Here is a 56,849-nt window from a genome sequence, read left to right on the forward strand (position 1 = left end):
CAGGCGCCGCCCGCCCAGCGCCATCCCGCACGCCCACCTGACAGCACCGCCCCACCCCGCGCCTGAACCGATCCCGGCCGGGTGCGCCTTCGCGCGCCCTCCCCCCGCTTCGTTTCAGGACACTCTGCATGCTGCCCATCGAGAACGCAGGCGTCGTTGCCGCCGAAGAGCGCGCCCACGTCGCCTATCTGCTGACCCGCTACCCCCACGAACTCTCGCTGCGCGAGGCCGAGGACCTCGCCAACTGGTTCGACCGCGTCGCCACCCCGGCCGACGTCCTCGCCCTCGCGCAGGACCCGACCATCGCCCCCCACTACCGCGCGTTCCGCGCCGCCCATTACGGAGTTTCCGGACCGAGAAGAATCGGCCGGCTGCTTGTCGTGCTTGGGACGGTCGCAGCCGTCGCGGGCGCGCTATCCCTCATGGCGCCCTGACGGCCGAAGCCGGGGCGCGTTTCCCCCCAAGCATCCCGCGCGCGCCCCGGCTTCCAAATTTTCCAATAAAGATCATTTCCGAGGGCCATCGCCCTCGGGCTCCCCGAACTGTCGACCTCAGGGCTCTTGCGCCACGCGGGTTGAGAATGGTGAGACCGCCCATTTGGGGGTCAAGGGGCGATGGCCCCTTGAAAAGGTCTCTTCCCTCTTCGCCCTAGAGAATGTGCCCGGTCCGGTCGCGCTTGGTATCGAGATAGCGCGCGTTGTGCGGGTTCGCTGGCAGCTTGTGCGCCACGCGCTCCACCACATCGACGCCCACGCCCTTGAGCGCTTCGACCTTGGAAGGGTTGTTCGTCATCAGCCGGATCGCGCCGACCTTGAGCAGATCGAGCATCCGCGCCGCGACGGGGAAGTCGCGCGCTTCGGTGGGCAGGCCCAGGCGGTTGTTGGCATCGACCGTGTCGAGCCCCTGGTCCTGCAGCCGATAGGCGCGCAGCTTGTTGATGAGCCCGATCCCGCGCCCTTCCTGGCGCATGTAGAGAAGGACGCCCCAGCCCCCTTCGTCCGCCTCGACGGCCATGGCGCTCAGCGCCGCCTGAAGCTGCGGCCCGCAGTCGCACTTGAGCGAACCCAGGATATCGCCCGTCAGGCATTCGGAATGGAGCCGCACCAGCGGCACGCGCGCCTTGGACGGCGTGCCGATGACCAGGGCGACATGCTCGCGCATGTCGTCGGCGGAACGGAAGGCGACGATCTCGCTGTTCTCGCAGACTTCGACCGGCAGACGCGCGCGCGAGGCAATGCCCAGGCGCGCAGTGTCCTTCCAGGCGTCGAGGTCGGCGACGGCGAGCGCCTGCGCGGCCCCGGCTTCGATATCGGGTGCAACGAGGAAGGCCGGCAGGATGCCCGCAAGGCGCGCCAGTTCCATTGCCACGCGCGCAGCCGCGCCATCGCCAAAGCCTTCTAAGAGAGGGAGCGCCGCAAAGGGCCCCTTCATCGGGTAGTCGAGATCGAGCGCGGGATCGGCGATTGCCCGCGCGGTCTCCAGCGTGAAGGGCTCGGCCGCGCGGATCAGCACCGGCGCCTCGGGCACCGCGGCCTCACGCTGGTTGGCAAGCTTGAGCGTCACCGCCCGGGCCGAGGAGATCAACATGCGCGGCGCGGCCGTCCCTAGCGCAAAACCAGTCTCGGCGGGCAGGAGAATCTCGCCCTCCCCCACCTGCGGCCCCACGCGGATCGGCCAGCCATGGCGCAGCGCGTCGATGGCCAGCGCCACCCGGCGCGCCGGGAGAGAAAAGGCGGGTCCCGTGCTCAGAGCGCGAACTCCGTGATCAGAGGCACATGGTCGCTGGGCTTCTCCCACTTGCGGGTTTCCTCGATGATGTGGTGCGCCGTCGCCTTCGCGGCGAGGTCGGGCGAGGCCCACATGTGGTCGAGACGGCGGCCCTGGTCCTTCTGGCGCCAGTAGCTGCGGTAGGACCACCAGGAGTAGTTGCGCTCGGGCGCGGGGATGAACTGGCGGCCAAGGTCCACCCAGCCATGCGCATCGCGGAATTTCCAGAGCGTCTCGACCTCGATCGGCGTGTGGCTGACGACTTTCAGGAGCGCCTTGTGGTCGTAGACGTCGCTTTCGAGCGGGGCGATGTTGAAGTCGCCCACGATGAGGGTGGGACGGTCGATCTTCGCGGCCCACTCGGTCATGCGCGCGAGGAAGTCGAGCTTCTGGCCGAACTTGGGATTGACCTCCCGGTCGGCAACATCGCCGCCCGCCGGGATATAGACGTTCTCGACGATGAGGCCCTTGCCTTCACCCTGCAACTCGACGCCGACGTGGCGGGCCTCGCCGTTGTCCTGCCAGTCGTAGCGGCTGCACTCCACGAAGGGGACCTTCGAGACGGTGGCGACCCCGTGGTAGCCCTTCTGCCCGCAGATCGCGCGGTGGGCGTAGCCCAGGCGTTCGAACATCTCGTGCGGGAAGAGATGCTCGGCGACCTTGATCTCCTGAAGGCACAGGACATCGGGCGCCTGCTCGGTCAGGAAGCGCTCGACCTGGTCGATGCGCAGACGGACGGAGTTGATATTCCACGTGGCAATTTTCATGGGAGCCGCTTTAGGCAGCGCATCACCGAAAGGCCAGAGGGCGCGCCGCTCCTTTTCGCACCTCTCCGGCGCGCGGTCCCCCGGCGAGCGGGCAAACAAAAACCCTCGAGCCGGGGGCAAGGGCTCGAGGGTCCTGTCAGCGTTCGTCACGCTTGCCGGTCGGTCTCTTGAGAGGCATGGGCAACAGGGGGGAAACCCGCCTCGGACCGTTCCGACACACCCTATGTAGGACGATTTGGCTGTCTGTTAAGTGAACAGCTCGCGCGAAAATGTCGCCGTTTGTCGCAAGAATGTGCACACTCGCGACCAGATGCCGAATCCCGTCGACGAACCGCGCACGTGAGCCCTACCCACGCTTTCAGACCGCACACGAAAAAGGGCCCGGAAACCGTCCGAGCCCTTTTTGGAAAACCAGCCGTGCGAATCGCGCAGCCCTCAGTGCGGCCTGCGGCGCGGGCGCGGGTCCTTCCAGCGGAAGGCATCCTCGCCCACCGTCACGCCGTAGCGCTGGTTGGAAAGCTGGATCGTGGTGCGCGTGTTCTGCGCATCAAGCGCGACCCAGTAGGCCAGCTCAAGGCCGCCCGGCGCGGACGCCTTGCGGGTGAAGATCAGGGTGATGATCCCGTACTCGGGATGCTCGGAGTCGCGTACCTCGACCGAGATCACGTCCGGATTGCCGGTATCGCGCACGGTGCCGTACCTGGCGACATCGCGGCTGGGATCGAGCAGCGCACCCAGCGGGCTGTTCTTGATCGGCCAGCGCTGGACCTGATTGACCTCGTAGTCGATCATGGTCAGCGCCTTGCCGTCGCCCACGATCAGCATCGGCACGCTCTTCTCGTACTCGAAGCGGATGCGGCCCGGACGCTTGAGCGTCAGCGTGCCCTTCACCTGCCCGCCATTGCGGTCGCGCTGGATGAAGTCGGCCTTGAGCGTCGTGATCGCGCGCAGCGCCTTCACCGCCTGGTCAAGCTTGGCGGCATCGCTGCTGGCGGGCGCAGCCAGAACCGGAGCGGGCGAAAGCGTGGCACAAACGCCAAGCGCGGCCGCTCCCAAGGCAATGGGGGCCGCCGCGCCGGAAATCATGCGGAAGGTCTTCGTCAGTGTCTTCATGGCAAGGGCTCCTGGGCCCAGCGCCTTGAACCGACGGTGAACCTTACTTGATCTTGGCTTCCTTGAACTCGACGTGCTTGCGCACGACGGGATCGTACTTACGGAAGGTCATTTTCTCGGTCGTGTTCCGGGGGTTCTTCTTCGTGACGTAGAAAAAACCGGTGTCAGCGGTCGAGACCAGACGGATCTTGACGGTTGCGGGCTTCGCCATGGCGGGTTCCTGTAATCTCTCGTTTCAGCCGCCCTGGCAGGCCGGCATCTGCGTTGAAAATGGAGCGGGTGGCTTTGCAGCGCCGCCCTTCAAGGTTGCGCCCCTTGCGTCATGGGGCCCTGAAAGTCAAGGCAGCGACGACGCTCAAGGCACTTCATAGGGCGAAATCGGCGCGATCAGCGTGAATTCTTCCACGGCGGGCGCCTTTTCGAGCGGCTCGATGACAATTTCGGGGGGATCGACTCGGGTGTCGGGGAGCCGATCGAGCAAGTTGCGAATCAGGGTAAGCCGCCCGCGCTTCTGGTCGTTGAAGTCGACCAGGGTCCAGGGCGCGTGGCGGCTGTGGGTCGCCTCAAGCATCGCGGCGCGCGCCTTGCTGTAGGCCTCATACTGCGCGCGCGCGGCCAGATCGACCGGCGAGAGCTTCCAGCGCTTGAGCGGGTCCTCCAGCCGTTCGCGCAGGCGCTCCTCCTGCTGCTCCTGGTCGCAGGTCAGCCAGTACTTGAAGAGAAGAATGCCATCGTCGACCAGCATGCGTTCAAACGCGGGGGCCTGGGCAAGGAACTGCTCGACCTGCGCGCTCGTGGCGTAGCCCATGACCTTCTCCACGCCCGCGCGGTTGTACCAGGAGCGGTCGAACAGGACGATCTCGCCGGTGCTGGGCAGGTGCTGGACGTAGCGCTGGAAGTACCATTCGCCCTGTTCGCGCGCGCTGGGCGGACCCAGCGCCACGGTGCGGCACTGACGCGGGTTGAGATAGGAGGAGACGGCGCGGATCGCCCCGCCCTTGCCCGCCGTATCGCGGCCCTCGAACAGGACCACGATGCGCGCGCCGGTCGCCTTGGCCCAGCGGGCCATGGCGACCAGTTCTTCCTGCAGCGGCGCGAGGGCGGCCTCGTAGTCCTTCCTCTTCAGCCGCCCCGCCACGCTCAGGCGCGGCCCAGCAGGAACAGCGCCAGGGCGCCTGCGGCCAGGCGATACCAGGCGAACGGCGAGAAGCCCGAACGGCTGACGAAGGCCATGAACGCCTTGATGACGACCAGCGCGACGACGAAGGAGACGACGAAGCCGATCGCGATCTCGCTCCAGCCGACAGGGCCGGTGCCCGCCATCAGTTCCTCACGGTGCTTGACGACCGAGAGGAAGGTGGCCCCCACCATCGTGGGGACAGCAAGGAAGAAGCTGAATTCGGCGGCCGTGCGGCGCTCGATGCCCATGGCCAGCGCGCCCATGATGGTCGCGCCCGAACGGCTGGTGCCCGGAACCATGGCGAGGCACTGGGCGAAGCCCACGCCCACGCACTTGGAGATCGGCAGTTCGGCAACGCCCGTCAGCGGGCCGGGCTTGGCCACCTTCTCGATGGCGAGGATGGCAATGCCGCCCACGATCAGCGCCCAGGCGACCACACTGGGCGAGCCCAGCAGGCTCTCGATCCAGTCGTTGAGCAGGAGGCCCAGGACCGCCGAGGGCATGAACGCGACGACGACATTGCGCACGAAGCGGATCGAGGTGGGATTGAGTTCGAGAAGGCCCATGCCGACCGCCCAGAAGGTGCGCCAGAAGTGGGCGATGACAGCCAGGATCGCACCCAGCTGGATGACGACGTTGAACGTCGCCCATATCTCGGAATCATAACCGAATATCTGGGTGGCAAGGATGAGATGGCCCGTCGAGGAGACGGGCAGAAACTCGGTGAGTCCCTCGACGATGCCGAGGAGAATAGCTGTCAGTGTAAGGTCCATCGCGGACAAGGTTCATGCAGCACGCAGGTGGCAAGTCAACCCGCTGCGTGCTGCACTGCAATAAAATGCCACGAAAAGGCGTTGAAGCGTTACCAGATACGGACGCGTTCTTCGGGCGGCAGGTAGAGGTCATCGCCCGGCTTTACGTCGAAGGCCTTGTACCATTCATCGAAGTTACGAACGATGCCGTTGACGCGGTAGTGCGGCGGGGCGTGCGGATCGGTCATCAGCATCTGGCGGGCCTGGGCCTCGCGGGTCTTGCTGCGCCAGACCTGCGCCCAGCCCATGAAGAAGCGCTGGTCGCCGGTGAAGCCGTCGATCACCGGGGCCTCCTTGCCGCCCAGCGCCATCTTGTAGGCGCGGTAGGCGAGGCTGAGACCACCCAGGTCGCCGATGTTCTCGCCCATGGTGAGCTTGCCGTTCACGCAGGTCTCGCCGTCATCGAAGGGGCAGAAGCTGTTGTACTGGGCTTCCAGCTTGTCCTGCAGTTCCTGGAAGTTGGCCTTGTCCTGTGGGGTCCACCAGTCGCGCATGTTGCCCGTGCCATCGGACTTGGCGCCCTGGTCGTCGAACCCGTGGCCCATCTCGTGGCCGATCACCGCGCCGATGGCGCCGTAGTTCACCGCCGGATCGGCCGAGAGGTTGAAGAAGGGAGGCTGCAGGATCGCGGCCGGGAAGACGATCTCGTTCATGGTCGAGTTGTAGTAGGCGTTGACCGTCTCGGGCAGCATGGCCCATTCGCTGCGGTCGACCGGCTGGCCGATGCGGCCCATCTCGAAGTCGTTTTCCCAGGCCCCGGCAGCAAGGCTGTTGCCGATGGGATCATTGGCCGAGAACTCCAGCCCCTCATAGGTCTTGAAGGTGTCGGGCGCGCCGATCTTGGGGGTGAAGGCGTCGAGCTTGGCCTGCGCCTCGCGGCGGGTTTCCGGGCCCATCCAGTCAAGCTCCTGGAGGTTCACCGCCATGGCCTTGCGCAAGTTGGCGACGAGGGTCTCCATCTTGGCCTTCTGCTCAGGGGGATAGTGGCGCTCGGCGTAGAGCTTGCCGACGAGTTCGCCCGCCAGCCCCTCGACCGCGCCGACGCCGCGCTTCCAGCGCGGGCGCTGCTCGGGCTGGCCCGAAAGCGTGGTGCCGTAGAAGGCGAAGGAAGCCTCGTCGATGTCGCTGGGCAGCATCGAGGCGTGGCCGCTGACAAAGCGCGCGGCGAGCCAGGCCTGCCAGGTGGCGACGGGCACCTCGTCGATCAGCTTGGCGACGACCGGCAGACCGCCGCCCATCAGCGCCTGCGCCTGCGCGGCGTCCAGCTTGGCCGCGTCCAGCTCCTCGGCCGTGGCCGGGATCTCACTGGCGATGACGTAGGAGGCCTGGTCGGCGCCGAGCGTGTCGAGGAAGGTCGAGAGCACGCCCGAGCTCCCCAGCGCCTCGTACTGCGCGCGGGTCAGCTTGTTGTAGGTGAGGTCATCGTTGCGCGCGGCGACGCGGTCCCAGTCGGCCTCGGCAATGCGTGTTTCCAGCGAGAGCACGGCCTTGGCCGCGCTGGCCGCATCCTGGTAGCCGACCTTGCCGAGCAGGAAGGTCAGGTACTCCAGGTAGGCGCTGCGGATCTTGCGCGAACGCTCGTCGGTCTTGAGGTAGTAGTTGCGGTCGGGCAGGCCCAGCCCCGAGACGTAGCTGTGGAGCGCGTAGATATCGCTCTGCTTGGCGTCCGCCCCGACATAGACGCCGATCGGCGACGCGTACCCCGGCGAAGCGAACAGCTTGGCGAGGTCCTGCGCGCTCTTCGCGGCGAAGATACGCTCCATGTAGGGCTGGATCGGGGCCAGACCCTTCGCGTTGATCGCATCGACGTCCATGAACGCCTTGTAGGCCGCGGCCACGCGCGCCGCGTCGCTGCCCGGCGCCGGGTTGGAGGCGAGCAGCTCGTTCATGATCGCGTGCATGCGCTGCTGCGAAAGTTCGTTCAGTTCGAGGAACGAGCCCCAGCGGGTGCGGTCGGCGGGCAGCTCCACGCTGTCGACCCATTCGCCGCTGACGTAGCGATCGAAATCATCGCCGGGCCTGGTCGCGGTGTCCATCCACTGGGTCTGGATGCCGAAGTCCCCCCAGTCATCCGAGGGCGTGAGCGGGGAAGCTTCCTGCGCGCTGGCCTGTTCCGGCGCGGCGAGGACGGGGGAAGCGAAAGCGATGGCGAGGCCGCTCGCCGCGAGAGCGAGGGCACGTCCCTTGAAGTTACGCATATAAAACCTTGGCTTGGGGGTTGAGCGACAGCGTCGACCTCTTCGGATCAATCAAACCCCGGCAAGATAATTGCAAATTGGCGCAACGCCAGCGCGCAAGCCGGCCGCCCATGTCGTTAGCCGAGCGCTGTGGCCCGTTCGTCGAACTGGAGCGAGGCGAGCCGTGCATAGAGACCGCCCGCCTGCGTGAGCGCGGCGTGGGTCCCCTGCTCGACGATTCGCCCGCCATCCATGACCACGATCCGGTCGGCCTCGCGCACGGTCGAAAGGCGGTGCGCGATGACGAGCGTGGTGCGGCTCTGCATCAGCGTGTCGAGCGCGTCCTGCACCAGCCGCTCGCTCTCGGCATCGAGCGCGCTCGTCGCCTCGTCCAGGAGCAGGATCGGCGCATCGCGCAGGAGCGCGCGGGCAATCGCGATACGCTGGCGCTGGCCGCCCGACAGGCGCGCGCCGTCCTCGCCCAGGAAGGTGTCGAGCCCGTCCGGGAGCATGCCCAGGAAGTCCTCGGCGTTGGCCGCGCGCGCGGCCTCCCAGATCATCGCATCGTCCGCATCGGGCTGGCCGTAGCGCAGATTCTCGCGCGCGCTGGCGGCAAACAGCACGCCCTCTTGCGGGACCAGCGCGATGCGCGCGCGCACGTCGCTCGGGTCCGCCGAGGAGAGCGGCACGCCGTCAATCTTCACCACGCCCCCTTGCGGGTCGTAGAACCGCTCGGCGAGCTGGAACAGCGTGGACTTGCCCGCGCCGGATGGGCCGACGATGGCAACCGTCTCGCCCGGCTCGACAGTCAGGCTGAAATCGACCAGCGCGGCCATGTCGGGCCGGGTGGGATAGCGGAAGGTGACCTTTTCAAAGGCGATCTTGCCGCGCGGGGGCACGGGGAGCGTTTGCGGGCGCGCGGGCGCCGCAATCTCGGGCTCCTCGGAGAGCAGTTCGGCGAGACGGCTGGCCGCGCCCGCCCCGCGCACGAGGTCACCATAGACCTCGGTCAGCGAGCCGAACGCCCCCGCCACGATACCCGCCGTGACGACGAAGGCGGCAATCGTGCCGCCGGTGATCGTGCCTTCGGCAACGCCAATGGCGCCGCGCCACATGATGATCGTGATCGAGCCGAAGATGAGGAACATCATCACCGCGGTCATCACCGCGCGGATCAGGATGCGCTTGCGGCCGGTGTCGAAGGTGCGCTCCACCGCGGCGCTGAAGCGCCCGCCCTCGCGCTCCTGCTGGTTGAAGGCCTGGACCACGCGCAAGGCGCCCAGGACCTCGGCGGTCATCGCGCCGATGTCGGCGACACGGTCCTGGCTCTTGCGCGCAACGACGCGCAAGCGCCGCCCGAAGACGGTGATCGGCACGATCACCACGGGGATAGCGACCAGAAGCCCCGCCGTCAGGCTGGGCGCCAGCGCGAAGAGGAAGATCACGCCGCCCGTTGCCATGATCGCGTTGCGCAGCGCGACCGAGACGGTGGTGCCCACCACCTGTTCGATGATCGCGGTGTCCGCGGTCATGCGCGAGGCGATTTCCTTGGGGCTGTTCTCCTCGAAGAAGCCCGGGGCCAGCGCGAGCAGGTGGCGCTGGACACGCAGGCGGATGTCGGCCACCACGCGCTCGCCCAGCCAGGACACCGAGTAAAAACGGATCGAGGTCGCGATGGCGAGGACCACCACCACGCCCAGCAGCATCAGGAACCAGGAGCGGATCACGTCGTGATCGGCCCCTTGCGCGAAGCCTTGGTCGATCACGCTGCGAAAGCCATAGGGGATTGCCAGCGTCGACATCGCCGAGACGACGAGCGCGATGCCCGCCACGGCCATCCGGCCGGGATACTTGAAGAGTTCACGCCAGACCATTGCGAGCGGGCGCAGCGAGCGCCGCGGGCGACTGGGCGGCGCATCCTCACGGGACGCGGAGGTATCCTCCGGGGACGCAGGGGTCTCGATGCTCTCGGCCGGGCCGTCTGGGGCTTGCATGATCCAGCGCCTTACAAGGTCGGCGAGGCAAGGGAAAGGGCAAGTCGCGCGCCCCGGCTTTCAGGCTCCATTCACGGTCACCTGCCAATATCTGAAAGGATACGAAGCGCTTAGCGCAGTTGCGCAAGGCTTATCGTCTTTTCACCTTGGACTATTCGGTAATGCCGCATTGCACGGCCACGCTTTAGAGACCAGATAGCGCCTAGAAATGGCATGCCGCCTCCCCCCCCGGGCGGCCAGGAGATACCACTTGCTTTACAACGCCTACGAATTGCAGCGCACCATGCTCAGCGGCGCGGCGGCCTGGGCTTCGGTCGGCGCCGAGCTCTTGACGAATCCTTCCCTTCCCATGGGTTACATGGGCTTCGGCCCCTACATGGCCTCGGCCCTCGACGTGTTTGCACATGCGACCGCACCGCGCGGGAAACCCACCTTCGACATCGAATCGGTCGAGGTCGACGGGACGCTGCACGCGGTTACCGAATCGATTGTCCTGCACCGCCCCTTCGGCAACCTGCTGCGCTTCGAGCGCGCGGGGCTTCCCAAGGACGCCCCGCGCCTCCTGATCGCGGCCCCCATGAGCGGCCACTACGCGACGCTCCTGCGCGGCACGGTCGCGCGGATGGTGGAAAGTAGCGTGGTCTACATCACCGACTGGGCCGACGCGAAGATGGTGCCCGAAAGCGAAGGCCGCTTCGATCTCGACGACTATATCGACTACCTGATCGGGTTCCTGGAATTCATCGGCCCCAACACGCACATGCTCGCCGTGTGCCAGCCCTCGGTGCCCGCCTTTGCGGCGGCCGCCGTCATGGGCAAGCACAAGAACCCGTGCCGCCCGGCCACGCTCACCATGATGGGCGGCCCCATCGACACCCGCGAGGCGCCCACCAGCGTCAACGACGTGGCGATGAACCAGCCGCTGTCGTGGTTCAAGCACAACGTCATTGCCACCGTGCCGCTGTCCTATCCGGGCGCGGGCCGTGAGGTCTATCCCGGCTTTCTTCAGCTCGCCGGCTTCATGGCGATGAACCTGGGCAACCACATGATGAGCCACTACGGCATGTTCAAGCACCTCGTCGAAGGCGACGGGGAAAGCGCGGGCGCGACCAAGGCCTTCTACGATGAATACCGCTCGGTCTGCGACATGACCGCCGACTTCTACCTGCAGACGGTCGAGCACGTCTTCCAGAAGCACTCGCTGCCCAAGGGCGAGTTCGTCCACCGCGGCGAGGTAATCGATCCGGGCGCGATCCGCGACACCGCGCTGCTTGCCGTCGAGGGTGAGAAGGACGACATCTCCGGCATCGGCCAGACCCGCGCGGCGCTGCACCTTGCGCCCAACCTGCCCGAGGCGAAGAAGCGCTACTACCTCGCCGAGAAGGTCGGCCACTACGGCATCTTCAACGGCTCGAAGTGGCGCGGGCGCATTGCCCCCGTGCTCGAGGACTGGATGCGCACACACCCCGCAGTCGAGACCGACAAGAAGGCGAGCAAGGCCAAGGCCTGATCGCCAGGTCCTCGCGGATCGGCACAAGGAGCCGGGGCAGGCGACAGGACGCCTTCCCGGCTCGCCGATCCGCACGCCTGCCCGCTGGCGCAAGGGCGCCCGGCGTGGTATTTTGCGCACCATGACCCCACTGCTTGGCCGACGACATTTCCTCCACGGCAGCCTCGGCGCCGGGCTTGCGCTGACCCTTCCGGGCCGGGCACTGGCCGCGACCACGCCCGCCGCCGCTGCCTCCACCACGCCCTATGAACGCCGCGTGCTCGAAGCCGCGCACACACAGGCCGCGCGCGTCGGCGATGCGGTGTGGCGCAAGGACATCGTGGGCATGGCCGATTTCGCCCTGCCCTCGTGGAAGCCGCGCCTGCACTTTGCCAACCTGGAGAACGGCACGGTCCGCTCGTTCCTGCTCGCCCACGGGCGCGGCTCGGACCCGGAGCACAGCGGCTGGCTACAGTCCTTCTCGAACGAGCCGGGATCGCTCGCCACCTCGCGCGGGGCCTTCCTCACCTGCGAGTGGTACAAGGGCAAGTACGGCACCTCGATCCGCCTCGTTGGCCTCGATGACGACAACTCCGCCGCGCTCGAACGCCTGATCGTGGTCCACCCGGCCTGGTACGCCGATGCCGCGATGCTCGACAAGTACGGCAAGCTGGGCCGCAGCGAGGGCTGCTTCGCGATGGGCGATGCCGATTTCAAGCAGGCGCTCTGGCACCTCTCGGGCGGACGCCTGCTCTATGCGGATCGCATCGGCGAGGACTGACGCGGCGGGGACTGAATGCCCCGGATGTTAAGGACCATAAGTCCCGAAATTGCCGTTTTTCACCCCGAAAATTCGCTTGGCGACCATTCCCGCAATTAACCGGCGCGTTTGTTAGACAGTCATCAGACCCGGTGATACGCGCCCGGCCATGGAGAAAAACCTCACGGCCCTCAAGCAGGAGGCACCCACCGACGCTCGTCAGGTCCGTTCGCGCAAGGCGCTGAACGCGGCCCTGCTCGACCTGCTGGCCCAGCGCACCTTCGACGAGCTCACCATTCGCGAGATCACCGCGCGGGCGGGCACCGGCTACGCGACGTTTTTCCGGCACTTCAGCACCAAGGAAGCGCTGCTCTCCGACCTCGTCGTCGACCCCATCGACGAACTGCTCACCCGCACGCTCGCCCTGCTCGACAGGCCACGGACCAGCGATGGACCGGGCGTGCGCGAACTGTGCGCCTGGGTCGCGGGCAACCGCGGGTTCTGGGCCCCGCTCCTCACCGGAGGCGCGGCCGGGCTCGTGCGTTCGGAATTCCTGCGCCAGGCCCGGGAACGGGCCGCAGCCGGCCATGGCCTCCACCGCGAGGACACCTGGCTTCCCGGCGACCTCGCGCTGGTCCACGGGGTCAGCTCGGTCATCGGCGTGCTCACCTGGTGGCTGCGCCAGGGCGAAGACGGCAGCCTCGAGCAGGTTGCCATGATCCTCGAACGCATGGTAATTGCCCCGATCACGCAGGACACGGCTGTCGAGACAACGCTGTCCTGAGAACCGGACACCACCGGACGACAGACCACGGGCGCCACCAACGCATGACACAATCCGAGATCGCGGCGCCTTTTGCCGAGATTGCCGACGCCGACTGGCCGACTTTCGGCTGGAGCGATGATATTCGCCCCGCGCTCGCGCGCGCGCTCGAGGCCGGGCAACCCGCCGCCCTGGCGACGCTCTACAAGGTCGAGGGCAGCGCCCCGCGCGGCCCCGGCTCGCAGATGCTCTTTACCGCCCAGGACACCGACGCGGCGCGCATTGCCGCGAGCGGCTACTTCTCGGGCGACTGCATCGAGGGCGATGTGGCGAGCCACGCCGCCGCCGTGCTGACAGATGGCCAGCCGCGCCGCCTTCACTACGGCACCGGCAGCCCCTGGATCGACATCCGCCTGCGCTGCGGCGGCGCGCTCTTCATCCTGGTCGAGCGTATCGCGCCCGATTGCCCGGCCGCGAAGGCCCTGATCGACCATGCCCGCACCCGCACCTCGTGCCGCTGGATCAGCGATGGCACCACCCGCCGGGTCGAAAGTGGCCGTGGTCCGCTGCTGGAGCTGGAAGACGCCGACACGGTGCGCCTCGCACGCCGCTTCGATCCGCCGCGCCGCCTGATCGTCTCGGGCGGAGACCCCGGCGCCCTTGCTGCCGCGCAATTGGCCGCGCTCAGCCAGTTCGAGACCATTCTCGTGCGCCCCGATGGCCCGGCCAGCCCGCCGCCCTTCCCGGTCGCGCAGTACCGCCGCGAGGACCCGGCCCGCGCGCTGGAGCAGCTCGGCCTCGACCGCTGGACCGCCTATCTCGGCGCCACGCACGAGGACCATCACGATCTGGGCGGATGTCTCGCCGCGCTTCGCGGGCAGGCAGGCTACGTGGCCATGATCGGCGCGCGTTCGCGCGCCCCGGCCCGCCTTGCCGCGCTGGAAGCAGCTGGCGCGAACCCGGACGAGCTCGCGCGCCTGCGCCTCTCGCCCGGCATCACGGGGCTTGGCAAGGCGCCCTGGGAAGTCGCCACCGGGATCATCGCCGAGATCATGCAAGCGCTCAACCCCGCCGGAGAGCGCGCCTGAGCGCGGCCACCACCCCGTCCGCGCGCGCCGCGCTCGTCCTGGCGGCGGGCTCGGCACGGCGGTTTGGCTCGGACAAGCTGTCCGCAACCTTCGAGGGCGAGCCGCTGGTCCACCACGCCATCCGCACAGCCTGCGCCGCGCCGGTGGATAGGGTGCTCGTTGCCGCGCGCCCCGACCTCGACCTTTCACAATGGCAGGCGCCCGAAGGGGCCCCGCCCGTCACGATCCTGCGCGTGGAGAGCGCAGCGCTGTCCACCACGATCAAGGCGGGCGTCGCCGCGCTGGGCGATGTAGATGCGCTCTTCGTGTTCCTGGGCGACATGCCGCGCGTACCCAGCGAAGAAGCCGCGCATCTGGCCCGGATCCTAGCTGACAACTTCGCCGCCTTTCCGCGCCATGGGGGCAAGCCCGGCCATCCGGTCCTGCTCTCCGCGCGCGCGCTGGCGCACGTTCCCACGCTCACGGGCGATGCCGGTGCCGGACAGATCCTGCGCGGGCGAACCGACGTGGTCTTTCACGAGACCCAGGATTTCGCCGTCCGGCTCGACATCGACCGCCCGGAAGACCTTGCGCGCCTCAAGCACGAGGCCGAAGACTGAGACTCAGGCGTTGCCCGTCTGGCTGGCAAGAAGCCCCGGATCGATGCCCTCGTGCTTCCACGCGCCCGCCCAGCGCGCCTCGGGCGCGGTATCGAAGAGAACCTCGCGGCTACCTTGCGCGGCGTACCAGCCGTGGTGGCGCATTTCCTCTTCCAGCTGCCCCGGCGCCCAGCCCGCATAGCCCAGCGCCATGACCCACTGGCTCGGCCCGCGCCCCTGGGCAATCGCGCGCAGGATGTCCATCGAGGCCGAGAGCGCGCACAAGGGGCCATCTTCGGCGTGAACCTCGATCGAGTCCCCGCCGCCCCAGTCGAGCGAATGCAGCACGAACCCGCGCCCCGGCTCCACCGGACCGCCGTTCAGCACCGCGCAGTCAGGTGCAAGTGCCGTGTCGAGACCAAGATCGTCGAGAATGGCGTGGAAGGTCACGCCCTCGCGCACCTCGCCCACGTTGATGCCCAGCGCGCCGTGTTCGTCGTGCACGCACAGCACGTTGACCGAACGCTCGAAACGCGGATCGAACATGCCCGGCATGGCCAGGAGCATGCGGCCGGCAAGATACTGTCCTTCCATCACTCCGACAGACTCTACGCGTCTGTCCGCGCGCGACAAGGTGCAAGTCCTCCTTTTCGCCCGCGCGGGGTGAATAAAATCCCGCCAAGGGGTTGTTCGCGCTGCATCGGCAATTAAGCCTGCCCGGATCATGAAAACGACAAGAATGCACAGCCTTTACGGCACCACCGCCCTCGTTCTCGGCCTCGTTGCAAGCAGCAGCGCGCTGGCCGCGGACGCCGAGGCCCCCACGGCGATGGAGAGCGCCGATGCAGGGCCCATCATCGTCACCGGCCACGGCCTTGCCGAAAGTCCGGCGACTGTCGCCTACGATGTCGAGACCATCGCGCGCGACGAGCTTGTGTCCAGCGCCTCGGGCCGGATCGAGGATGTCCTCTCCTCGGTCGCGGGCTTCCAGCAGTTCCGCCGCTCCGACAGCCGCTCCTCGAACCCGTCTGCACAAGGCGCGACACTGCGCGCGCTGGGCGGCAATGCATCGAGCCGCGCGCTGGTTCTCCTCGACGGCGTGCCCGTCTCCAACCCCTTCTTCGGCTACGTGCCTTTCACCGCGCTCGCGCCCGAGCGCCTGTCCTCGGTGCGCGTGACGCGTGGCGGCGGCGCGGGCGCCTTTGGCAGTGGCGCGATCTCGGGCACGATCGAGCTGATGAGCGCAGGCCCTGAGACGCTTGGCGCCTTTTCCGGCACCGCGCTCGTCAACGACCGGGGCGGCACGCAAGGCTCGGCCAGCACCGCGCAGAAACTGGGCAAGGGCTTTATCGTGGCGGGCGTGCAATGGGACCGGGGCCAGGGCTTCTGGACGACCCCTAAGGACCAGCGCGTGGACGCCTCCGCGCGCGCAGCCTACGAGAGCCTGTCCGGCTCGCTGCGTGCAGTCGCCCCGCTGGGCGAGACACTGGAGATCCAGGCCTCGGCCCTTGTCTACGACGACCAGCGCACGCTGCGCTTCGAGGATGCGGACAGCTCGGCCTCGGGCCAGCAGGCCAGCCTTCGCCTCGTAGGCCGGGGCGAATGGCAGTTCGACGTTCTGGGCTACGTGCAGGCGCAGGACTTTTCCAACCGCGTGATCAGCTCCACCCGCTTCGTGCGCGCGCTGGAACAGATCAAGACGCCCACGCTCGCAACCGGCGGCAAGTTCGAACTGCGCCCGCCGGTAGGCGCCGACCACGTGCTGCGCCTGGGCGCCGATATCCGCCTTGTCGGCGGGCACCTTGCCGAAGCGCCCTACAGCACCTTCACCGGCCAGCAGACCGCCTTTCGCCGCGCGGGCGGCGACCAGTCGGACTTCGGGCTCTTCATCGAGGACGACTGGACGCTGGGCGACCTCGTCCTCACCGCAGGCGCGCGCGCGGACCGCTGGACGATCCGCAACGGCTTCTACCGCGAACTGGATGGCGAGGGTGCGCTCAACGAGGACACCCGCCACCCCGACCGTTCGGGCTGGGACGGGAGCTTCCGAGGCGGCGCACTGTGGACGGTGAGCCCTGCGATCCGCCTGCGCGCAGCGGCCTACACCAGCCTGCGCCTGCCCACATTGAACGAACTCTACCGCCCCTTCGTGGTCTTCCCGGTGACCACCAACGCCAACGCCGATCTCGCCCCCGAGAAGCTGCGCGGCTATGAAGCCGGGGTGGAGCTGACGCCCGCCGAGGGTCTGCGTCTTGCCGTCACCGCCTTCGACAACAAGGTGAAGAACGCGATCGCCAACGTCACGCTCGATGAAACGACGCGCCAGCGCCAGAACGTCGATGCCATCCGCGCGCGCGGGATCGAGGCCACCGCGGCACTGACCTTGGGGACCGTCAGCTTCGACGGCTCGCTCGCCTGGACCGATGCCAAGGTCGAGGCCCAGGGCATCCAGGCCGCGCTCGACGGGATGCGTCCCTCGCAGGTTCCGCGCCTCGCCGCGAGCGCCACGCTGGGCTGGAAGCCGCGCGCGGGCTGGCATCTGGCCGCCACGCTGCGCCATGTCGGCAAACAGTACGAGGACGACCAGGAAAGCCAGCCGCTGCGCGCCGCGACCACGCTCGATGCCTTCGCGCAGGTTCCGCTGGCAGGCCCGCTCGCGCTGATCCTGCGCGGCGAGAACCTGTTCGACGAGACCATCGTCACGCGCAACCAGTCGGGCTCGATGGACCTTGGCCGTCCCCGCACCCTCTGGGCGGGCTTTCGGGTGGAGATTTGATGTCCCGGCACTGGTACTTGCCCTGAGAGGTCCCTAAATACACCGGCCATGTCCCGCCTGACCGTCAACGAACGTCCCGTCGAATTCGACATGGACCCGCAGACCCCGCTGCTGTGGGCGCTGCGCGATGCCGCGAACCTGACCGGCACCAAGTACGGCTGCGGCAATGGCGACTGCGGCGCCTGCACCGTCCATGTCGACGGGGCGGCGCTGCGCGCCTGCCTCATCACCCTGGCCGAGTGCGAGGGCCGCTTCGTCACCACCATCGAGGGCCTTGCGCGCGACCGCTCGCACCCGGTGCAGCAGGCCCTGGTGGCCGAACAGGCGATCCAGTGCGGCTTCTGCACGCCGGGCATCGTCATGGCGGCCGCCGCGCTTCTCAAGGCCAATGCCAACCCGAGCGAGGCCGAGATCGCGGCCGCCATCCCGAACCTGTGCCGCTGCGGCGTGACACCCCGCCTCGTGCGCGCCATTTCGCGCGCTGCGCGCGTCCTTCGCCGCGAAGAGACGATCAGCGCCGCGCCCGCGCCGGGCATCCCCACCGACGCCGCCGCGCGCAACGTACCCGCGCTGACGCCCGGCGATACGCCCCAGACCCGTTCCCATCCCGCGGCCCGCCCCACGGCGGACCGCCCAGCCACCTGAGGAGAGATCCATGAAGGCCACCATCTGGCACAACCCCAAGTGCGGCACCTCGCGCAAGACCCTCGCCATTCTGGAAGAGACGCCGGGCGTCGAGGTCGAGGTCGTCGAGTACCTCAAGACCCCGCCGAGCGCGGACAAGCTCGCCCAGCTCTACAAGGACGCCGGGATCACCCCGCAGGCGGGTCTGCGCACGCGCGGCACCGATGCCATCGAGCGCGGTCTTCCCGAAGCCTCGGACGCCGATGTGCTGGCCGCGATGGCCGCCGAACCGATCCTCATCGAGCGCCCGCTGGTCGAGACCGACAAGGGCGTGCGGCTGTGCCGTCCGCAGGAAAAGGTCGCCGAAATCCTGTAAGAACGAAGCGGTTATAAACCCGCTTCACCCCGCCCTGCCTTGCAATGCGACGGCTAATCTGCCACCGCAAGGCACATCCATGACACAGAAGAACCGCGAGGTTACGCGCCAGCATGTCCAGCACTGAGCTTGCCCGGGAGGCCCTGCCCCAAAGGATCAAGCGTAAAGTCAAGAACGCCCTAGGCCCCTGGGGCGTCTTCCTCGAAGGGTTCGTCCGCCATCCGGTCATGGTCGGCTCGATCGTTCCCTCTTCGCGGTTCGTGATCCGCAAGATGCTGGCGCCTGTCGATTGGGACAACTGCAAGCTCTTCGTCGAATACGGCCCGGGCGTGGGCACCTTCTGCCAGCCCGTGCTCGACCGCCTGCCGCGCGACGGCATGCTGCTGGTCATCGACACCAACCCGGACTTCATCGAGTATCTGCGCCGCACGATCACCGACAGCCGCTTCGTTGCGGTGCTCGGCTCGGCCGCCGACGTCGAGGACATCGTCAAGGCGCATGGCCACGAGAAGGCCGACTACGTGCTGTCCGGCCTGCCTTTCTCGACCCTGCCCGATGGCGTGGGTCCGGCCATCGCCGCGGCCACGCACCGCGTGATCCGCAAGGGCGGCGCGTTCCTGGTCTACCAGTTCACGCCGCGCGCGCGCGACTTCATGGCCCGCCACTTCACGCGCATCGACAGCGGCCTTGAAGTGATCAACGTGCCGCCGTGCTGCATGTTCTGGGGCTGGAAGGACGAGGACTGAGCCCTCGCCTTCCCGCACGGCACTCCACATACGAAAAGGCCCGCCCGACCATCCGGTCCGGCGGGCCTTTTCGTAGGGAGGCCACGGGAAGCCTCAGTCGAAGAGGCTGGCCTGCCCGTCGGGCGTGGCGCGCGAAAGCTGGGCGTGCACGCGCACCAGCACCGCGACCAGCAGCACGTTGCTGACCGCCCCGATCAGCCCGGCGACGACGCCGGCCAGGAAGTTCGTCACAGCGCCCGCCCCGAAGACGAGCGAGAGCGGGGTGACGAGCAGCAGCGAGACCATGAAGCTGATCGCCAGGTATCCCAGCATCAGCAGCGCGTAGAAGCCCAGGAGACGCGGCGTGTGCCCGCCCGTCAGCTCCCACGATCGGCGCATGGCCGCCACCGGGTTCGAGAGACCCTCGCGCACGATTACGGGGACCAGCAGCGAGAGGCGCACCGCCGACCAGATCGACACGCCGAACAGGCCCATCAGCATGACCACGCCGCCCAGCGAAGCCCCGGCCGTGCCCGCCACCAGCGAGCCAAGCGCGACCAGGAGGCCCAGCACGAAGGAGACCAGCGTGATCCCCACGATGTAAAGAAGGCTCGTGCCGATCAGCGTGGGCAGAGCGCGAAGGGCCACCGAGATCGCCTCACCCACGCTTGGCCGTCCGCCCACGCCCAGGATCACCGCGACGGCGAGATAGCCCACGAACTGGACCAGCATGCCCCCGATCCCGAAGGCGAGGATCGTGCCCAGGTTCGCCGAAATCAGTGCCTCAAGCCCCTCGCTATCCTGCGCCAGCGCCATCATCTGCTGCTGGATGTCGGCCAGGAACACGCTGGAAAGCAGCGCGGGCAGCAGGAAGAAGACGCCCGCGAGCGCCATCAGCACATCGCGGTTGGCGCGGACTCTGGCCACGGCCTCGTTCCAGGCCAGGTTGCTGTCGAACTGCATTGCCATCTCCTTCTCGCCCCTCGCCTTCTCGCGCCGGGCGTCATCTCGCAATCGCGGTCTTAGGGATAGTTGCCTTGTGAATCCACTTGATATGAACGCACGGAAGGGCCACGCAGCGAGGCATGAACACCATCCAGACTCTGCCCGGGGACATCGAACTGCGCATCAGCCGCGAGCCTGTCCCCTACCGTGAGGCGCTGGCCGAGATGACCGAGCGCAACGCCGCGATTGCCGCGGGCGAAGCGCGCGAACTGATCTGGTTTCTCGAACATCCGCCCGTCTACACCGCCGGCACCAGCGCGGCCGTCTCCGACCTGCTCGACCCCCGCTTCGAGGTGGTCGAGGCCGGGCGCGGCGGGCGCTACACCTACCATGGCCCGGGCCAGCGCGTGGTCTATGTCCTGCTCGACCTCAGGAAGCGCGCGCGCGATGCGCGCGGCTTCGTCCATGCGCTCGAAGGCTGGGTGATCGACACCCTCACCGACTTCGGCGTCGAGGGCTTCCGCAGCGAGGGGCGCATCGGCATCTGGACTAGGGACATCGACGGGCGCGAGGCCAAGATCGGCGCCATCGGCGTGCGCATCCGCAAGTGGGTGACGATGCATGGCTTTGCGGTCAACATTCACCCCGACCTCGCCCACTTCACCGGCATCGTGCCCTGCGGGATCGAGGAGTTCGGCGTGACCAGCCTCAAGCGGCTGAACAAGGACGCGGAATTCGACGTGTGGGACACGGCGCTGCTCGCACGGGCCGACGCCTTCCTCGGCGCGCTCGAAACCCGCTGTCCCAAGGAGACCCCGGCATGATCTGCATTTCAATGCGCCGCGCCGCCGCGCTGGGGCTCGCCCTTCCGCTCCTCGCCGGGCTTGCCGCCTGCAAGGACGATGCGCGCGAGGCGCCCGCCGCCGAGGCTGCACAAGGCGCCGAACTGCTGGAGCGCTCGGTCGACGATGCCATGCCCGCCTACGACCAGCGCCGCTCCAAGGCGCCGCTCGCCGAACCGGAACTGGCCGAACCCAACCAAAGCTCGGCATCGCCTGCGCCCGTGCAGGATACCGAGGACACCGCCGGGGACACCACCGAGGACGGGGCTCCCGCACCGCAGGAGCCCTCCGCGCCTGAAGAGGACGCCGCTTAAGCGGGGCGCAGGATCGGCTGGCGGCGCAGGTCTTCCCCGCCCCGGCCATCGCGCTCGAACATCGCAATCGTGCGCCGCGCCAGGGCGAGGTGCGAGCGGTCGATCATCCGTCCGCGCAAGGGCAGCGAGCCCACATGCGGGTTGCCTTCAAAGGCGGCGACCACATCGCGCGCCTCGACCAGTTCCTCTACCGAGGGAGTGAAGGCGGCGTTGATCGTGGGAATTTGTGCGGGATGGATCGCGAACATCCCCGAGAAGCCGTCCGCGCGCGCGCCTTGCGCCGCCGTGTTCGTGCCGGCCTCATTGTCGAAATCGTCAAACGGCGCGTCGATGGCCATGACATCGCCGGCATGGGCGCTGAGCAGCGCCTGCACGCGCACGAAGCGGGCCGTATCGCTCCAGGCGCCCTGGAGCGTGCGCACCGCCTGGCCGCCCATGGCCGCGCTGAGGCCCGCCGCATTCCAGGTGAGGCCGACGACACGCTGATGGGCCGAAGAGGCGTATTCCGCGATCCGCAGTGCCGCGCCCGGCGTCTCGCCGACAACCGGCATGATCCGCGTGGAATTGGCAGCAAGCCCCAGCGACTGCTCGAATTCGTAGACTTCGCTGGCCAGTTGGCGCACCGTTTCCGGGCCTGTGGCCTTGGGCAGGATCACCCCATCGGGCGCAAACGGCATCACCGCGGCCAGATCCTCGCGCACATAGCCCGATTCCATGCTGTTGAGCCGCACCCAGCGGCCCATGCGCTGCTGCTCGATGACATGCTGGCGATGTGCCGAGAGCCAGCCTGCGGCAAGGTCGCGCGCGCGCGCCTTCTCACTCACCGGTACGGTGTCCTCCAGGTCGATCACGACGATGTCCGCGCCCGTCCCGATTGCCGTGCCGAGACGTTCTTCACTGTTGCCCGGAACGAGGAGCCAGGACCTCGATTTCATGCCCATTGGTGCCCCATGCCCATTCATGCCCTTGCGGTTATGCCCCAAGCGCGCCCCTTACGCGCTTCGGACCGCAGTCTAGCGCGCGCACAGTTAACACTTCCTGCAATTGAGCCTCGGCCGCGCGACGAAGGCCATCGGCAAGGAGCCTGCGAGAACTATCGCCCGCGCCCTCCCCCAAATCGCCGCGATCAGAGCGCCTTTTCGTAGATCGCGTATTCGCGGTTGATCTGGCTGTCGATGGCGTCGGCGATGGCGACCATGCCCTGGTTGTCATCGAGGATCCAGCCGATCTCGGCCCGCTTCGCCCCGAACTTGGCGGTGGCCGAGCGGCGGATGAACTCGATCATCATGAAGGCGAGCTGGCTCGCGAGGCGCGAGGATTGCAGCTTCTTGCGCACGCCCATCAGCGGCACGCGCATGTCCGCCGGATAGGGGCGCCGCAGCCACAGCAGCAGCTTGATGAGGCCCAGCACGCCCGGCTTGCCCCTGGCCCCGTTCACCCGCTTCTGGATGCCGTTGAGGTCCGGCAGGGTCATCATGAAGGCCACCGGCTCGCCCTCGTACTCGGCGATGCGGATGAGCTCGGGATGGACCAGCGGCTTCAGGGCCTTGCCGGTGTGCGCGATCTCTTCTTCGGTAAAGGGCACGAAGCCCCAGTTGTCCGACCAGGCATCGTTGAGGATCTCGCAGATGATCCCGGCGTCGCGGTCGAAATGCTTGAGATCGGCGTTGCGGATCGTGATCTTGGCGTTCTTCTCGCCCGAGGCGACGATGCGCTGGATGAGCTTGGGGAAGTCCTTGGTCACGTCCAGGTCATAGGTATAGAGCGTCTTCGCGCGGGTGTAGCCCTCGCTCTCGATCCAGCCCTGGTAGGCCGCGTTGTGGTGCCCCATCATCACCATCGGCGAATGGTCGTGGCCCTTGACCAGAAGGCCCGGCTCTTCCCAGACCGAGAGGTTCATGGGCGCCAGCACCCGGGTCATGCCCTCGCGGCGCAGCCAGCCCTCGGCCGTGTCGATCAGCGCCTTGGCAACCTCGGCGTCCTCGGCCTCGATCGCGCCCCAGTTGCCCGTGCCCGGTCCCATGCCCTGCTCGACCGGCTGTTTCAGCGCCAGTTCATCGATCTGCGCCGATATGCGCCCCACGACGCGGCCCTCGCGGCGCGCCAGGAACAGCTGGTGGCGGGCATGGTCGAAGAACGGGTTCTTGCCGGGCGTGAACTTGGCGATCTCCTCCGAGCGCAGGTTCGCGACCCAGTTTTGATCTGACGCATTGAGTCGATAACTGCAATCGACAAAGGCAGCCCGGTCGGCCTTGCTCGAAACCGGAGTGATGACTAGTTCGGCTTTGGCCACGATCCTGCCTTTGTTTGCGTGTAGGAAATGGGAATGAATTGAGGCGAACTGCGACCGGAACCGGTCTTTTGTCAAGCGGCGTACACGGTGAGGCTGTGCACGCCCAGGGCGAAAGGCGCCCGTTCCCGCCCCCGGATCGCCCCGACCTCGCGAAGGTCACAAGTGGAATTGATGAAATGAGTGCCCAGGAAGCCCTTGAAGTGAACCCGCAGCCTTGTGAAGGCGCCGCCGCCGCGCCCACACAGGCGCGCGTGCGTGCCGTCGCGCCGGGAACGGTCGGGAGCTGGCATGCCCAGATCCCGGAAGACCGCGCGATGCTGCGCGCCGCCGCCCAGTTGACGCGCGACATCGCCAAGGCCCGGCCCGAAATCTACTGGCCCGACATGCTCGGCTCGGCCGCGCTGGGCTATGCCGCGCTCGCAGGCGCAATCCTGGTGGAGAACACCGTGCTCGCCGTGGCGCTGGGCCTGTTCGCCTCCATCGCGCTCTACCGCGCACTGCTCTTCATCCATGAAATCACCCACATGCACCGCGATGCCCTGCCGGGTTTCCGCTTTGGCTGGAACTTGCTGGTGGGCATCCCGATGCTGATCCCCTCGTTCATGTACGAGGGCGTCCACGCTCAGCACCATTCGCGCAAGCGCTACGGCACCATCGCCGATCCCGAATACCTGCCGCTCGCGCTGATGAAGCCCTGGAGCCTGCCGGTCTTCGCGCTGACCGCGATCCTGCTGCCGCCGGCCCTGCTCATCCGCTCGGCCATTCTGGTGCCGCTCGGCGTCATCATCCCGCCGCTGCGCACGCTGGTCTGGGAGCGCGCCTCCGCGCTGGCCATCAACCCCAGCTACCGCCGCGAGAAACCCAAGGGCGACTTTGCCCGCATGGTCTTCTGGCAGGAACTGGGCTGCTCGGTCTGGGCCATGGCCGTCCTTGCTGCCAGCTTCACCTACGGCTGGCGCCCGCTCCTCATCGCCCTTTCGGTGGTCTCGCTCACCGCCTTCCTCAACCAGGTTCGCACGCTCGTCGCGCACCTGTGGGAGAACGAGGGCGAGGAAATGACCCTGACCGCACAGTACCTCGATTCGGTGAACGTGCCCCCGCCGGGCTTCCTCTCGCCGCTCTGGGCGCCCGTCGGCCTGCGCTTCCACGCGCTGCACCACCTGCTGCCCTCGATGCCCTACCACTCGCTGACCGAGTGCCACCGGCGCCTCAGCGCGCACCTCGGCCTGGAATCGACCTACGAGAAGGCGAGCTACCCCGGCCTCCTGCCGCTGCTCGGACGGCTCGTGCGCGGGACGATGTCGCGGCGTTGAGGGTTCCTCTCATGCACACGAAAAAGCCGGCGCAGCGCCGGCTTTTTTTGTAGAGAGTTCCGAGGGCCATCGCCCTCGGGCTCCCAAAACTGTCAAGCTCACCATTCTCACGCCACGTTGGCGCGCGTAAGGTGGGGTCGCCCATTTGGGGGTCCAAGGGGCGATGGCCCCTTGAATCTGTACTGGTTCTATTCCTCGGTCCGCACCAGCACCGCTTCGCCGATAAGGGCGAAGAGAACAAACGGCGCCCAGGCCGCAACCAGCGGGGGGTAGCCGCCGAAGTTGCCCATCGCGAGCGCCGCGTTGTCGAGTACGAAGTAGGCAAAGCCCAGCGCCATGCCCGCGATCGAGCGGATCAGGAGCTGGCCCGAACGGGCAAGGCCGAACCCCGCGACAGCGCCCAGCAGCGGCATCAGGATCGAGGCCATGGGCCCGGAAATCTTGTGCCACCAGGCCGCTTCGAGCGAGCTTGTCCGGCGCCCGGCGACGCGCAGCGCCTCGATCGAAGTGCTGAGCGTGAAGATGTCCTGCGAATTGGCATCGACCTTGGACAGCGTCACCTTGCCCGGCGTCACGTCCTTCGCGACGATCACCGCGGGGACCTGGGTGGTCGTGGTGGTTTCCACTTCGAAGACGGTCGCGTTCGCCATCTTCCAGCCCGGATTGGCGTAAGTTGCGCGGTCCGCGCGCACCTGCTGGACGATCATGTCGTTCTCATCGCGCGCGTAGAACGTGACGCCGTTGAGGATCAGTCCGGCCCCCTCGCCCGTCATCGTGCGCGCGGTCATCAGGTCCTGCCCGTCGGCGAAGTAGATATTGCTGCGCACGCCCGAATCTTCGGGCACCGGGCCATAGTCCACCGAGCTCCAGGCATCGAGCGTCGCCGTCGCGCGGGTCACCACGCGCTCGTTGAAGACAAAACTGATCCCGGCGATCACCGTCGCGCTCATCAGGAGCGGTGCCAGGATCTGGTGCGCGGAGAGCCCCGCCGCCTTCATCGAGATGACTTCGCTGTTCTGGTTGAGCGTGGCCAGCGTGATGATCGTCGCGAGCAGCACCGAATAGGGCAGAAAGCGCGCGATCAGCTGCGGAACGCGCAGCGAGACGTAGTAGAGAAGCTGCGATTCGCCATTGCTGGGATAGGCCAGGATGTCGCCGCTCTCCCCCAGGAGGTCGAGCACCTGGAGCACCAGGACCAGCATCACCAGCATCGCCGCGATGCGGGTCACGAACAGGCGTGCAAGATAGAGCGTCAGGGTACGCGAGGGGAAGAATTCCAACTGCATCTCAATTCTGGTCCTGCGGCTCGGGCAGGACCGGGCCGTGGCTGCGACGACGGCGGCGCAGAAGCGACTTCAGGCGCTTGGTGAGCATCTCGAAGCCCTTCTCCAGCCAGCCGATGGCCTGGCCGCCGGGCACGTAGGCCACGCGGTAATACATCCACAGGATCAGCCCGGCGAGCACGAGGAACGGCCCCCACAGGCCGATCACCGGATCGATCCGGCCGAGCGCGGCGACGTCGCTCGCGTACTGGTTGACCTTGTGGTAGGCGACGATGATCACGATCGAGACGAACAGGCCGAGCGAGGAGGTCGAGCGCTTGGGCGGGATCGCGAGCGCCACCGCCAGCAGCGGCAGCAGCAGCATCATTACCACTTCGACCATGCGGTAGTTGAAGTTGGCCTTGCTGGAGGCGCGTTCCTCGGCGGTCTGCGGACTGTCCTTGTTCCAGCCCAGCTGCATCAGTTCGGGCAGCAGGTACTCGCGGCTCTGGCCGCCGCGCTGGCGGAAATTCTCGATCGCGGGCAGATCGATCGGCAGGTCGTGCCGGGTAAAGGAGAGGACGCGCGGCGCATCGCCGGGCATGTCCTGGATGATCTGGCCGTTTTCGAGCCGCAGGATGATCGTGTCGGGCGAGCCCTGGAGCGCCATGAAGCGGCCCTCGCGCGCCGAGATCGAGAGCACCTGGCCCTTGGAGTTGGCAACGCGCGCGAAGATACCCATGAGGCGGCGCCCCTCGTCCTCGCTGGCATCGATGCGCAAGGCAATGCGGTCCTCCAGCGTGGTGAACTCGCCCACCTTGATCGACGCGCCGAGCGCGCCCGACTGCAGCTCGTAGTTGAGCTCTTCGTAGTAGTAGCGCGAGAGCGGCTGGAGGTAGCCGACGATGGCGAAGTTCACCCCCACGAGCACAAGCGTGATCATGTAGGGCACGCGCAGCATGCGGGTGTAGCTGAGGCCCACCGCGCGCATCACGTCGAGTTCGCTCGAAGTCGCAAGCTTGCGGAAGGCGAGCAGGATGCCGAGCATGAGGCCGAGCGGGATCGCCAGGCTCGCGTACTCGGGCAGCATGTTGACGAGAAGCTTGAAGACAACGCCGACCGGCCCGCCTTCGGTTGCCACGAAGTCGAACAGGCGCAGCATCTTGTCGAGCACCAGCAGCGAGGCGGCGAGCACGAAGATGCCCAGCATCGGCATGAGCACGAGGCGCAGGATATAGCGGTCTATGGCGTTCAGAAATTTCACGTAGTCGTCATCACAGCGCCGGGTTCGCCATGGGCCTTAACGGCTCGTTCGCCTCGGGAAAAGCGAATTGTCGAGCCTGCCGCGCGCGCCGCGATGCGTTCCAGGCAAAAGGGATGCAATCGAGAGGCATGTCGAAAACCCCGAAAGGGAAAGGACATGTCCAACGAACATGCGCCGCGCGCGTTCCCTGCCCCCACGCGTGCGGCCATACCCAGCGAGGCCGAACCGCACGAGAACTGGCAAACCTGGCCGCTCAGGCCTTTTCCAGCGTGCACTGGAGCGGATGCTGGTTCTGCCGGGCGAAATCCATCACCTGGTTCACCTTGGTTTCCGCGATCTCATAAGGAAATATCCCGCAGACACCGACGCCCTTCTGGTGGACATGAAGCATCACGCGGGTGGCCTGTTCGAGGTCCATGTGGAAGAAGCGCTTGAGGACCATCACGACGAACTCCATCGGCGTGTAGTCGTCGTTCAGCATCAGGACCTTGAACTGGCTCGGCTTCTTGGGCTTGGCGCGGGTCTTGGTGGCGATGCCGACCTGATCGTCGTCACCTGTACCGGGTCCGTCCTCCCCCGCCCCGGTGGCGACAAGAGGGGATACGCGGTGCAACAGGGAATCGTCGAAGGGGTAAGCCATAGAGCCTGAATATCGCAAAGGGAGCCTCTTTCGACAAGACGCTCCCTTGGATGGATTACCGGATATGCGCCACAGCGAGAGGGGGACGCGGCCAAAACCCCATCCCCATCAAGCCGTTAGCGTAAAAGGCGTGATCAGGCCGAAGTCGCCTTGCGCGCCTTTTCCATGGCCATGCTGACGCGGCCCGAGAGCGGGGCGAAGGCATCGCTCATCAGCTTGAGCATGGCTTCGCTGTTCTTCGAGCTGGTCGCCACGGCGGTGTCGAAGTTCTTGCGGACCATGTCGCCCTGGAGCTTGAAGAAGTCGGTCGGCGACTTGGCAGCGGCGAGTTCCTTGATGTCACCCGACATGGTCTCGAACGCCGAGCGTCCTTCGGTGACCATTTCCGAACCGAAGCTCTGCATGCCCTCGGCAAAGATCTTGCCCGATTCCATCATTGCTTCGACGTTACCCTTGGTGAAATCGGATGCTTCGCCCATCATCGACGTACCCTTCTCAAAGGCTTCCTTGGCCTTGCTCTGGGCCTGTGCCATCGCGTCCTGGAAGCTGGTGAAGTTAGCGCTCATGTCCATTGTCGTATCCTCGAGCATGAAGTTGTTGAGTAGCCCGGCAAACGCGGGAGCAGTGGATGAAGGAGCGGTCTTGGGCGCCGCCTTGGGTTTCGCCACCTTCGGGCTTGCCCCGGCCTTCGCCGGCTTCTCTTCAGCCTTGGTGACAGTCGGTTTCGGCGCGCTGGGAGCGGCCGGTTTCGTGGGCGTGGGCGCGCTTGCCTTGGGAGCCGCGGCTGCCTTCGCCGGAATTTTCGTCGCTGCGGCCTTCCTGGGCGCCGCCTTCCTGGCCACGGGCTTCTTTGCCGCGGGAGCCTTGGGGGCCGGTGCCTTCGGAGCCGGAGCCTTTGCCGCGACCTTGGCGGCCGGAGCGGGTTTCGCCGCAGGTTTCGGGGCGGCTACGGGAGCCGGTGCCACCTTGGTTTCGTCCGCCTTGGCCGAAGCATCGACCTTGGGCGCATCTTCGCTTTTCGGAACTTCGTTTTCAGCCATCCCGCGAATCCAGCCTCTCGTGCAGCGTCACGTCCGGAAGATACTCAAAGCATTCGAAAAGCTGCCTTGAAGAGCGTGCCCGAACATCCTTTGTTGCAGTGCACAATACGCCTCAAGCCCCCTGCCGTCAAGCTCGACTGCCTCCAGTTCGCATGCAATCCATCGCATTGCAGCATGAATGGGCGAAGGTGTCAGAAAGTTAATCCGTAACCGGCGCTCCTGGTTCCTTCACCCGGTGAATTGATGGGCGCGCGCTCAGCGTGTCATCACGTAGCGGCCGGGCGCGTCCTCGATGACCGTATCGCCGCGCCCGCCCGGACGGCGCTTGCCGCGCGCGGGGACTTCGTCCGGCGTGCGGGCCCGCAGCCACGCGGCCCAGTGCGGCCACCAGCTGCCCTTCGTCTCCGTGGCTCCGGCGATGAATTCGGAGAGATCCTGCACATCGCTGCCATTGGTCCAGTACTGGTACTTGTTGGCCGAGGGCGGATTGACCACGCCCGCGATGTGCCCCGAGCCAGCCAGCAAGAAGGTCCAGTCCCCGGCAAGGTAGCGGGTCAGCTTCCACACGCTCTCGGGCGGCGCGATGTGATCCTCGCGGCCCGCCTGGATGTAGCAGGGCGTGACGATGCGGTGCAGGTCGATCGGCTCACCCAGCGCCTTGAGCGAATCCGGCACGACCAGCCGGTTGTCGCGATAGAGATCGCGCAGGTAGTCCTGATGCCAGCGCGCCGGAAGATTGGTAACGTCCCCGTTCCAGTGCAGAAGGTCGAAGGCGGGATGCTCCTCGCCCTTGAGGTAGTTCTTCTCGACGTAGTTCCAGATGAGGTCGTTGCCGCGCAGCAGGTTGAAGGTGGCGGCGAGGTAGCGTCCGTCCAGGTAGCCCTCGGGCGAGAGCAGCGCGAGGTTGTCGATCTGCTGGCTGTCGACGAAGTTCTTGAGGTCGCCCGCCTCCTCGAAATCGACCTGGGCTGTAAAGAAGGTCGCGCTCGCCACCTTGTCCGCCTCGCCGCGCCGCGCCAGCAGCGCCAGCGTCGCAGCCAGCGTGGTCCCGGCCACGCAGTAGCCGATGGTGTGGACGGACGGCACCTTGAGGCGCGCGCGCACCAGTTCGATCGCCTCGATCTGCGCGGCGATGTAATCGTCCCAGACGACGTCCGCCATGGTCTCGTCGGCCGACTTCCAGGACACCATGAAGACGGTGATGCCCTGCTCGGCCGCCCAGCGCACGAAGCTCTTTCGCGCGTTGAGATCGAGGATGTAGAAACGGTTGATCCACGGCGGGAAGATGACCAGCGGAGTCTCCAGGACCTTGTCGGTGGTCGGCGTGTACTGGATCAGCTGGAACAGCGGCGTCTCGTGGACCACCTTGCCCGGCGTCACCGCGATGTTCTCGCCCAGAGTGAAGAAGCCCGGGGAGGTGTGCGTGAGCTGCCCCTTGCGCAGGTCCTCGACGAAGTTCTGGAAGCCGCGCACCAGGCTCTCGCCCCCGGTGCGGCTGGCCTCGGTCATGGCAACCGGGTTGGTCAGCGGAAAATTGGCCGGGCTCAGCGCATCGACGAGCGCGCGCGTCGCGAACAGGAGCTGCGCCTTGCGCGCAGGCTCCATCCCCTCGGTCGCTTCGGCGAGGCCGATGAGCTCCTGCCGGAACATGAGGTAAAGCTGGTGGATGAGCGCGAAGAAGGGCGTGGAGCGCCACTCCTCGGCCCCGAAGCGCGCGTCGCGCAGCGGCAGCTCGGGCGCATCGCCGGCGCCCGCCTCGCTGGCGACATGGCCGTGCTCGCCGATGCCGTAGCGCGCGAGCACGGCCTGCGCGAGTTCGAGCCCCTGCGTCCAGAGGCGCTGCTGCACCTCGGGCCGCGACAGGGGCAGGAGGCGCATGACCGATTCGAGCGTGCCGATCCACTTGAGCGGATCGCTGAAATGCCCGGCACTGCTCTTGCCGCCGACCTGGAACTGCTCGACCTGGTAGTCGGTCCAGATGGTCTGCATACGCTCGGCGATCTCGGCCCAATGCACCACGCTTTCGGCGTGCGCGCTTCCCTCCTGGGGCGCCAGGAGCCCGAACAGCTCGGTCATCCCCCTGGTCTGGTTCTGCAGGATCTCGCTCAGAAATTCAGTGGCGTCGTGCGCCATGCGGCCAGCTCCTTCCCCGTCTCTCGCGCTGCGCCCCTCGGGCACTGGGTACCCCCTGTCTGCGGCATCGCAGCGAACCTGTCGAGGGGCTTTGCACGGGCGCCAGAGCAAACCGCCCCCGCGGCGCGCGCAACAAAATTTGCACAAGAGACCCATTTGCGTGGGCTTCGTTATCCACTAGAGGGGCGCTTAGGCATTCCCGCCGCCCACAGACACGGATTTTAGAAGATAGGTCATGGAAGACGAGTTCTACCGCATCAAGCGCCTGCCGCCCTACGTTATCGCCGAAGTCAACGCGATGCGTCACGCGGCCCGGCGAGCGGGACAGGACATCATTGACCTGGGCATGGGCAACCCCGACCTGCCGCCCCCGCAGCACGTCATCGACAAGCTGTGCGAAGTGGCGCGCAAGCCCGACGCGCACGGCTATTCGCAGTCCAAGGGCATTCCCGGCCTGCGCCGCGCCCAGGCCAACTACTATGGCAACCGCTTCGGCGTCGACGTCGACCCCGAGACCGAAGTCGTCGTCACGATGGGCTCCAAGGAGGGTCTCGCCAGCCTCGCCACCGCGATCACTGCGCCGGGCGACGTGGTCCTGGCCCCCAACCCCAGCTACCCGATCCACACCTTCGGCTTCATCATCGCGGGCGCGACGATCCGCTCGGTGCCGACTACGCCCGACGAGCACTACTGGGAGCAGCTCGACCGCGCGATGGCCTTCACCGTCCCGCGCCCCTCGATCCTGGTCGTGAACTACCCCTCGAACCCGACCGCCGAGACGGTGGACCTCGCCTTCTATGAGCGGCTCGTCGCCTGGGCGAAGGAGAACAAGGTCTGGATTCTGTCCGACCTTGCCTATTCCGAGCTCTACTACGACGGCAACCCGACCCGCTCGATCCTCGAGGTGCCCGGCGCCAAGGACGTCGCGGTGGAATTCACCTCGATGTCGAAGACTTATTCGATGGCGGGCTGGCGCATGGGCTTTGCGGTGGGCAACGCCAAGCTGATCGCGGCGATGAGCCGCGTGAAGTCCTACCTCGACTACGGCGCCTTCACCCCGATCCAGGCGGCCGCCTGCGCCGCGCTCAACGGCCCGCAGGACATCGTCGAGAAGAACCGCCAGCTCTACCAGAAGCGCCGCGACGTGATGGTCGAGGCCTTCGGCCGCGCCGGGTGGGACATCCCCAGCCCGAAGGCCTCGATGTTCGCCTGGGCGCCGCTCCCCCCTGCCCTCAAGGACATGGGTAGCCTCGAATTCTCCAAGCAGCTCCTGACCGAGGCCGAAGTCGCCGTGGCCCCGGGTGTCGGCTATGGCGAGGACGGCGAAGGTTTCGTGCGCATCGCAATGGTTGAGAATGAACAGCGCCTGCGCCAGGCCGCGCGCAACATCAAGCGCTTCCTGAACAGCAAGGGCGTGAACAGCACCGCAACTTCGTAGAATCATGTACTTGCGCAGTTGTAGGTATTCCTACCTGTAATATTTTTGCAGTTGTTGCTTCCCCCCATCGCACCCACTGTGCCTTCGAGAGAGACCGCAGTGACACTTTGCGTTTGGGGGGACAAACATGGCGCAGGCCCATAGTACGAAGGTTAACAGTAGAACATTCCGCTGGCTGGGCGCGGAGCCGCTTCCAGCCAGCCACGATCTGCGGATACGGGGCTGGAACCTGGTAACGAGCGAAGGTTCGGACGAACCCGGTCCGGGCACCCTCAGCCTCATGGATCTCGCTGCCTACGAGGCCCTATGCGAGAGCGAAGCGGGCGCCGCGTTGAGCTGGACCTGCAGGAAATCGATCATGGTGATCGATATCGATTCGAGCCGGGCGCGCGCCGACCTGCTCCACGCCGGCATCGGCGATGCCATTCCGGCAGATGTCTGCCTCGAGGAACTCGACGCGCGGGGGCGACTGCTGATGGAAGCGATCAAGAGCCTTCCGCGCGTGCGTCGCCTCGGCCGCCTTCGCCTCGACCTGCTCGCGCGCGAAGGCTACCACGAAGACACCCCGCTCAATCTCAATCCGCGGGAATTCGCGCTGATCTGGCGGTTGGCGGAGAACATCGACCGACCGGTCAGCAAGCAATCGCTGATCCACGATGTGTGGCGCATGGGATTTGTGCCCGAGACGAACAGCATCGCGGTGCATATGTCGCGCCTGCGCCGCAAGCTTGCGCATGTCGGCATCCGCGACCTGATCGAGACGATCCCGGGCGGCGGCTATTCGCTGCGCAACCCGCAGACGCATGGCCTTTCCCGTGACGAGAGCCGGAGCGCAGGCACGTACTCCAGGCCACATGCCATGTCGTCGGCAAGCCCGAGCCTGGCGAACTGACACCAGACCGTGATGTCCCTGTCCATGGGCTCCCCCGGCCCCCTGGACGGCACATCACCTACCTCGTCCCGAGACATACAAACCCATCTGCTCAGCGCGGCAAGAGCGCGGCCAGGTCCTCCGGCGTATTGACGTTGGCCAACGTCCCCTCGCAGGCGACCGCGCGCGCGCCGATGCTCTCGGCCAGACGCCGCATCGAGCGGCGCCCCTCTCCCATCAGGATTGCATCTGCCGCCGCGAACGCCGCGACGGGCCAATGCCCGATCACCGGTTGGTCCAGGAGGAAGGCGGGCGCGGGCGAAAGCCGGGCCAGCAGGTCTTCGGGCAGAAGCGGACAATCCACCGGCGCGCTGAGAACGGAGGCAAACGCCTGCTCTTGCGCGTGCCGCAAGGCCCCGGCAAGACCCGCCAGAGGCCCCATCCCGGCGCGCGGCCAATCGGGAAGAACCGCCACAGGCGCATCCTCCCGGCCCACCACGACGACCTCGTCACACCAGGCCTGCAGCTGTGCGACGGCTCTCTCCAGCAGGCTTTCACCCGCAAAGCGCGCGAGCGCCTTGTCCGTGCCGAAACGCCGCGACTGGCCTCCCGCCAGCACCACACCCAGGATCATGCTTGCGCGCTCCTTGCCGCCCACACACGTCATGTGCCCCGCCACGATGGCGCAGCCGCCCCCGCCCGTGCAAGCCTCCCGCCCCACCAAGGCGCGGCACGCGGCCCGAAAAACCGGCATTTGCACAGGAACCTGCGAAAGATTTCCACCCAGCATCGTTTTCGCGCCGAAAACCCATTGCGCAAGCCGCGATCCGTTGTTACTGGCGCTTCCTCCACACCGAAGGCCCGATGGCGGAGTGGTGACGCAGCGGACTGCAAATCCGTATACGCCGGTTCGATTCCGGCTCGGGCCTCCACTACAGTCGTACGCATGTTCGACCGACTTCGGACCTGTGGCTTCTCTCCAAATCCTTGGCATGATCAGCGCCGGTGCATTGCCCGATGCTCTCGCCCGCGCGTCAGGTGCGCTCCATTGCCGCGCACGCCAGGCGGGCCAGGCGCGGGAAGGCCTCTGCGCGGGAGAGCGCCTGGGCGTTCGCGGCCGTGCCGCGCAGGACCCGGCCCTTGATCCCGTGGAAGATCGCGGCAAGCCGGAAAAGCTGGAAGGTCATGTAGAAGTCCCAGTCGGGAATCGCCTCGCGGCCCACGCGCGCGCAATAGGCCGCCACGAAGCTCGCCTCGTCGGGAATGCCGAGCGCGGCAAGGTCCGCGCCCTTGAGGCCCGCCACGATGTCGGGCGACATGCGGTACATCATCGCGGCATAGGCAAAGTCGGCCAGCGGATGGCCGAGCGTCGAGAGTTCCCAGTCGAGCACCGCGATCACGCGCGGCTCGGTGGGATGGAAGATGAGGTTGTCGCAGCGGAAATCGCCGTGGACGAGGCGCGTCGCATCGTCCTCGGGGATGTTCGCGGGCAACCACGCGACCAGCCGGTCCATGTCCGCGTTGCGCCCGGCGGCCGTGTCGGCGCGATACTGCTTCGACCAGCGCCCGATCTGGCGCGCGAAGTAATTGCCGGGCTTGCCGTAGTCACAGAGCCCCAGCCCCGCGTAATCGAGCTGGTGCAGTTCGGCGAGGACCTGGTTCATCGCATCGAAATACGCGGGCCGCTCGGCGCGCGGCACATCGGGGAACGTCGCGTCCCAGAAGATGCGTCCCTCGACCATGTCCATCACGAAGAACCAGGTGCCAAGGACCGTATCGTCGGTGCAGATGGCGTGGACCTTGGGAACGGGAAAACCGGTGGGCCCGAGCGCGGCCATCACGCGGGCCTCGCGCTCGATGGCGTGGGCGCCCTTCAGCAGCTGTCCGGGAGGCTTGCGCCGCAGGACATAGCGCGTGCCCGGCGTCGTCAGCAGGTAGGTCGGATTGGACTGTCCGCCGCGAAACTGCGCGGCCGACAGCGGCCCGGCATAGCCCTCGACATGCCCGCGCATCCAGGCATCCAGCCGGTCGAGGTCGATCTCGTAGCCCTCGCGCACCGGCGTGGTCCCGCTGTTGGCCGCGGCGATGGTCTCGCCCCCGCTCATGCCTGCGCCTCGCGCCACGCCCGCTTGATCCTTCGGGCAAGCGACCACTTGTGGACTTCGGTCGGGCCATCGTAGATGCGAAAGGCGCGCACCTCACGGAAGATCTGTTCGACCACGCTCGTGCCCGCAACGCCGCTCCCGCCCATGACCTGGACGCAATTGTCGGCAATGCGCATCAGCGCCTCGGACACCGCGACCTTGGTCATCGAGCTTTCCTCGGTGCCCTGCCCGCCCTCGTCGAGAACGCGCGCGCACCATTCGATCATCAGCTGCGCCTGTGTAAGCTCGATGCGGTTCTGCGCGAGGAGGAAGCCCACGCCTTCGTGGTCGATCAGGGTCTTGCCGAAGGCCTCGCGGCGGCAGGCGTAGTCGGTCGCGAGCTCCTGCGCGCGGATGCAGGAGCCCAGCCAGCGCATGCAGTGCGAGAGGCGCGCCGGCGCGAGGCGCACCTGCGCATAGCGAAAGCCCTCGCCCGCCTCGCCCAGCATCTGGTCGGCGGGCACGCGCAGGTTCGCGATCTCGACCGTGGCGTGCCCGCCGGGCATCGAGGTGTCGATGGTGTTGGGGACATCGAGAATGCGGATCGCCGGATCGGGCAGGTCGACAAGGAACATGCAGGCCCCGCCCGCGCTCTGCGGATCCTGCGAGCGGGCCATGACGATGCCCACGCGCGCGCCCACGGCGCCCGTGATGAAGGCCTTGCGGCCCTCGATGATCCAGTCCTCGCCCTCCTTGCGGCAGGTCGTCTTCATCATCATCGGGTCCGAGCCCGCGCCGCCCCAGTCGGCCGGTTCGGTCATGAAGAAGGCGCTGCGCGCCGCGCCCGTCAGGAGGGGAGCGAGGAAGCGTTCCTTGAGATGCGGCGCGGCAACATGGCCCAGGAGGTACATGTTGCCCTCATCGGGTGCCATCGTGTTGAGCGCGATGGGTCCGAGCGGCGAAAGCCCGGAGCGGATCAGGACGTGCGCGGTATCCACCTGCGAGAGATGCTGGCCATCGGGAAGGATGTGCGGGGTCATCAGCCCCTGCGCGCGGGCAAGGTCACGCAGTTCGGCGACCAGTTCCTCGCTCGGCGCGCCATGGTGGTCGCGGCGCGGGTCGCGCTCGTAGGGGATCACCTCTTCGCGCACGAAGGCCTCCACCCTCGCGCCGATGTCCCGGGCCCTATCGCCCGCCGTCCTTACCATCATCCGCATCCCCATCCGCCTGGCCTTTACGCCCGGTTGCTCCTGTGAGCTGTACCGTCAGGGCCGGACAGGGTTCCACTGTCAGATCGGATAGGGTCTGGCAGACCTCCTCGCCGTGGCCCCAGACGCAAGACGGGCCGCGCAGATTGCCCTGCGCGGCCCGTGTTTACGAACGTTTACCGAAGGCTCAGAGCGCGTTGGCGGCCTCGCGCGCCTTCTTGTAGCTGGCGCGGCGGCCCGCCTCGATCTGGAGACGGTCGGCAAGGCCCGGGTCCTCGGGGTACTCGCGGAAATCGGCGAGGACTTCGTCGAAGACTTCGGCCAGCTCGTCCTTGAACTCGGGGTGGGAGAAGATGTAGAACCGGTTCTCCTGGATCGCTTCCAGCGTGCGCGCGGCGATCACCTCGGGCTCCATCCCGGCCTCGTGCAGCTTTTCGAGGTTGCTCACGAACTCGGTGTTCACTTCCTTCGCGCCCGCCTTGAGCGCCTCGGGCCGGATCGCGTCGCTGGCGTAGATCTGGCTCTTCACCAGCCCCGGGCAGAGCATCGAGACACCGATCCCATGCGCGGCGAGGCTGTAGCGCAGGGATTCGCTCAGCCCCCGGACCGCGAACTTGGTCGTGTTGTAGATGCCCGGCGCGCCGTTGCACAGGAACGCGGCCATCGAGGCGGTGTTGCACACGTGGCCCCCCAGGCCCCGCTCCTTCATGCGCGGCACGAAGGTCGTCACCCCGTTGATGACGCCGTGCAGGTTGACGCCGAGCAGCCAGTCCCAGTCATCGTACGAACTGTCGTCGATGGTCTGGAAGAGGTTCACGCCGGCGTTGTTGAACAGGAGGCTGACCGGGCCAAGTTCGGCCTCAAGCCGATCAGCCGCCTGCGCAAAGCTCTCACGCGAGGCGACATCGAGCGGCACGCCCATCACGTGCTGGTTCTCCAGCAGCTTGAGCGCGGCCTCGATCGAATCCTCGCGCACGTCGGCGATGGCCACCTTGCACCCTTCGGCGAGGAGGGCGCGGGCAAGGCCCAGGCCCACCCCGTTCGCCCCGCCCGTCACGAAGGCCGTGCGGCCCGCAAGCTGTGTCATGCCCGCCCCCTTACGCGACGCCGGTTTCGGCCATCTGCGCGGCGCGCAGGGCCTTCTGCCGGTCGATCTCCTCGGTAATCGCCGAGTTGCGGAAGAGCACGCCGAAGGTGTTCTTGTACTCCTCGTTCTCGGGCAGCTGCACCTGCACCGCCGCCGTGGTCGCCTCGCCGCGCTCCTGCACGCCGATCAGGAATTCGGCGTGGGTGAGGATGTAGAGTTCATCGTTGAGGATGCCCGTCAGCACGCGCTCACCGACCTCTTCCTTGGTCTGGTAGAGGTGGAAGAAGCTGCCACCGGCCTGGCGGCCCTTGTCGGCCTCGGCGTAGCCGGTCTCGGCGAGCTCGTCAGGACGGGTGCGCCCAGCTTCGGCAATGTTCGACTGCACCGCGCCCGGGCAGAAGGCCGAGCACACGATTCCGCGCGATTCCAGTTCGGGGCGCATGCATTCCATCATCGAGGTGACGGCGGCCTTGCCCGAGGAATAGATCGTGGTGCCCGGCGCGGGCACGAGCGCGGACATCGAGGCGGTGTTGACGATGTGACCGCCCTCGCCGTGCTTCAACATGCGCGGCAGCATGGTGACGATGCCGTTGATGGTGCCGCCGACATTCACGCCCATGACCCAGTCCCAGTCGGCGAAAGTCGCCATGTCGGTGGGGCCGACAACCGCAACGCCTGCGTTGTTGCACAGGATGTGGATCTTGCCGAATTTGGCCTCGGTGGCGTCGGCGGCGGCGGCAAAGGCGTCGCGGTCGGTCACGTCGAGCTGGAGCGCGAGGACCTTGTCACCCCCGTCCAGTTCGGCTGCGGCGTCATCGAGATGGTCCTGGCGAATGTCGGCGATGGCAACGTTCATGCCCGCTCCCAGCAGGGCCTTGGCGATACCCAGGCCAATCCCGCTGGCGCCACCCGTCACAAAGGCGGTCTTCCCCGGTAGATCCTGCATAGTTCCTCACTCCTCTCCATCGATTTTTCAAACTTTTTCGGCCTTGAACCGAATCTCCTGTCTTTTTTTCACGAACAAGAGATTGTATGCAAGGCCAACAATAACGAATGGGAACGACCTGACAAGGCGTCCTGAGAGAGATGGGAAGAGAGACGCGATGGCAGTAGCGAGTGCCGGTATCGAGCCGTTCGAGCCTGCGGGCAGCGAAGCGCAAGGGGCCGCCGGTCAGGATGGCGCCGAATCGCGCGAATGGCCCAAGCCCTCCAGCGCCTACTGGGCGCTCGCCGTGATTGTCCTGGCGACCTTTCTCACCTTCTTTGATCAGGTCGTGTTCGGGATGATGGCCGAGCGGATCAAGGCCGACTTCGGGCTCACCGATTCGCAGCTGGGCTTCCTCGCAGGGCCCGCCAGCATCATCTGCTACCTCTTCGTGGGCATCCCGCTCGCCCGCCTCGCCGACATCTGGCCGCGCAAGTACGTGCTTTCCGGCGGCGTTGCGGTGATCGGCCTTGTCACCATCGCGGGCGGCATCGCGCAGAACTTCATCCAGTTCGTGGGCAGCCGCGTGTTCCTGGCCGCAGGGGGCTCGGCGCACGCGCCTGCCTCCTATTCGCTGCTTGCAGACATGTTCCCGCCCAAGAAGATCACCCGCGCCTTTGCCGTGCTGCAGCTGGGCTTCATCGGCGGATCGACGCTCGGGCCCCTGCTCGGCGGCCAGCTGATCGCGATGACCTCGCACTGGGAGCCGACCGTCTGGGGCTCCTTTCGCATCTATTCCTGGCAGTGGATCCTGATCTGGACCGGCCTTCCCGCCTTCCTTTTCGCGCTCCTGTTCCTCACCGTGAAGGAGCCGGGGCGTCTCATCATTCCGGGCATGATGAACACCGTGCCGGAAAACGCCTCGCTCTCGCGCCGCATCCTCACTTTCACCGGCCTTGATGCGGCCAAGGCGATCCACGCCAACCGCCGCGTCTACTACCCGCTGTTCTTCGGCCTCGCGCTGAGCGCGATCGAGACCTTTGGCCTTTCGTTCTGGCGCGTGCCCTTCATGATCCGCACCTACGGCTGGAGCGAGGCGCAGATCGGCGCGGTCATCGGCGGCATGACGCTCGTCGCCTCGCTGCTCGGCCTGGTCCTGGGCGGCACCTTCGTCGAGTGGCTGGCCAAGCGCCGCAAGGACGCCAACGTCTTTGCCGCCACGATCTGCTTTGCGGTCGTCACCGTGTGCTCGATCCTCTCGCCGCTCATGCCCAACGGCTATGCGGCGCTGGGCGTCGCTTCGTTCGGCGCGATGTTCGGGATTGCGGGCGCCGTGCCGCAGAACGCGGCGATCCAGCGCGTCGCCCCCAACGCCATGCGCGGGCAGGTCACCGCGATCTACCTGTTCATGTTCACCTTCTTTGGCGCGATGGGCAGCTTCGTGATCGGCCTTGTCGCCCAGTACGTCGTCGCCGACCCGGCCAAGCTGTGGCTGGCGCTGGAGATCACCGCGCTCGCCCTGCTGCCGCTCGCCACGTTCTGCATCTACCGGGCAATCCGCCCCTACCGCGAGGAGATCGAGCGTCTCGAAGCGCTGGGCCTGTGAGCCTGCCCCCAACCCGACAACAATAATCCCAGGAGAGAGGAACCCCATATGACCGACACCGCCCGCATCGAGGCCCTGGAAAACCAGGTCGCGGATCTCGCCCGCCGTCTGACCGTGCGCGAGGACGAACTGGACGTGCGCAAGCTGCAGCACCTCTACGGCTATCTCATCGACAAGTGCATGTACAACGAGACCGTCGACCTGTTCACCGACGATGCCGAAGTGCGCTTCTTCGGCGGTGTGTGGAAGGGCAAGGAAGGCGCGCGCCGTCTTTACGTCGAGCGTTTCCAGAAGCGCTTTACCCACGGCAACAACGGTCCGATCGACGGCTTCCTGCTCGACCATCCGCAGCTCCAGGACATCATCACCATCGACCCCGACGGCGTCACCGCGCACGCCCGCGCGCGCTCGATGATGCAGGCCGGGCGCCACAAGGATTACCTCACCCCCGACAACCCGATGATGGCCAACCCGCGCCAGTGGTGGGAAGGCGGCATTTACGAGAACACCTACAAGAAGGTGGACGGGGTCTGGCGCATCCACGTGCTCAACTACTTCCCGCACTGGCATGCCGATTTCGACAAGGGCTGGGCTTATACCGAGGCCGAATACGTGCCCTTCCCCAAGGTGCTCTACCCCGAGGACCCGAGCGGCCCGGACGCGCTGATCGAGGACCACTGGCTCTGGCCCACCCACAAGCTGCTGCCCTTCCACATGCCCCACCCTGTGACCGGCAAGGAAATGGTGGCCGAGCGCTGGCAGGGCGACATCGACCGCGCCAAGGCCAAGGCAGACGCCCAGGCGGCCGAATAGGCCCGCCTGCGCCCTGACGGCAGGGCTCCCTCGCGCCGCTTCGAACCCCTCTGGCGCGAGAGGGCCCTGCCTGATGGCATCTTCCACGTCCCCGATCCCTCCAGCCGCGCGGTGAGGCATGAGCGAATACCCTGAACTGTACCTGATGATCGACGGTGAGCGCCTCTCCGGCGCCGACCGCATGACCCACGATGTCCTGAACCCGGCGACCGGCGAGACCATCGGCAAGCTCCCGCTCGCGACCAGCGCGGACCTCGACCGCGCCTTGGACGCGGCGGCGCGCGGCTTTGCCACCTGGCGCAAGTCGACGCCGCAGGAACGCGCGAACGTGCTGAACGGCGCGGCGCGCCTGATGCGCGAGCGCATGGAGGACATCGCGCGCATCGCCGTCCTCGAACAGGGCAAGACCCTTGCCGAGGCGCGCATCGAGGTCGGCATGAACATCGGCCTTTTCGAGTTCTATGCAGGCGAAGTCTTTCGCATCTACGGCCGTACGCTGGTGCGCCCCGAAGGCATGCGCTCCACCGTGGTGCACGAACCCGTCGGTCCGGTTGCGGCCTTTGCGCCCTGGAACTTCCCCATCGGCAATCCGGGCCGTAAGCTCGGCGCCCCGGTCGCCGCAGGCTGTTCGGTAATCATGAAGGCGGCCGAGGAAACCCCCGCGAGCGCGCTCGCCGTGCTGCAGTGCCTCCATGACGCCGGGCTCCCGACCGACGTCGCGCAGGCCGTCTTCGGCGTGCCCGACGAGGTCTCGCGCCACCTTCTTGCCAGCCCCGTCATCCGCAAGCTCTCGTTCACCGGCTCCACCGTGGTCGGGCGCCAGCTCGCCAAGCTCGCAGCGGAGGATTTCAAGCGCACGACGATGGAACTGGGTGGCCACGGCCCCGTGCTCGTCTTTGCCGATGCCGATATCGAGCGCGTGCTCGACACCGCCGTCCCGCAGAAGTTCCGCAACGGCGGCCAGGTCTGCGTCAGCCCCACCCGCTTCATCGTCGAGGCGCCGGTCTACGCGGCCTTCCGCGAGGGCTTTGCACGCCGTGCGGCGGCCTTGCGGATCGGCCCCGGGCTCGCCCCGGAAAGCCAGATGGGCCCGCTTGCCAACCCGCGCCGGGTGGAGGCCATCGACGCGCTCATCCACGAGGCGGTGGACGCGGGCGCGCGCCTCCACACCGGCGGCGAGCGGCTGGGCAACCAAGGCTTCTTCTACCAGCCCACGGTCCTCTCCGACGTGCCGCAGACCGCGCGCATCATGAACGAGGAACCGTTCGGCCCAGTCGCCCTACTCAACCGTTTCGAGAGCGAGGAGGCGATGATCGCCGAGGCCAACCGCCTGCCCTACGGCCTTGCCGCCTACGCCTGGACATCGAACGCCGCGCGCCAGAAGCGCCTGTCCAGCGCCATCGAGGCGGGCATGGTCGGCATCAACACACCCATGATCGGGGGCGCGGACAGCCCCTTCGGCGGGATCAAATGGTCAGGCCACGGGCACGAGGACGGGCCCGAAGGCATCATGGCCTGCCTCGTCACCAAGGCTGTACACGAAGGATAACAAGGACATGACGGGAGAGCTCAAGACCGGCGGTGACAAGGGGTACCTTCGCATCGCCACCGAAGAGGCCTTCGCCACGCGCGAGCAGATCGACATCTACCTGCGCATGGTAAAGGACGGCAGCGCCGACAAGGGCATGGTCTCGCTCTGGGGCTTCTACGCGCAGAGCCCGAGCGAGCGCGCGATGACCATTATCGAGCGCCTGCTGGATCTGGGCGAGCGGCGCCTTGCCGACATGGACGCCTACGGCATCGACAAGGCGATCCTCGCGCTGACCTCGCCCGGCGTGCAGCCGCTCCTCGACCTGGACGAGGCCAAAGGCATCGCGCTCAGCGCCAACGATTACCTCGCCGAGCGCTGCCAGGCCCACCCCGACCGCTTCATCGGCATGACCGCCGTCGCCCCGCAGGACCCGGAGTGGTCCGCTGCCGAGATCCGGCGCGGCGCGAGGGACCTGGGCTTCAAGGGCGTGCAGATCAACAGCCACACGCAGGGCGAATATCTGGATGCAGGCAAGTTCGATCCGATCTTCCGCGCTCTCGCCGATGTCGGCCAGCCGCTCTACATCCACCCCTCGACCCCGCCCGATGCGATGATCGACCCCATGCTCGAGGCCGGGCTCGACGGCGCGATCTTCGGCTTCGGGGTGGAGACGGGGATGCACCTCCTGCGCCTCATCACCAGCGGCATCTTCGACCGCTATCCCGACCTTCAGATCATGGTCGGGCACATGGGTGAGGCGCTGCCCTACTGGCTCTACCGGCTCGACTACATGCACCAGGCGGGCGTGCGCTCGAACCGCTACGCATGCATGAAGCCCCTGAAGAAGACGATTGCCGAGTATTTCCGCAGCAATGTCCTCGTCACCAATTCGGGCATGGCCTGGGAGCCCGCGGTGAAGTTCGCGCAGAGCGTCATGGGCACCGAGCGCGTGATGTACGCCATGGACTATCCCTATGAAGTCGTCGCGCAGGAGGTCCACGCCATGGACGCAATGGACATGCCTTTCGATGCCAAGCGCCAGTTCTTCCAGACCAACGCCGAAAAATGGTTCAACCTGTGAAGGCCGACGCAACCCCGAGTGCCCCGCCCCTCGCGAGCGACGACAGGATCGGCACGGCCGGCTGGCGCATCCTGACGCTGATCTGCGCGGCCCAGGCGATGAGCCTGCTCGACCGCCAGATCCTCTCGATCCTTGCCAGCGACATCCGCGCCGATCTGAACATCGGCGATGCCGAGCTGGGCCTTCTCTACGGCACCGTCTTCGCGCTGTTCTACGCGCTCTTTTCGCTCCCGCTGGGACGGCTTGCCGATGGCTGGATCCGCACGAAGCTGCTCGCGATCTGCATCGCGATCTGGTCGGTCTCGACGCTGATGGCGGCCTTTGCCTCGGGCTTTGCGCTGCTTGCCCTCTCGCGCCTGGGCGTCGGGATCGGCGAGGCCGCCGCGCAGCCGACCGGCAACAGCCTCATCTTCGATGTCATCCCCAAGGGACGGCGCAGCTTTGCCATGGCCGCCGTCGCCATTGCCATTGCGCTCGGCCTTGGCGCCTCGATGATGCTGGGGGGCATTGCCGCGGACTGGTGGAACCACGCCTTTACCACCGGCGCGCCGCTCGGCCTCTCGGGCTGGCAGTTCGCCTTCGTCGTGGCGGCGCTGCCCGGCTTCATCCTCGTACTCCTGCTCCTGCGCGAACCGGAACCCGAACGCGGCAAGAGCGATGGCATCGCCACGAAGAAGGACCCGGCGCCTTTCAAGGCCAGCCTCGCGCTCTTTGCCGCCGTTGCCCCCATCACCAACTGGGCCATGCTGCACAGGCGCGGGGCTCCGGCGCGCAGCTGGATCGCCAACATCGCAGGCCTTGCCCTGATCGTGGCGGCCTGCACCACGATCGCACAGCTGGCCCAGCACTTCTCGCCGCGCCCGGCCATCGATTTCGGCGTCCTCGCCGTCAACCCGCACGTCCTGCAGTGGAGTGTGGTCGGCTTCGGGGCCTTCGTGATCCTGAACCTGTTCCAGTCGCTGAAACTCTCCGACCGCCCCGCCCACACGGCCATCGCCTCGCCCACGCTGCTGCTCCTGATGGGCGCGGGCGCGCTGCAATACGCGATCAACTACGGGGTCATGGGCTTCACGCCATCCTTCCTCATGCGCAGCTACGGCCTCTCCGCGCGCGAGACCGGGCTCAACTTCGGCCTCCTCTCGGCGGGCCTTGGCATGCTCGGCCCGCTGGTGGCCGGCCCGCTTGCCGACAAGGCCAACCGTTACCTTCCGGGCGCCGGGCGCATCGGCCTCACCCTCGCCTCTCTCGGCCTCTCGCCGCTGCTAGCGATCTGGGTCTACACCGCGCCCGAGGCGAGCAGCTTCTACCTGCGCTTCACGCTCTATTCGCTGGTGCTGACGATGTGGATGCCCCCGCTCTACGCGATGATGTACGACCTCGTCCTGCCTCGCATGCGCGGCGTGACAAGCTCGGCCTTCGTGATGATCTCGACGCTGAGCGGCCTTGGCATCGGCCCCTACGCGGTGGGCATGATCAGCGACGCCAACGGCGGCAACCTGGGCTCGGCGATCCTCTCGGTGAACCTCGTTGCCCCTGTTATCGTGGTCTGCCTCATCCTCGCCATGCTCTTTGTAAAACGCGACGAAAACAGCCTCGTCGCCCGCTGCCGCGCCGCCGGGGAGCCGGTCTGACACGCAGCCCTTCAACCTGTCTTTGATGATGTGAGCGCCCACCGATGGCATCGGCGCCCCAAGGTGGGTAGGCACATCATCAAAGCCGTTGGCGCCAGCGGATTCAAGCCTGGGTGTCCAGTCACCGGCTTGCCCCCCCCGCGACAAAATTGCGAATTTTGCGAATTGTTATCGACAGATGAGTGGCGCGATCCGTAAAAGCCTGTAGTATAGTTGCCGAGCTGCCCGCGCTTTGAGAACTCAGGGGGGCAGCTCGGGCCTCAACCCGAAGGACGTTCACAGGCGCAGGATTGCGAAACGAAATTACCTAAGGCGATACGATCAATCTTTCTCAAGAAGTGGCCCGTCGAACTGGTCAGCTGTGAGAAGGAGCCCAATTTCATTTTCCTCCTGACCCTTCCGAACAGTGGGTCGACGGCGATTTCCAAGGTCTTTCGCAGCTCTCCCAAGGTGGACGCCTTGCGCGATAACGGCGAAGGGCAATGGCTGATCAAGGGCATGTGTGAGAAGGATCGCTGGGAAAAGGACAAGGCGATCAACGCACAATCGGTGCGCTCGGTCTGGCTGAAGACCTGCCAGGCGATTCAGGAAGAGCATCCCCAGGTCGAGTTCTTCATCGAGAAATCGCCGCCCAACATGATGCGGATCGACCTGATCCGGGAACTCTTTCCCAACCACGTCATGATCGCCAACAACCGGGATCCCTACGCCAACGTCAGCAGCATCTTCCATCGCTACCAGAAGCCCAAGGAAATCGAGGCTTTCAGCGCGGATCGTCGCAAGGCGAAGATGCAGCGGATCGCGAGGACCTGGGTGGAACGCAGCGAGATCCTGCGCGAGCTCATCCTCGAGCACGATATTCCCCTGCTGACCTATGAGCAGTTCTGCAACGAGCCGAGAACGCTGCAGGACATCCTGAAGGGCATCCCGTTCACCCAGTCCATCGAGCTCGACTTCAAGTCGAGTTTCAAGGTCAAGGACTACGAGATGCAGGGGGTCGTCAACTTCAATGCGAAGCAGATGGCCAATCTCACGCCCAAGGATATCGCCGATATCAACGAGATCCTCGCGCCACATGAAGAGACGCTGGCGTTCTTCGGCTACGAACTGCTCGCGGCGGAACTCGAAGTCGCCTGATACGGAAGGCGCAGGCCTGAAGGCGCGGGTCAATGCCCCTCTGAAAATGCCCTGAGGCGCATCTTCAGGGGGGGCATCTCCAGAAAATCGCGTGAGGCCTCACATCGGACCATTCAGGCGCGCTGGTGACGGGTTCTGGCGGGCGTAGGCGTCCTCAATCGTCCGATCGCAATCGGAACGGCCGACAAGCGCGCCTGGCCGCCATGTCACCTGCACAAGAGCGTTGTGCGGAGCCGCAGAGGGCTGCGAGCGCGATGGCCCTCGCATTGGTTTGACCTTCCCCTTCGCGTCCAATCCCCCTTCGGCACGGAAAACCCACACCAAAAGAGGTGAACGCGAAGGCCGCGGCATGGAACCGCGAAGGGTCGTTGCCTTCGCGCCGGAGCGGCTCGAACTGCGCCCGCCACATCACGTCACGTCAAGGCACCTCGCCACTGTCCCGGAAATCCTCGATGCCGATATACGAACCGCCCTTGCGGACTTCGGCACTCGAATTCGCGAGAGCGTCGCGCATCGGCTGGGCACGTCCGCCAAGGCAGGTCTGCAGGAAGTTCTCGCTTGCTGCGGCAAATGCGATGCTGTTTTCCGGACGGGCAAACCCATGCCCTTCGTCCGGAAAAACCAGATAGGTCACGGGGATTCCCCGCTCGGTCATGGCCGCGACGATCTGGTCGCTTTCGTCAATGTTCACACGCGGATCGTTGGCCCCCTGGGCAATCAGCAAGGGCTTGCGGATCGCATCGACATGGTTGATCGGGGAACGCTCGGCCAGCATCGCGCGCCCGTCTTCGGTGCGCGGATCTCCCATCCGGCGATAGAACTGTTCCAGCTGCGCGCCCCAGTAGGCGGGAAACGTGTTCATGAGGGTCTGCAGATTGGAAGGCCCCACCATGTCCACACCGCAGGCGAAACGCTCGGGGGTCATCGTCATGCCGACCAGCGTCGCGTAGCCTCCATAGGAACCTCCAAGGATCGCCACGCTATCGCGGCGCGTCACGCCCCTGGCGATCGCCCAGTCGACGGCATCGATCAGGTCCTGGTGCATCTTGCGGCCCCATTCGAGGTTGCCTGCCGCGATGAAGGACTTGCCGAACCCCGTGGAGCCACGAAAATTGACCGCAAGCACAGCGTATCCGCGGTTGGCAAGCCACTGCTGGTAGGGCTGGAAGCCGGCCTGATCACGCGCCCACGGCCCTCCGTGCACGAAGAGAACCATCGGCACCGGCCCTTTCGCATCGCGGGGCAGGGTCAGATAGGAAACGAGTGTCTTGCCGTCCCGCGCCGTGATCTCGACCGGGATCTGCTCGGCCAGGGGCGCCCCTTCGAGTTCGGGACGCGTCACGAAAAGTTCGGTCAGGGCCTGTGTGCGACGATCATAGAGCCAGGTCGATTCCGGTGCGGTGACAGGGTCGAAACGCACGATCCAGATGCTGTCGTCATCGGTTCGGCTGGTGATCGTGAAGAGCCCCTTGTCCTGCCCCTTCAGGTACGCGAGATCATCGGCGATTGCGGGTGAGGTCGCGGTATATTCGGGGCGCAGATAGTTGACCTCGTAGCCTTGTGCGCGTCCGGTCCCGGGATCGAACAGCGCGCTCTCGACATCGGCGCGCCTATCCTGCCCCACGAGTGTCATGGCTCCGCTCGCGAAATCCTGTGCCATCAGCGCGGCGGTGTCGCGCCCACGCGAATCCAGCCAGTAAAGTGTCTTGCCGTCTTCGGTGAACGAAAGCGGGTTCGTCGTGAGGGCATCCTCAAGCCCGATCGACACGAACGGCGTCGCCTCCACCTCTCCATCGATGAGCCGGAAGTAGTCTGCCCCGCCGTCCGCGCGTGCTTTTCCCACCAACCGGACACGAAGCTGCCGGTCGGCGAGGACGCGCGCATAACCATCGCCCCGCATCACCTCCTGCAGTTCGCCGGTAACGAGATCGAGCCGGTAGACGTCATGCCAACGCGGATCGCGCTTGTTGAGGCCAATGAGTATGTGCCCGGGGTCCTCACGGCTCATCGCCAGGATCTGCGCACGCGTCTTTTCGTACGGCGTATAGTTGCGAAGCCGGCCCGTTGCGACATCCACACCGTAGAGGCGGTAGTTCTCGTCGCCTTGTGTGTCGGTGACGAACAGGAGCTGGCGCGAATCCCGGGTCCAGGTGCTCGTCTCCAGCGGACGCCCCTTCTGGGCCGTCAGGGGACGGGCCTTGTCGGGATGATCGCGCGGAGCGATCCACAGGTTCATGACCCCATCGCGCGGAGCAATGAAGCTGATCCATTGCCCGTCCGGCGACACCTGGCCATCAATCCGGGTCGGATTTCCGAACAGCGCACTGCGGGTGATCAAGGGGACCTGGGGAAACGCATCGGTGGACGCCGAAGCCGAAGGGGCGGTGGGAACGAGCGCAAGGCCAAGAGCCAGCGCCAGGACACAAGAGGAGAGTTTCATGGGAAGTTCCCGAAAGGCAAGGATCTGAAGAAGGGCTATTGCATGCGACCGCGGGCGACGAGCGGCCAGATGTCCACGATCCGGTCTCCACGCACCACGTGGATCCAGTCGTGCAGGTTCACCGTCGGATCGCAATGAGGCGGTTGCAGGCGCACGACGTCTCCCGGACGGCATGGGGCAAGGCCCGCATCGGCATAGACCAGCTTCCCCTGCTCATCGCCGAAGAATTCATAGCGCGCGCCGCGCGGCGCACCGTCCAGCACGCGGGGCATTCCCGCCTCGGTCGCAAGGGCCTTGCAGCCCGCATCGAGCGTGCAGTGCCCGGACTGGTTTGCGCTTGTCACCGTCGTCCACAAGGTCAGCGCGGCGGCGAAAGGCGGCGCTTCCCCCTGCGATGTCCAGACATCGTCGTACTCCCGGTCCATGAAGACATAGGAGCCGACCTGCAGCTCGGTGAAGATACCGAGCGCAGCATCGATATCGACGCTTCCCGTCCCCCCGCCCGTGATGATCGCGGGCGGCAGATCGAGTGCGCTCAGCGCATCGCGCAAGGCCGCCACCTTGCCCGAAACCTGTTCCAGTTCCGCCGTGCGCGCGCGCGCGCCTGCAATGTGCATCGCATGGCCTGCGTAGCCCTGTATCCCGCCAAGGCGCAACGAAGGGTGCCCCGCAATGACACGCGCCAGCTCGACCGCGTCCGCAACCGTACGCGCGCCACTTCGCTGCAGCCCCACGTCCAGATCGACCAGAACCTCAAGCGTGGTCCCGGCAGCCGCGGCAGCCTCTGCCATGGCCAGCGCGACCTGCGGATTGTCGCAGACACAGCGCGTATCCGGGGCCTTTCGCGAAAGGGCAATGAGGCGCGCGAAACTGTCCGGCGTGACCAGCGGCGAGGTGATCAGAAGGCCGCTCAGCCCTTCATCTGCGAGAGCCTCGGCCTCTCCCAGCTTGGCGCAGCAGAGCCCAAGGGCGCCAAGGCCCACCTGCCGCTTGGCAATCTTCGCGCATTTGTGGGTCTTGGCATGGGGACGCAGGGCGATCCCGGCGTCGGCGGCGCGGCGTGCCATATCGGCAAGGTTGGTCTCGAAAAGGTCTGCATCGAGCACCAGGGCAGGCGTACGCAACTGCGCGGGGCCACCGGGCACGCCGATGAGGTGACCGTTGACACCACCGGGCTGCAGAGCGGGATTTCCAGCCGGCCGGGTCATCGGTTCAGCCGGTAATGATCGTAGGCGGTACGGGCAATTTCGGCGATCACGCGGTCCTGCGCCTTCGCGCCCCTGGAATCCCCCTTGATGAAGACGACGATCGCAAAGCGATGCCCATCGGGCAACGTGACATAGCCCACATCGTTGGCGATGCCGAGCAGGGAGCCGGTCTTGTGTGCGACCGGGGCACCTTCGGGAAGCAGGCCCTTGAGGCGATCTTCGCCCGTCAGACAGCGCCCAAGAATAGTCATCAGCACGCCGGTACTCCCGGGCGAAAGCGCCGTCCCGCCGGCCAGCACCTTGAGCAGGTGCAGCATGGCGCGCGGCGTGGCCTGATCGCGCGGATCGGCATCGAAATCCGGGCTCGGGGTCCGGGACAGGTCACGCTCGAGCACATGGGGATCCGTTGCAAGGACCGTCTTCACGAAATCCCCGTCCCCGGGCGGAACCTTGAGAGCCCGGAAGATGAGGCCACGGGTGTCGCTGTCCACGCGCATGTCCCCGATACCATGGCGCCCCAGCCACGCCATTACCGCCTCGCTCCCCCCGACTTCGCGATAGAGCACGTCGGTCGCGGTATTGTCGCTGCGGGTCAGCATCAGCTCGAGCAGGTTATGGACCGAAAGCGCAACACCGTCGTGCGGCGCGAACTCGAATATCCCGTCGGAATAGACCCGGTCCTGCGGGCGAACCGCAATCATGCGATCGAGGCTCCACTCCCCCGTGTCGACTTTCGCGAGCACCGTCGCGGCAAGCGCGATCTTGAATGTGCTCGCCATCGGGAAGGACTGCGCGCCATGGAGCGAGATCACCTCTCCCCCGTCGAGGTCCTGCATCGCCACCCCCACGGTGCCGTTGCTGGCCCCGGCGATCTGCGCAAGTGCCGCCGCGACAGGCGCGGAAGCGGGATGCCCCGCCTGCGCCTCTGCCTGTACCTGTGCCTCTGCCTGCCCCGGCACGGCAACCAGCGCTGCCGTTCCCAGCGCAAGAGCGACCCTGAGCCCGCCAACACGCCATCTACGCATCACACGATCCTCCGATAGGGGGCCCCGCTGAAATTGAGCACGTGCAGACGTCCTCCCAGCATCTTGTCCATCCACAAGCGATCGGTTGCCCCTTCGTCCGCCCGGGCGGACCAGTGCCCGCCCTCGCGCGGGACAATCGCGCCGAACAGGTCCGACCAGAGGGTGTCGCCGCGCACGACAAGACGGGTGCGGAACCAGGGCGTGCCGTCGCCAAACAGGCCCGTGTAGGGCAAGAGCGCCTCGCTTTGGGGCGGTACTTCGGGACGAGCCCCCTTGGCAAAGAGCGTATCGCCCCACCACAAGCCGTTGCTTTTCGCATCGAACTGCAGGGGCCAGGAGGCGTAGTCACGATGGTCCGTCGCCAGCACATCCTTGCCGGCACCCTCGACCCGTCCTTCCTGCCCATCGGCCACCAGTTTCAAGCCATCTCCCGCTTCGCGCACCAGTTCGAACGTGCGCCCATCCGATCCCTGCCAGGTTCCGGCGAAACGGTCCGCCTCGGCGATCCGACGAGCCGCGAGGGGATCGGGCGCTTCGGGCAGGGGCAGGCCTTCGCGCGCCGCGCGCAACAGGCGCACGGCATAGGCCGTCACCTGGCGCGGGCGGTACCCTCCCAGACGTGCATTGACGCTCGCGAAGGCCCCGACGCCTGCCGGGGCATCGACGTGGAAGGAGGAACTGAACGCCAGCATGCCGCCCGTGTGGTGCAGAACCGGGCGATCATCGAGCGTGACCGTCGCGATCCCGCTGGCGTAGAGCGAGCCCGGGCCGAACTGGGTGTTGGGCATGGCCTGGGCCAGGAAAGCCGCCGCGTCCGCGTCGGACAGCAGCGGAGCGCCCTTCCCCTGGCCAAGGCCGATCACAAACCGCAGGTAGCCCGCCATGTCGCGGGCCGAGGCGCCGACCGTCCCGGAGGCGAAGTCGTCCTCAAGAAAAGGCCCGCGGACCATCGGGATCCGGGTCATGGCGGCAAGGTCTTCGCGCTCGGGCACGTAACCTGTGGCAAACTCTGCCCGCGCGGCCAGGCTAAGATGGGCATGGGCATCGTGCATGCCCAGCGGGTGCAGGACCTCGCGCGCGATCACCTCGGGATGCGGGCGACCGGTAACGGCTCCGATCACCAGGCCCAGCAGCATGTAGCCGGTGTTGCTGTAGGAAAAGCGCGTGCCCGGCGCAAAACCGCACCACAGGCGCCCGTCGGGCGTATCGGGATAGAGCGCGGCATCGTGCGGCAAGCCGCCCGCATGGTTGAGCAACTGGCCAAGCGTGATCGGCGTTTCAGGCAGAGAGGCGGCATCCAGATAACGCGACACGGGCGCCTTCAGATCGAGAAGTCCGCGTGCGGCAAGACGATGGACGCACAAGGCCGTGATCGACTTGCTGATCGAACCGATCTCGAAAAGATGGTCGGGGCGGACCAGCTCGCCGTTCTCGACCGACGCGGTTCCCAGCGACAGGCTGGCGGAAAACCCGGCATCGTCGGACAGGGCCAGTGTCATGCCCGGCAGGCCGTAGCCTTCGAGTTCGCTCTGGGCATAGGCGACAAGCTTGGCGAGCGCGGCCTTGTAAGTCCCCCCGTCCCCCTGGATGGCAAGGCTTGCCGGAACCGCGCCAGGAACTGCGCCCGCGGCGCGCGAGGCCACGGCCATGCCCACGGTCAGACTGGCCGAACCGGCCAGAAGAGTGCGTCTGTTCACGTTCATATTCATGCCTATGCTGCGGCCCCTGCAAAATAGCGCTCGCCGTCCTCGCAAAGCGCTGCCTCGACCAGTCTTACCCAGAATTGCGCGCCGACCGGCAGGGCCTCGTCGTTGAAATCGTAGTGCGGACTGTGGAGGATCCTGCCGTCCGCGTTCGAGCCATTGCCGATGAAGAGATAGGCGCCGGGCATTTCCTCGAGCATGAACGCGAAGTCTTCCCCGCCCATGACCGGCTCGACATCGCGCAGCACCCGATCCTCGCCCACCAACGCGGCCGCGACATCGGCCGCGAAATGCGCCTCTGCCGGGGAATTTATCGTGGGCGGATAGGAACGCTGGTAATCCAGAACAGCCTCGCAGCCGGTCGCCGCCGCGATGCCCGAGGTCACTTCGGCCATACGCCGTTCGATCAGGTCGCGCGTGGCCGGGCGAAACGAGCGCGCCGTGCCGCGCAGCACGACGTTCTGGGGGATCACGTTGAAGCTGTCCCCGGCTGCACTCTGGGTCACGCTGATGACCCCGGAATCGACCGGTTCGAGATTGCGGCTGACGATCGTCTGCAGCCCCAGGATGATCTGCGCCGAGGCCACGACGGGATCGATCCCGGTCTGGGGCATCGCGGCGTGAGCGCCGCGCCCGGTAATGTGGATTTCCCAGGTATCCACACACGCCATGATCGGACCGGGCCGCACAGCCAGTGTTCCGACCGGCATGCCGGGATAGTTGTGCATGGCAAAGACGCGCTGCGCCGGGAAGCGGCTGAACAGCCCCTCGTCCATCATCCGACGCGCACCGGCCTGCCCTTCTTCGGCGGGCTGGAAAATGAAATGGACAGTCCCGCAGAACGTCCCGTGCTGCGCCAGATGACGCGCCGCGCCCAGCAGCATTGCCGTATGGCCATCGTGCCCACAGGCATGCATCTTGCCCGGCGTGGCGCTGGCATGGGCAAAGCTGTTCACCTCGCGGATCGGCAGCGCGTCCATATCGGCTCGCACCGCGATCGCGGGCCCCTCCCCGCGACGCAATGTGCCCACGACACCGGTCCCGGCCAGCCCCCTGTGGACCTCGATACCCCAATCACAAAGCTTGTCCGCGACGAAGTCGGCCGTCGCGTGTTCCTCGTAGGCGAGTTCGGGATGCTGGTGCAGGTGCCGGCGCCACGTGGCCAGCTCGGCCACCATGTCCGGGGCCATCTCGGCCAGCCGTTCGTGCGATTTCATGAATAGGCCTCCTTGGGCACCAATGAGGGGGAACGCGGTGACGTCATCGCCAGCACGAGGGTCAGCCCTGCGCCGATGGCCAGCATCGCGGCGATGGTCAGCAGGCCCGCCGTATTTCCGCCCGTCAACGAGCGGGTCCACCCCATGAGCCAGGGACTGACCAGCCCGCCGGTGATCCCGATCGAATTGATCAGCGCGACGCCGCCCGCGCTGGCCTCTCGTCCAAGAACACGCGCCGGCAAGGTCCAGAATACCGAGTATCCTCCACAGATCGCCGCCGTTGCCGCCGTGATCAGGACATACCCGGTGATGGGCCCGATCAGGCTGCTGGTGGCCAGAGCCAGGAGCACCGCGCTGAGCAGCAAGGGTATTCCGGCATGGCCAAGACGCTCGCGCGTGCGATCCGAGCGGCGCGCGACAAGCACCATCATGACCATGCCAAGCGCATTGGGCGGCATGGACAGCAGGCCAATCTGCTCGAGGCTGACATCGAGCATCTCCTGCAGCATCGTGGGCAGCCAGAACGCAACGGCGTAGAGCCCCGCGCCCATCGAGAACAGCACGAAGCCCAGGACGTAGTGGCGCGGATTGGCGAAGAGCGCGCCGATGGGCTCACGCAGGCTGGTCGCCGGCTTGATCTGCCTCGCCAGGCGGGCCTTGTCGTCTGTCGAAAGCCAGTTTGCCGCCTTCGGGTTTTCCGCAAGCCGCGCGAGCACGTAGAGCCCGAGAAGCGCGCAGGGCAGTCCTTCCAGAAGGAACATCCACTGCCAGCCGAAAAGCCCCAGAACGCCATCGGTGTGGACCATGATCGCTGTTGAAAGGGGCCCACCGATGAACGCCCCGAAGGGACCTGCCAGCAAGAAGATGGCAAAGATGGAGCCGCGCCGTTCTTCCGGAAACCACAGGGAAAGATAGAAGATGACACCCGGCGCGAAACCGGCCTCGAAAATGCCGAGCAGGAAACGCAGGACATGCAGCATGCCCGGCGTCGTCACGAACATCATCCCCGCCGAGGCGAGCCCCCACAGGATGAGGATACGGCCAAGCGTGCGCCGCGCGCCGACCTTGAGGAGGAGCAGGTTGCTCGGCACCTCGAAGAGCAGGTAGCCCAGGAAGAAGATGCTCGAGGCAAAGCCATAGGCCGCGTCCGACAGGCCGATCTCGGGGCCCATCTGAAGCTTGGCAAAACTGATGTTCACCCGGTCGAGCGAGGAAAACAGGTAGCAGAACATGAGCAAGGGCAGGAGCCGCCACGCGATGCGCCGGTAGAGACGCGCATCGTCCATCGAAGTCGAAGTCTGTGTCATGCCTTCCCCGAAAGCTGTGCGCGCGCCGTGCGCGCCGGAAAGATCCGCGCAGCAGGCTCGCCGCGCGCCCAGGGATCGGGGACGCGCGGAAAGTAATCCAGGCTACGGCGGGTATAGGGGATCGCCTCGAAGTCGACCCGCAAGGCGCCGGGTGTGGCCACGGACATCGTCTCGCGGGCCAGAGGCGCAAAGTCCGCGCGGTAATGGACAGCGGACTTGACCAGAACCACGCGTTTGTCGGCAAGATCGATCCCGAGCCCTGTGAAGGTATCAGGGGCGTAGGTCTGCGCCCGCGCCGAACAGACGACAACGTCGATCCCCTCGCAGCGCAGCCAGACGGCATCGCCCATGTCCTGGCGGTTGCCGAACACCGCGCTGGTGTATCCTTCGCGCAGGGCCATAACGGTTCCTGTGACACGCACAGGATCACCCGCCGCAGGGCCTGAGTGCCCCCCGAGCACGAGGGAAACCTCCCGTCCCTCGCCCGCCGCGCGGCACAAATGGACCGCCTCGGGGTCCCACAAGGCGCCGAAGACAGCTCCTTCTGCGCCAAGCCGAAGAAGAGCCGCCAGGCCAAAGACGCTGTCCCCGGCCGCCCCGCCCCCGGGATTGTCGCAGGCATCGCCCAGCACGGTCAGGCCCGGCGAGGCGAGAGCCCTGCGAAGCACGTCTTCAAGAGCCGGCAAGCGATGGCGCAGCACCTCGCGCTGCGCGTAGATATCCTGCGCAACGCCAAGCGCCCTGCGGCTCGCCGCACAGCCCTCGCCATCGGCATAGACGAGCACGCGGGTTCCCACGTCGGCCACATCCGCCCAGGGAAAACCATGGGCAAGGTTGACCGAGAGGATGCGCCCGCATTCAAGGCCCCGCCATTTCGCGACCAGCCCCGCCATCGGTTGGTGCGTGGTGGGATAGAAGCCGATCATCTGCGTATCGAGCAGGGCCGCCACCGGCACGATCTCCTGCCGCGCCGTCCTCAGCGCCAAGCTGTAGAGCTGCGCTGCGCAGCTCCCGAGATCGGTGTGCGGGAAGAGCTTGCCGATCACGATCAGGTCCGCGGTCTCGACCATCGTCTCGCTCAGGTGGCAATGCGGATCGAGTTCGACCCCGATGACCGCATGCGGCGCCATCGCGCGAACCCGGGTGAGCAGGTCACCCTCGCAATCCTCCACATGCTCGGCCACCATGGCGCCGTGCAGAACAAGGAGGATCACGTCGAGCGGCCCTGCCCCGGCAAGATCGTCCAGCAGGCCATCGCGCAAGGTTTCGTAAGCCTGCCGCGCGACCAGCCCCGCCGGCTGCGCAAACGCGCTCAGCCCTTCGATGACCTCGTGTCCATCGGCCTCGGCCCGTGCCCGCATCACGCCCATCAGCCCCCCGAGGATCGAGCCCGGGACACAGGTAGCCTTGCGGCTCACACCGTGCTCCTCGAACGCGGCCATTGTCGTCGGGAACGCCGCGAAGGTATTGGTCTCGGTGGCGATGCCCCCCAGGAAGATGCG

At 66.5% G+C, this 56,849-nt stretch carries 51 protein-coding genes and 1 tRNA gene (1 of these 52 running past the window's edge); 23 read left to right on the plus strand and 29 right to left on the minus strand.

Translation table 11 applies throughout. The features are described 5' to 3' along the window. Nucleotides 1–128 precede the first annotated feature (128 nt). Entirely contained in the window at nt 129–434 is a 306-nt protein-coding gene (locus MTR65_RS09590) for a hypothetical protein (RefSeq protein WP_243799535.1), read from the plus strand. Nucleotides 435–648: 214 nt separating this feature from the next. Here MTR65_RS09590 and ribA read toward each other — a convergent pair whose 3' ends face one another. The 8 genes from ribA to MTR65_RS09630 form a co-directional block, all read right to left on the minus strand. Continuing rightward, nucleotides 649–1,710, minus strand: a complete 1,062-nt coding sequence (ribA, locus tag MTR65_RS09595; protein ID WP_243799537.1) for a GTP cyclohydrolase II — start codon at nt 1,708–1,710, stop codon at nt 649–651. Nucleotides 1,711–1,745: 35 nt separating this feature from the next. Then, complete coding sequence (gene xth, locus MTR65_RS09600) at nt 1,746–2,534, minus strand: exodeoxyribonuclease III (RefSeq protein WP_243799539.1); 789 nt, start codon at nt 2,532–2,534, stop codon at nt 1,746–1,748. Nucleotides 2,535–2,969: 435 nt separating this feature from the next. Continuing rightward, complete coding sequence (locus MTR65_RS09605) at nt 2,970–3,647, minus strand: LolA family protein (RefSeq protein ID WP_243799541.1); 678 nt, start codon at nt 3,645–3,647, stop codon at nt 2,970–2,972. 43 nt (nt 3,648–3,690) lie between these two features. Then, nucleotides 3,691–3,858: a 50S ribosomal protein L33 gene (gene rpmG / locus MTR65_RS09610; RefSeq protein ID WP_086490179.1), complete on the minus strand. Its 168-nt coding sequence runs from the start codon at nt 3,856–3,858 to the stop codon at nt 3,691–3,693. A 144-nt stretch (nt 3,859–4,002) separates the two neighbouring features. Further along, the gene (gene ppk2 / locus MTR65_RS09615) at nt 4,003–4,791 is read right to left on the minus strand and encodes a polyphosphate kinase 2 (protein ID WP_243799752.1); all 789 of its coding nucleotides are present in this window, start codon (nt 4,789–4,791) and stop codon (nt 4,003–4,005) included. Next, nucleotides 4,788–5,600, minus strand: a complete 813-nt coding sequence (locus tag MTR65_RS09620) for an undecaprenyl-diphosphate phosphatase (RefSeq protein ID WP_226634059.1) — start codon at nt 5,598–5,600, stop codon at nt 4,788–4,790. The genes ppk2 and MTR65_RS09620 overlap by 4 nt, the downstream gene beginning before the upstream one ends. An 89-nt stretch (nt 5,601–5,689) precedes the next feature. Further along, on the minus strand, nt 5,690–7,837 hold the full coding sequence (locus tag MTR65_RS09625; RefSeq protein ID WP_243799543.1) for a M13 family metallopeptidase: 2,148 nt from the start codon (nt 7,835–7,837) through the stop codon (nt 5,690–5,692). A gap of 116 nt (nt 7,838–7,953) precedes the next feature. Further along, on the minus strand, nt 7,954–9,810 hold the full coding sequence (locus MTR65_RS09630; RefSeq protein WP_243799545.1) for an ABC transporter transmembrane domain-containing protein: 1,857 nt from the start codon (nt 9,808–9,810) through the stop codon (nt 7,954–7,956). 250 nt (nt 9,811–10,060) lie between these two features. On the opposite strand from MTR65_RS09630, the gene MTR65_RS09635 reads away from it, so the two are divergent. From MTR65_RS09635 to MTR65_RS09655, 5 genes are all read left to right on the plus strand, one after another. Then, nucleotides 10,061–11,320: a polyhydroxyalkanoate depolymerase gene (locus MTR65_RS09635; RefSeq protein WP_243799547.1), complete on the plus strand. Its 1,260-nt coding sequence runs from the start codon at nt 10,061–10,063 to the stop codon at nt 11,318–11,320. Nucleotides 11,321–11,441: 121 nt separating this feature from the next. Next, on the plus strand, nt 11,442–12,080 hold the full coding sequence (locus MTR65_RS09640; RefSeq protein WP_243799549.1) for a murein L,D-transpeptidase catalytic domain-containing protein: 639 nt from the start codon (nt 11,442–11,444) through the stop codon (nt 12,078–12,080). A 148-nt stretch (nt 12,081–12,228) separates the two neighbouring features. Then, on the plus strand, nt 12,229–12,843 hold the full coding sequence (locus MTR65_RS09645; RefSeq protein WP_243799551.1) for a TetR/AcrR family transcriptional regulator: 615 nt from the start codon (nt 12,229–12,231) through the stop codon (nt 12,841–12,843). Between the two features lie 44 nt (nt 12,844–12,887). Beyond that, nucleotides 12,888–13,910, plus strand: coding sequence for an XdhC family protein (locus MTR65_RS09650; RefSeq protein WP_243799553.1), 1,023 nt, complete (start codon nt 12,888–12,890; stop codon nt 13,908–13,910). A 38-nt stretch (nt 13,911–13,948) separates the two neighbouring features. Then, nucleotides 13,949–14,509: a nucleotidyltransferase family protein gene (locus tag MTR65_RS09655; RefSeq protein ID WP_268739357.1), complete on the plus strand. Its 561-nt coding sequence runs from the start codon at nt 13,949–13,951 to the stop codon at nt 14,507–14,509. Nucleotides 14,510–14,512: 3 nt separating this feature from the next. Here MTR65_RS09655 and MTR65_RS09660 read toward each other — a convergent pair whose 3' ends face one another. After that, entirely contained in the window at nt 14,513–15,082 is a 570-nt protein-coding gene (locus MTR65_RS09660) for a YqgE/AlgH family protein (protein WP_243799556.1), read from the minus strand. A gap of 130 nt (nt 15,083–15,212) precedes the next feature. On the opposite strand from MTR65_RS09660, the gene MTR65_RS09665 reads away from it, so the two are divergent. The 4 genes from MTR65_RS09665 (at nt 15,213) to MTR65_RS09680 (ending at nt 19,010) form a co-directional block, all read left to right on the plus strand. Beyond that, nucleotides 15,213–17,264 (plus strand): TonB-dependent receptor plug domain-containing protein, encoded by a 2,052-nt coding sequence (locus MTR65_RS09665; RefSeq protein WP_243799559.1) that lies wholly within the window; start codon nt 15,213–15,215, stop codon nt 17,262–17,264. Nucleotides 17,265–17,312: 48 nt separating this feature from the next. Then, complete coding sequence (locus tag MTR65_RS09670) at nt 17,313–17,909, plus strand: (2Fe-2S)-binding protein (RefSeq protein WP_243799561.1); 597 nt, start codon at nt 17,313–17,315, stop codon at nt 17,907–17,909. A gap of 10 nt (nt 17,910–17,919) precedes the next feature. Further along, on the plus strand, nt 17,920–18,264 hold the full coding sequence (gene arsC, locus MTR65_RS09675) for an arsenate reductase (glutaredoxin) (RefSeq protein ID WP_243799563.1): 345 nt from the start codon (nt 17,920–17,922) through the stop codon (nt 18,262–18,264). Between the two features lie 113 nt (nt 18,265–18,377). Continuing rightward, nucleotides 18,378–19,010 (plus strand): class I SAM-dependent methyltransferase, encoded by a 633-nt coding sequence (locus tag MTR65_RS09680; RefSeq protein ID WP_148627376.1) that lies wholly within the window; start codon nt 18,378–18,380, stop codon nt 19,008–19,010. A 93-nt stretch (nt 19,011–19,103) separates the two neighbouring features. Here MTR65_RS09680 and MTR65_RS09685 read toward each other — a convergent pair whose 3' ends face one another. After that, entirely contained in the window at nt 19,104–19,952 is an 849-nt protein-coding gene (locus MTR65_RS09685) for a lipoyltransferase (RefSeq protein WP_243799565.1), read from the minus strand. 122 nt (nt 19,953–20,074) lie between these two features. Here MTR65_RS09685 and lipB point away from each other — a divergent pair, with 122 nt between their 5' ends. Both lipB and MTR65_RS09695 read left to right on the plus strand, forming a co-directional pair. Next, nucleotides 20,075–20,758 (plus strand): lipoyl(octanoyl) transferase LipB, encoded by a 684-nt coding sequence (gene lipB / locus MTR65_RS09690; protein WP_243799568.1) that lies wholly within the window; start codon nt 20,075–20,077, stop codon nt 20,756–20,758. Then, nucleotides 20,755–21,090: a hypothetical protein gene (locus MTR65_RS09695; protein ID WP_243799570.1), complete on the plus strand. Its 336-nt coding sequence runs from the start codon at nt 20,755–20,757 to the stop codon at nt 21,088–21,090. Before lipB ends, MTR65_RS09695 begins: the two co-directional genes overlap by 4 nt. Here the strand turns inward: MTR65_RS09695 and MTR65_RS09700 are convergent. Further along, entirely contained in the window at nt 21,087–22,025 is a 939-nt protein-coding gene (locus MTR65_RS09700; RefSeq protein ID WP_243799572.1) for an HpcH/HpaI aldolase/citrate lyase family protein, read from the minus strand. The genes MTR65_RS09695 and MTR65_RS09700 overlap by 4 nt on opposite strands. 191 nt (nt 22,026–22,216) lie before the next feature. After that, nucleotides 22,217–23,383: an N-acetyltransferase gene (locus MTR65_RS09705; protein ID WP_243799574.1), complete on the minus strand. Its 1,167-nt coding sequence runs from the start codon at nt 23,381–23,383 to the stop codon at nt 22,217–22,219. A 176-nt stretch (nt 23,384–23,559) separates the two neighbouring features. Between MTR65_RS09705 and MTR65_RS09710 the strand changes: the two genes are divergently transcribed. Beyond that, a complete protein-coding gene (locus MTR65_RS09710) occupies nt 23,560–24,696 on the plus strand; it encodes a fatty acid desaturase family protein (protein ID WP_243799577.1) in 1,137 nt (378 codons plus the stop codon). 188 nt (nt 24,697–24,884) lie between these two features. Here the strand turns inward: MTR65_RS09710 and lptG are convergent, their stop codons facing one another. The 4 genes from lptG to MTR65_RS20245 all read right to left on the minus strand — a co-directional run bounded on the left by lptG (nt 24,885) and on the right by MTR65_RS20245 (nt 28,530). Further along, nucleotides 24,885–25,982, minus strand: coding sequence for an LPS export ABC transporter permease LptG (gene lptG, locus MTR65_RS09715; protein ID WP_243799579.1), 1,098 nt, complete (start codon nt 25,980–25,982; stop codon nt 24,885–24,887). Nucleotide 25,983: 1 nt separating this feature from the next. Further along, nucleotides 25,984–27,222, minus strand: coding sequence for an LPS export ABC transporter permease LptF (gene lptF / locus MTR65_RS09720; RefSeq protein ID WP_226634104.1), 1,239 nt, complete (start codon nt 27,220–27,222; stop codon nt 25,984–25,986). A gap of 253 nt (nt 27,223–27,475) precedes the next feature. Then, the gene (gene clpS, locus MTR65_RS09725) at nt 27,476–27,862 is read right to left on the minus strand and encodes an ATP-dependent Clp protease adapter ClpS (protein WP_213503289.1); all 387 of its coding nucleotides are present in this window, start codon (nt 27,860–27,862) and stop codon (nt 27,476–27,478) included. Nucleotides 27,863–27,996: 134 nt separating this feature from the next. Further along, nucleotides 27,997–28,530: a phasin family protein gene (locus tag MTR65_RS20245; RefSeq protein ID WP_243799581.1), complete on the minus strand. Its 534-nt coding sequence runs from the start codon at nt 28,528–28,530 to the stop codon at nt 27,997–27,999. Between MTR65_RS20245 and MTR65_RS09735 the strand changes: the two genes are divergently transcribed. Next, nucleotides 28,517–28,972: a hypothetical protein gene (locus MTR65_RS09735; RefSeq protein ID WP_243799584.1), complete on the plus strand. Its 456-nt coding sequence runs from the start codon at nt 28,517–28,519 to the stop codon at nt 28,970–28,972. The two genes, MTR65_RS20245 and MTR65_RS09735, sit on opposite strands and share 14 nt — an antisense overlap. Nucleotides 28,973–29,157: 185 nt before the next feature. Here the strand turns inward: MTR65_RS09735 and MTR65_RS09740 are convergent, their stop codons facing one another. Then, complete coding sequence (locus tag MTR65_RS09740; RefSeq protein ID WP_243799586.1) at nt 29,158–31,035, minus strand: PHA/PHB synthase family protein; 1,878 nt, start codon at nt 31,033–31,035, stop codon at nt 29,158–29,160. A 235-nt stretch (nt 31,036–31,270) separates the two neighbouring features. Between MTR65_RS09740 and MTR65_RS09745 the strand changes: the two genes are divergently transcribed. Further along, nucleotides 31,271–32,473, plus strand: a complete 1,203-nt coding sequence (locus tag MTR65_RS09745; RefSeq protein WP_243799588.1) for an LL-diaminopimelate aminotransferase — start codon at nt 31,271–31,273, stop codon at nt 32,471–32,473. Nucleotides 32,474–32,600: 127 nt separating this feature from the next. Further along, nucleotides 32,601–33,365 (plus strand): helix-turn-helix domain-containing protein, encoded by a 765-nt coding sequence (locus MTR65_RS09750; RefSeq protein ID WP_243799590.1) that lies wholly within the window; start codon nt 32,601–32,603, stop codon nt 33,363–33,365. Nucleotides 33,366–33,456: 91 nt separating this feature from the next. Here the strand turns inward: MTR65_RS09750 and mobA are convergent, their stop codons facing one another. Next, on the minus strand, nt 33,457–33,978 hold the full coding sequence (gene mobA / locus MTR65_RS09755) for a molybdenum cofactor guanylyltransferase (protein ID WP_243799592.1): 522 nt from the start codon (nt 33,976–33,978) through the stop codon (nt 33,457–33,459). Between the two features lie 224 nt (nt 33,979–34,202). Between mobA and MTR65_RS09760 the strand changes: the two genes are divergently transcribed. Next, a tRNA-Cys gene (locus tag MTR65_RS09760) sits at nt 34,203–34,276 on the plus strand. Between the two features lie 102 nt (nt 34,277–34,378). Here MTR65_RS09760 and MTR65_RS09765 read toward each other — a convergent pair. From MTR65_RS09765 to MTR65_RS09780, 4 genes are all read right to left on the minus strand, one after another. Continuing rightward, nucleotides 34,379–35,449, minus strand: a complete 1,071-nt coding sequence (locus MTR65_RS09765; RefSeq protein ID WP_243799756.1) for a phosphotransferase — start codon at nt 35,447–35,449, stop codon at nt 34,379–34,381. Then, the gene (locus MTR65_RS09770) at nt 35,446–36,639 is read right to left on the minus strand and encodes an acyl-CoA dehydrogenase family protein (protein WP_419145041.1); all 1,194 of its coding nucleotides are present in this window, start codon (nt 36,637–36,639) and stop codon (nt 35,446–35,448) included. Before MTR65_RS09770 ends, MTR65_RS09765 begins: the two co-directional genes overlap by 4 nt. A gap of 184 nt (nt 36,640–36,823) precedes the next feature. After that, nucleotides 36,824–37,723, minus strand: a complete 900-nt coding sequence (locus MTR65_RS09775; RefSeq protein ID WP_243799595.1) for an SDR family NAD(P)-dependent oxidoreductase — start codon at nt 37,721–37,723, stop codon at nt 36,824–36,826. A 10-nt stretch (nt 37,724–37,733) separates the two neighbouring features. Next, nucleotides 37,734–38,669, minus strand: coding sequence for an SDR family NAD(P)-dependent oxidoreductase (locus tag MTR65_RS09780; protein ID WP_243799597.1), 936 nt, complete (start codon nt 38,667–38,669; stop codon nt 37,734–37,736). A gap of 157 nt (nt 38,670–38,826) precedes the next feature. On the opposite strand from MTR65_RS09780, the gene MTR65_RS09785 reads away from it, so the two are divergent. The 6 genes from MTR65_RS09785 (at nt 38,827) to MTR65_RS09810 (ending at nt 46,447) form a co-directional block, all read left to right on the plus strand. Continuing rightward, on the plus strand, nt 38,827–40,254 hold the full coding sequence (locus tag MTR65_RS09785; RefSeq protein WP_243799599.1) for an MFS transporter: 1,428 nt from the start codon (nt 38,827–38,829) through the stop codon (nt 40,252–40,254). 48 nt (nt 40,255–40,302) lie between these two features. After that, the gene (locus tag MTR65_RS09790; protein ID WP_243799601.1) at nt 40,303–41,067 is read left to right on the plus strand and encodes a nuclear transport factor 2 family protein; all 765 of its coding nucleotides are present in this window, start codon (nt 40,303–40,305) and stop codon (nt 41,065–41,067) included. A 118-nt stretch (nt 41,068–41,185) separates the two neighbouring features. Continuing rightward, nucleotides 41,186–42,616: an NAD-dependent succinate-semialdehyde dehydrogenase gene (locus MTR65_RS09795; RefSeq protein ID WP_243799603.1), complete on the plus strand. Its 1,431-nt coding sequence runs from the start codon at nt 41,186–41,188 to the stop codon at nt 42,614–42,616. Between the two features lie 7 nt (nt 42,617–42,623). Beyond that, entirely contained in the window at nt 42,624–43,679 is a 1,056-nt protein-coding gene (locus tag MTR65_RS09800) for an amidohydrolase family protein (RefSeq protein ID WP_243799605.1), read from the plus strand. Beyond that, nucleotides 43,676–45,310, plus strand: coding sequence for an MFS transporter (locus MTR65_RS09805; protein WP_243799608.1), 1,635 nt, complete (start codon nt 43,676–43,678; stop codon nt 45,308–45,310). The genes MTR65_RS09800 and MTR65_RS09805 overlap by 4 nt, the downstream gene beginning before the upstream one ends. A 213-nt stretch (nt 45,311–45,523) precedes the next feature. Further along, nucleotides 45,524–46,447, plus strand: a complete 924-nt coding sequence (locus MTR65_RS09810; protein WP_243799610.1) for a sulfotransferase family protein — start codon at nt 45,524–45,526, stop codon at nt 46,445–46,447. A gap of 418 nt (nt 46,448–46,865) precedes the next feature. Here the strand turns inward: MTR65_RS09810 and MTR65_RS09815 are convergent, their stop codons facing one another. The 7 genes in view from MTR65_RS09815 to MTR65_RS09845 are tightly spaced (at most 35 nt apart) and all read right to left on the minus strand, a layout consistent with a single transcriptional unit that may run on beyond the window. Further along, the gene (locus MTR65_RS09815; protein ID WP_243799613.1) at nt 46,866–48,887 is read right to left on the minus strand and encodes a S9 family peptidase; all 2,022 of its coding nucleotides are present in this window, start codon (nt 48,885–48,887) and stop codon (nt 46,866–46,868) included. Nucleotides 48,888–48,922: 35 nt separating this feature from the next. Then, entirely contained in the window at nt 48,923–50,095 is a 1,173-nt protein-coding gene (locus MTR65_RS09820; RefSeq protein ID WP_243799615.1) for a DSD1 family PLP-dependent enzyme, read from the minus strand. Beyond that, on the minus strand, nt 50,092–51,120 hold the full coding sequence (gene bla, locus MTR65_RS09825) for a class A beta-lactamase (RefSeq protein WP_243799617.1): 1,029 nt from the start codon (nt 51,118–51,120) through the stop codon (nt 50,092–50,094). Before bla ends, MTR65_RS09820 begins: the two co-directional genes overlap by 4 nt. After that, the gene (locus MTR65_RS09830; RefSeq protein WP_243799619.1) at nt 51,120–52,817 is read right to left on the minus strand and encodes a serine hydrolase domain-containing protein; all 1,698 of its coding nucleotides are present in this window, start codon (nt 52,815–52,817) and stop codon (nt 51,120–51,122) included. The genes bla and MTR65_RS09830 overlap by 1 nt, the downstream gene beginning before the upstream one ends. 14 nt (nt 52,818–52,831) lie before the next feature. Continuing rightward, on the minus strand, nt 52,832–54,040 hold the full coding sequence (locus MTR65_RS09835; RefSeq protein ID WP_243799622.1) for a M20 aminoacylase family protein: 1,209 nt from the start codon (nt 54,038–54,040) through the stop codon (nt 52,832–52,834). After that, on the minus strand, nt 54,037–55,347 hold the full coding sequence (locus MTR65_RS09840; RefSeq protein ID WP_243799624.1) for an MFS transporter: 1,311 nt from the start codon (nt 55,345–55,347) through the stop codon (nt 54,037–54,039). The genes MTR65_RS09835 and MTR65_RS09840 overlap by 4 nt, the downstream gene beginning before the upstream one ends. Next, nucleotides 55,344–56,849 carry the 3' portion of a M81 family metallopeptidase gene (locus MTR65_RS09845; RefSeq protein ID WP_243799626.1) on the minus strand. 3 nt of this gene lie beyond the right edge of the window, so only the last 1,506 of its 1,509 coding nucleotides appear in the window; the start codon falls outside the window, past its right edge — the gene reads right to left on this strand; the stop codon is at nt 55,344–55,346. The genes MTR65_RS09840 and MTR65_RS09845 overlap by 4 nt, the downstream gene beginning before the upstream one ends.

It is taken from the genome of Novosphingobium mangrovi (assembly GCF_022818885.1).
GTDB lineage: Bacteria > Pseudomonadota > Alphaproteobacteria > Sphingomonadales > Sphingomonadaceae > Novosphingobium > Novosphingobium mangrovi.

What these genes read in the sequence shown, in the direction of transcription:
- MTR65_RS09590 (WP_243799535.1), top strand. Translation starts at nt 129, where the DNA reads ATGCTGCCCATCGAGAACGCAGGCGTCGTTGCCGCCGAAGAGCGCGCC.
- xth (WP_243799539.1), bottom strand. Translation starts at nt 2,534, where the DNA reads ATGAAAATTGCCACGTGGAATATCAACTCCGTCCGTCTGCGCATCGAC.
- MTR65_RS09605 (WP_243799541.1), bottom strand. Translation starts at nt 3,647, where the DNA reads ATGAAGACACTGACGAAGACCTTCCGCATGATTTCCGGCGCGGCGGCC.
- rpmG (WP_086490179.1), bottom strand. Translation starts at nt 3,858, where the DNA reads ATGGCGAAGCCCGCAACCGTCAAGATCCGTCTGGTCTCGACCGCTGAC.
- MTR65_RS09620 (WP_226634059.1), bottom strand. Translation starts at nt 5,600, where the DNA reads ATGGACCTTACACTGACAGCTATTCTCCTCGGCATCGTCGAGGGACTC.
- MTR65_RS09625 (WP_243799543.1), bottom strand. Translation starts at nt 7,837, where the DNA reads ATGCGTAACTTCAAGGGACGTGCCCTCGCTCTCGCGGCGAGCGGCCTC.
- MTR65_RS09630 (WP_243799545.1), bottom strand. Translation starts at nt 9,810, where the DNA reads ATGCAAGCCCCAGACGGCCCGGCCGAGAGCATCGAGACCCCTGCGTCC.
- MTR65_RS09640 (WP_243799549.1), top strand. Translation starts at nt 11,442, where the DNA reads ATGACCCCACTGCTTGGCCGACGACATTTCCTCCACGGCAGCCTCGGC.
- MTR65_RS09645 (WP_243799551.1), top strand. Translation starts at nt 12,229, where the DNA reads ATGGAGAAAAACCTCACGGCCCTCAAGCAGGAGGCACCCACCGACGCT.
- MTR65_RS09650 (WP_243799553.1), top strand. Translation starts at nt 12,888, where the DNA reads ATGACACAATCCGAGATCGCGGCGCCTTTTGCCGAGATTGCCGACGCC.
- MTR65_RS09660 (WP_243799556.1), bottom strand. Translation starts at nt 15,082, where the DNA reads ATGGAAGGACAGTATCTTGCCGGCCGCATGCTCCTGGCCATGCCGGGC.
- MTR65_RS09665 (WP_243799559.1), top strand. Translation starts at nt 15,213, where the DNA reads ATGAAAACGACAAGAATGCACAGCCTTTACGGCACCACCGCCCTCGTT.
- MTR65_RS09670 (WP_243799561.1), top strand. Translation starts at nt 17,313, where the DNA reads ATGTCCCGCCTGACCGTCAACGAACGTCCCGTCGAATTCGACATGGAC.
- arsC (WP_243799563.1), top strand. Translation starts at nt 17,920, where the DNA reads ATGAAGGCCACCATCTGGCACAACCCCAAGTGCGGCACCTCGCGCAAG.
- MTR65_RS09680 (WP_148627376.1), top strand. Translation starts at nt 18,378, where the DNA reads ATGTCCAGCACTGAGCTTGCCCGGGAGGCCCTGCCCCAAAGGATCAAG.
- MTR65_RS09685 (WP_243799565.1), bottom strand. Translation starts at nt 19,952, where the DNA reads ATGCAGTTCGACAGCAACCTGGCCTGGAACGAGGCCGTGGCCAGAGTC.
- lipB (WP_243799568.1), top strand. Translation starts at nt 20,075, where the DNA reads ATGAACACCATCCAGACTCTGCCCGGGGACATCGAACTGCGCATCAGC.
- MTR65_RS09695 (WP_243799570.1), top strand. Translation starts at nt 20,755, where the DNA reads ATGATCTGCATTTCAATGCGCCGCGCCGCCGCGCTGGGGCTCGCCCTT.
- MTR65_RS09700 (WP_243799572.1), bottom strand. Translation starts at nt 22,025, where the DNA reads ATGAAATCGAGGTCCTGGCTCCTCGTTCCGGGCAACAGTGAAGAACGT.
- MTR65_RS09710 (WP_243799577.1), top strand. Translation starts at nt 23,560, where the DNA reads ATGAGTGCCCAGGAAGCCCTTGAAGTGAACCCGCAGCCTTGTGAAGGC.
- lptG (WP_243799579.1), bottom strand. Translation starts at nt 25,982, where the DNA reads ATGCAGTTGGAATTCTTCCCCTCGCGTACCCTGACGCTCTATCTTGCA.
- clpS (WP_213503289.1), bottom strand. Translation starts at nt 27,862, where the DNA reads ATGGCTTACCCCTTCGACGATTCCCTGTTGCACCGCGTATCCCCTCTT.
- MTR65_RS09740 (WP_243799586.1), bottom strand. Translation starts at nt 31,035, where the DNA reads ATGGCGCACGACGCCACTGAATTTCTGAGCGAGATCCTGCAGAACCAG.
- MTR65_RS09745 (WP_243799588.1), top strand. Translation starts at nt 31,271, where the DNA reads ATGGAAGACGAGTTCTACCGCATCAAGCGCCTGCCGCCCTACGTTATC.
- MTR65_RS09750 (WP_243799590.1), top strand. Translation starts at nt 32,601, where the DNA reads ATGGCGCAGGCCCATAGTACGAAGGTTAACAGTAGAACATTCCGCTGG.
- mobA (WP_243799592.1), bottom strand. Translation starts at nt 33,978, where the DNA reads ATGATCCTGGGTGTGGTGCTGGCGGGAGGCCAGTCGCGGCGTTTCGGC.
- MTR65_RS09765 (WP_243799756.1), bottom strand. Translation starts at nt 35,449, where the DNA reads ATGAGCGGGGGCGAGACCATCGCCGCGGCCAACAGCGGGACCACGCCG.
- MTR65_RS09770 (WP_419145041.1), bottom strand. Translation starts at nt 36,639, where the DNA reads ATGATGGTAAGGACGGCGGGCGATAGGGCCCGGGACATCGGCGCGAGG.
- MTR65_RS09775 (WP_243799595.1), bottom strand. Translation starts at nt 37,723, where the DNA reads ATGACACAGCTTGCGGGCCGCACGGCCTTCGTGACGGGCGGGGCGAAC.
- MTR65_RS09780 (WP_243799597.1), bottom strand. Translation starts at nt 38,669, where the DNA reads ATGCAGGATCTACCGGGGAAGACCGCCTTTGTGACGGGTGGCGCCAGC.
- MTR65_RS09785 (WP_243799599.1), top strand. Translation starts at nt 38,827, where the DNA reads ATGGCAGTAGCGAGTGCCGGTATCGAGCCGTTCGAGCCTGCGGGCAGC.
- MTR65_RS09790 (WP_243799601.1), top strand. Translation starts at nt 40,303, where the DNA reads ATGACCGACACCGCCCGCATCGAGGCCCTGGAAAACCAGGTCGCGGAT.
- MTR65_RS09795 (WP_243799603.1), top strand. Translation starts at nt 41,186, where the DNA reads ATGAGCGAATACCCTGAACTGTACCTGATGATCGACGGTGAGCGCCTC.
- MTR65_RS09800 (WP_243799605.1), top strand. Translation starts at nt 42,624, where the DNA reads ATGACGGGAGAGCTCAAGACCGGCGGTGACAAGGGGTACCTTCGCATC.
- MTR65_RS09815 (WP_243799613.1), bottom strand. Translation starts at nt 48,887, where the DNA reads ATGAAACTCTCCTCTTGTGTCCTGGCGCTGGCTCTTGGCCTTGCGCTC.
- MTR65_RS09820 (WP_243799615.1), bottom strand. Translation starts at nt 50,095, where the DNA reads ATGACCCGGCCGGCTGGAAATCCCGCTCTGCAGCCCGGTGGTGTCAAC.
- bla (WP_243799617.1), bottom strand. Translation starts at nt 51,120, where the DNA reads ATGCGTAGATGGCGTGTTGGCGGGCTCAGGGTCGCTCTTGCGCTGGGA.
- MTR65_RS09835 (WP_243799622.1), bottom strand. Translation starts at nt 54,040, where the DNA reads ATGAAATCGCACGAACGGCTGGCCGAGATGGCCCCGGACATGGTGGCC.
- MTR65_RS09840 (WP_243799624.1), bottom strand. Translation starts at nt 55,347, where the DNA reads ATGACACAGACTTCGACTTCGATGGACGATGCGCGTCTCTACCGGCGC.